This is a genomic window from Arthrobacter sp. Soil_N43 (genome assembly GCF_057655195.1).
The window spans coordinates 1-41,218 of record NZ_JBDGML010000071.1 but is presented as its reverse complement, the minus strand read 5'-3'; the positions used below and the strand labels follow the sequence as shown (position 1 = coordinate 41,218).

Below are 41,218 nucleotides of genomic sequence, written 5' to 3'. Positions count from 1 at the left end.
GGGCTCCACTGCGCACCAGCCCGCGGGCTCGCCTCCGAGGTAGGCGACGAGGCCGCTGGTCCCCGTGGCGGCGGGATCCCCGCAGCCGGTCTGCGCGCGCAGGCGCCCGGCCAGTTCCTCGACCGGAACTGATTTCCAGTCCTTGTCCCGGATCTTGAACCATTGGCACATGCAACGGGACGCCTCGCCGCGCGTGCCCATGACGGCCTTAAGGTCCTCCCAGGACGCTTCATTCGCGGGCACAATGCGGATTTCATCCGCCGGCTCCTGTCCCATGCCTCGGCACCGCCTCTCCGAACCCGGCCGCTGCCTCGCGCCCGGTGGTCACGACCTTGCCAGCGCCGTCCCCGGACGTCAAGGGCAGGTTCGCCTTCCCCGGCTGGGTGGTCTTCAGTGGCGTTGGCGGCGGGCTGAGCCGGACGCGGACTGCGGCGCCTGCGCAGAGAATGACGGCGGCGCCTCCGATGATCGTGGTCCAGCCCAGGATTTCGCCCAGCAAGAGTCCCGCCCAGCAGATAGTCAGCACGGGCTGGATGAGCTGCACCTGGCTGACGCTGGCCATGGGACCAATGGCCAGGCCGCGGTACCACGCGAAAAATCCCAGGAACATGCTGACGACGCCAAGGTAGGCAAAGGCCGCCCACTGGACCGGCGTTGCGGAGGGAGGCTGCTGGGCCATGGAGGCCGCCGTCAGGAACACCATCAGGGGCGATACCAGCACCAACGCCCAGGACACGGTCTGCCAGGGGCCGAGCTCGCGGGCCAACAGGCCGCCCTCCGCATAGCCGATGGCCGCTGCCACCACTGCGCCAAGGAGCAGCAGGTCCGCCGAGTGCAGCTGTCCGAAGCCGTTGGATTGCATGGATGCGAACGCAATAGCCGCCAGCGCGCCCGCGCCGGTGATAAGCCAGAACGCTACAGGTGGACGCTCGCGCCCCCTCAGGACTGCGGCTGTCGCCGTCGCGGCCGGGAGCAGTGCGATGACCACCGCGCCGTGGCTGGCCGGCGTGGTGGTGAGCGCAAAGGACGTCAGGAAGGGAAAACCGATGACGACGCCGCCGGCCACCACCGCGAGCCGGGCCCACTGCCGGCCGCGGGGAAGGCGCTGGCGGGTGAGGGCGAGGGCGGAGGCGGCGAGGACCGCCGCCACCACCGCGCGGGCCGAGCCGATGAACAGCGGCGAAAGCCCTGCCACGGCCAGGCGTGTCAACGGCACGGTGAAGGAGAATGCCGCTACTCCGAGGAGGCCCCACCACAGTCCACTGCGGTGAAGGGACGGTAACACTGGGCGAATAAGCGTAGTAGCGCTACTATTGTCTCTCATGAACAACGATAGCAGTTCCCGTATTGTGACGCGACTGAAGGAGTGGATGTCCGGGGCTGCGCCCGGCGCCAAGTTACCGTCCACGCGGTCGTTGGTTGCTGAGTATCAGGCCAGCCCGGTCACGGTGCAGAAAGCCCTGCAGACCTTGGCCGGGCAGGGGCTGATCGAGAGCCGGCCCGGCGTCGGGACCTTCGTGCGGGCCGTCCGGACTGCGCGTCCCTCGGACTACGGCTGGCAGACGGCAGCCCTGCGGTCACCGCTGGCGCCGCTCCTGTCGGCCTCGGCGACCATGCGCGATGTCGCCAATGACGCCATCGCCTTCCATGCCGGCTACCCGGACCGGGAACTCCTGCCCGAGCGACTGGTGCGTGCCGCCCTCACCCGCGCAGCCCGGGGCGACGCTGCGGTGTCACGCCCACCGGCTGCCGGCCTGCCGGAACTGCAATCGTGGTTCGCCCACGAACTCGGCGCCTCGACGCCGGCCGGAACCACGCCGCCGAACCCGAGTGACGTCGTCGTACTGCCGGGAAGCCAGAGCGGGCTCAGTTCCATTTTCAGCGCACTCGCGGGCCGCGGGCAGCCGCTACTGATGGAATCGCCGACATACTGGGGAGCCATCCTGGCTGCGGCGCAGGCCGGGGTCCGCGTTGTCCCGGTGCCCAGCGGGCCGGACGGTCCGGACCCGGCGGAACTGGCCCGGGCCTTTGACGAAACCGGCGCCCGGCTGTTCTATGCCCAGCCGAACTACGCGAACCCCACCGGTGCGCAGTGGGCCGCAGGGCGGGGTGAAGAGGTCCTGGATGTGGTGCGCGCCAAGGGTGCGTTCCTGGTGGAGGACGACTGGGCGCACGACTTCGGCATTACCTCCAGTCCGGTGCCCGTCGCGGCCCGCGACGACTCCGGCCATGTGGTCTACCTTCGTTCCCTGACCAAGAGTGTGTCCCCGGCCATCCGTGTCGCCGCCGTCATCGCGCGCGGCCCGGCACGTGAGCGCATTCTCGCGGACCGGGCGGCCGAGTCCATGTACGTCAGCGGCCTGCTCCAGGCCGCAGCGCTCGACGTCGTGACGCAGCCTGGGTGGCAGACGCACCTGCGCAGCCTCCGCCACCAGCTGCAGTCGCGCCGTGACCTCCTGGTCACCAGCATGCGCGAGCACGCACCGCAGGCGCATATCGAGCTGGTCCCCAAGGGCGGCCTGAACCTCTGGGCCCGCCTTCCCGACGGGACCGACCTCGAGCGGCTGGCCCGCGACTGCGAAGCCGCCGGGGTGATCATCGCCGCCGGGCGGGAGTGGTTCCCCGCCGAGCCGGCGGGCCCGTTCATCAGGCTCAACTATGCGGGACCGAACCCGGGCGCCTTCCCGGAGGGCGCCCGCATCATCGGCCGGTCCATCGGACGCAACGGCCTCTAGGAAACAGGCGAAGAGAAGGGCTTTTTGCCCGACCTCAGGAGTCGCTCAGCGGCTTCCGGGCGAGCCAGGCGGCGACGATCGCACCGGAAATGTTGTGCCACAGCGAGAACACGGCGGAGGGCAGCGCAGCCAGCGGGCTGAAATGTGCCGTGGCAAGGGTCGCGGCCAGGCCCGAGTTCTGCATGCCCACCTCGAAGGCGAGAGCCCGGCGGGCCTTGTCATCCAGGCGTCCCAGCTTGCCGGCGAGGTACCCCAGCCCGAGTCCGAAGCCGTTGTGCAGCACCACGGCGAGGAACACGATGCCGCCGGCGGCCACGATCTTGCTGGCGCTGCCGGCCACGACCACCGCCACAATCAGGGAAATCACGACGGCGGAGGCCCACGGAAGTGCCGGAAGGGCCTTTGCGACGAGGTTCTTGAGGAAGAGCCGTGCGAGGAGCCCGCCGATGACCGGCAGGAGAACGGTCTTGACGATGTCCAGGACCATGGCCCCGGCGTCGATCGTCAGGAATGATCCTGCCAGGAAGAGCACCAGCACCGGCGTGACGATGGGGGCGATGAGCGTCGAGACGCTGGCCACGGCCACGGAGAGCGCGACATCGCCCTTGGCCAGGAAGGCCATGACGTTCGAGGCAGTCCCGGACGGTGCGCAGCCTACAAGGATGAGGCCCACAGCCAGTGCCGGCTCGAGCTGGAGGGCGTTCGCAATCAGCCAGCCCGCGCCCGGCATGATCACGTAGTGGGCCACGATGCCCAGCACCACGGCCCAGGGCCGTCTGGCCACCGCGGCGAAGTCCGGGGGTGTGAGGGTGAGCCCCATGCAGAACATGATGATGCCCAGCAGATACGGAACGCTCGGGCCGAGCGGCTTGAATGCGTCAGGGAGCAGAAAGCCAGCCACGCCGGCGGCGAGCACCAGCAGCGGGAAAACGGTCACGGCCACGCGGGCAATCTTGGCCTCGGCGGCGAGTGCCGGATTCAGGGGTGGTGCGGCGTCAGCGGCGGCCGGGGAGGTCTCGGGATTTGTTGTTGCCTCAAGCATCTAATCATGCTGGCACTTCAGCCCGCCGGGAAACCAATTCATGAACAGATGTCAGACAAATATGTCCGCGGCGGAGCGCTGACGCGCTTCTCGAATGAAGCTATCTGCTGTCTGCTTCGATGGGGATCCATAGCTGTCCGCTGCCTTTTGAACCGTCCGGTTCCGGTTGCACGCTCAGCAGTTGCGGCCCGGGCGCCCAACGGTACGGATTGGCGGGGAACCACTCGGCCGCTGCGTCAGCCCAAAGATGCTGCAGGGCCTCCGGGAACTTGCCTTCCGTCTCGAACACGACCCATAAGCCCGCCGGGATATCTGTGGAGTCGTATCCGTCCGGCGCTGGATGTGATGACGCCGCGGCCCGCCAGTAATCCAATTCGCTTCCTTCCGTTCCTGGTTCCTCGATGTTCTCCGTGACAGCCAGCAGTCCGAATGGCTCCGTGTCTGACAGCTCTGCCAGCCGCGGCCGCACTGTCGGGTCCAGGCTCCGCTCGAACTCCTCGATGTCCGGATTCGGGCCCTCGTAGACGAGTCGGACACGCGCCTTAAGCCCGATAAGGCGGAAGGCGTCCTTCTTCACTATGCGGTGCTGCATGTCAGCACTCCCTTCGATTCGAAGATGGAATCTCAATTGCGGTTGTGAGTGGAGCACGGCGCCCGGGCGTCGCGCCTGTGACGGAGTGAGGCCGTGCATGGCCTTGAAAGCCCGGGTGAACGCCTCGGCCGAGCTATACCCGTACCGGATCGCTACGTCCAGGACCGCCTGGCCGGCGACAATATCCGCTGTCGCTGCTGTCAGCCGCCGGCGCCTGATGTACTCAGACAGCGGCAAGCCCGCAAGCGAGGCAAACATCCGCCGAAAGTGGTACTCCGAGGTGAGTGCGACCTGTGCCAGACGTCCAACGTCGATCGGCGAGGCAAGGTCCGCCTCGATGAGTTCAATGGCCCGGTTCCATTCCTGCACGGCTACCTCCTTCCTTCTCTACGGTATGAAGACTCCGGACCGATTGACCCGACAATCCCTGCCCGAAAAGATCAGAGCCCGGACGCAGCCGTCTTGTTCGAAGGGTGGCTATTTCGCCGGGTCGTCTGCGCTGGCAGCAAGTTTCCGCAGTTCGTCGACATGTGCCTTGAAGGCTTTTTGCCCGGCCTTTGTCAGATGCACCCAGGTGCGCGTCCGGGTGTTGACGGTGCCCTTGCGGAGGCCGACGAAACCGGCTTGCTCGAGCACTTTTAGATGCTTGCTGAGCACGGAATCGCTGAGGACAAGGGCGTCACGGACCACGCCGAACTCCGCCTCCCCAGCTCCGGCCAGGAGCGCGCAGATGCGCAGGCGCGTCGGGACGTGAATGATCTCGTTAAAACCGTCGTCCACTAGTGCGCTGCTCCGATCCAGCGGGCCTGCCGTGCTTCCATCGCCGGCCCAAAGATCAACGTCAGGATGAACACCAGCAGTGCGGCACCATAAACCATCCAATCCGCGCGGACCACGGCGTGCAGGAGCAGGGCACCCGCCACTACTGCAGCAAAGAGGCCGAGGTAGATCAGTCCAAGGAGCCGGCTACCCCGATGAGTGTAGACGTCCAGGATCACCCGTGAACGCGCCGACTGAAGGAGCGGCAGCACGCAGAAGATGATCACAGACACGGCCAGGACGACCGTTGCCCAACCATGGGACTTTGATAGCACCAGCCCAATAATGAACAGCCCCATTCCGAGGCCCTGCGCCGGATAGAGCCACCACGGCGAACCGACAAAAGGTCCCAGGGCCCGCTGGGAATCGGATACTGCCGTCAATGCCTGCCGCGCTTCCTCGGGGGAGGGGCGTCTCTCGCTATCGCTTGTCATGCCCTCAAACCTAGACTTTCCGCTGTGGAAACACGAGACTTTCCGCTGGAGAAACACTAAACTTTCCAATTCGGAAAGATCTTGGGCTTGTTGGCGCCCAACCTTCCGGTTGGTTGGTAAAGTTGCACCATGACGACGAGAGACGCGATCCTCAGCGGCGCACTGGAACTCCTCAATTCCGGGGGGACGGTCTCCTTGGAGACGGCTGCCCGTCATGTGGGGTTGAGTAAGCCGGGCGTGATGCACCACTTCCGCACTAAGGAAGCGCTAATGCTCGCACTCGTGGACAGGGTGGCGGAGGGCTGGAACCAGGAGTTATCCCGGCGTCTCGGGAGCGCGGTGGAGGACGCGCCGGTGGCGCTGCGGTTGCGCACGTACTTGGAGTGGTGCCTGACCGGGGACTTCGACGAGGCGGACCTGGTGATGCTCTCCGACCCGCGGTTGCGGCGGCCCCTGCTGGCCCGGTGGGTGGAACGCATGGCGGTGTGGGTTGAAGTCCCGGAGGACCTGCCCCTGGAGCAGCGGGCCTCCCTGACCGCAGTGCGGCTCATCGCGGAAGGTGCCTGGTTCGCGGCCGCTACTGACGTCTTTCCTCCCGATCCCGAGCTCAGGGCTGGCATCCGGGCCATCACCCAACGACTGCTGAAGGACTGACCATGACGAAATGGCTATTGCTGGCTGGGGCGATCGCCAGTGAGGTGATCGCTTCGCTGTGCCTGAAAGCCGCACTGGAGAATCCCGTTCTCTTTGTCATCGTGGGCGCGGGGTATGTGGCCGCCTTCGGTTTGCTGGGCGCTGTTCTGCGCCAGGGCCTGGCCCTGGGTGTGGCCTACGGCATCTGGGCCGCTGCGGGTGTGGCCCTGACCGCCCTGCTCGCCGCCGTGCTTTTCGGTGAGCCCCTGACCCCGGTGATGCTCGCCGGCATCACATTGGTCATCGGCGGAGTGCTGTGCGTCGAACTGGGATCCCGCGGAGCACCAGTGAAAGAGGAGATCGCCCGATGATGTGGCTTTTTTTGACCGGAGCGATCCTTACCGAAGTCACAGCCACGTTGTCCCTTCGCCTCGTGTCGGAAGGGAAGAAGATCTGGTACGTGGCCGTGGGAACCGGCTACCTGCTGGCGTTCACCTTCCTGACCCTGACCCTGGCTCAGGGGATGAGCCTGGGAGTGGCCTACGGTATCTGGTCTGCCGCCGGCGTCGCCCTGACAGCCGTTGCCAGCAGGGTCCTCTTCAAAGAACCGCTCACGCTCGTCATGATCCTTGGCCTCGGCCTTATCATGGGCGGTGTGCTGCTCATCGAACTCGGCGCCGCCCACTAAACACCACCAGAAGCGAATATTCGCACGCCCGTGGCTGGTGAGCCGCCAGCCGGTGCGATACTGGTCAGCACAACGGGTGGGAATTCGGGGGTTGGGGAATGGTCCTGGACACGGCAACACTGCGGGTTGCCTTCGCGGTGCTGGCGTTCGCGTTGGGTCTCCTTTTCTACTTCTCCGCCTTCCGCAGCACCCGCTCCCCGTACAGCGCGTGGTGGTGCGTTGCCCTGCTCCTGTTTCTTTCCGGTTCCGCCTGTTTTCTCCTCAACGGCACGCCGCACCAGTGGTGGGCCAACACGCTGGGAAATATTCTGCTGGTTGCCGGGGCCGGGAGCGCCTGGGCCGGTGCCCGTTCGCTGCGGACGCCGCGGTATAACTTCTGGCCTCTCGGCACCATTCCTGCCGTGGCAGGCGTAGCTGCAGCACTCGACGATCCCGGCTCCAACGTGTGGGCCGGGGGCGCCGTTTTCCTGGCATCGATGTCACTGATGATTGGCCTCACGTCACGCGAACTGTGGCGGCTGGAGCCCGGGTACACGCGGGTCCGCATTCCGATGGCCACCGCGGCAGCCGGCGTTTCACTGTTTTACCTGCTCCGGTTGATCGTCTTTATCGCTGCAGGCCCGGACAGCCCAACGTTCGTGACCTACTTCGGTTCCGCCGTGACCACCCTGGTTACCATGGTGCTCCTGGCGGTCGTCTCCTTCAGCATGGCCGGGCTCAGCACGGAGCAGCACACCCGGGCGCTGACAACCGTCGCCAGCCAGGACGGGCTCACCGGCCTGCTCAACAGGTCCGCATTTATGGAAATGGCGTCCCAGCAGCTCCGCCGCGGCAGGGGCAACAAGAGTGGCGGAGCGCTGATCCTCGCGGACCTGGATCACTTCAAGGCCATCAATGACACCCACGGGCACGCCGCGGGCGACCTGGCGCTCCAGGCCTTCGCCGACGCCTGCCGCGCAACGGTGCGCTCCACGGACCTCGTAGGGAGGTACGGCGGCGAGGAGTTCATCGTGTTTGCTCCCGGCGCGAGCCCCTACTCCGCTGAAATCATCGTCAAAGAAATCAGCCGACGGCTCGCCGAGCGATCGATTCCCGGTGTGCCGAAAATGCCCACCGTCAGCTACGGCATATCTGTCGTGGACGCCGGGGTGCTCAGCCTGGACGAGCCGATTGCCGCCGCTGACGCCGCGCTCTACGAGGCCAAATCCCTCGGGCGGAACCGGGCGGTTTTGGGCTAGCCAGCAAGAAGCCGGTGCCCCGCTGCCCCCAAGGCAGCGGAACACCGGCTTCGGCGTTATCAGGCTTCTGCGCTATTAGGCGCCGGCACGCACGAACGTGACGGGGCCCGTGGCGGTCAGCCAAGACAGCGGGTGAACCACGGTCTCGTTGACGCCGTTCATGCCGCCGCTGAGTACCTTGCCGTTGCCCACGAAGATTCCAACGTGGCCGGACTGGACCACCATGTCACCGGGTTGGGGGGTGGACACGACTTTGCCGTAGTTCATGAACTGCATCGGGGCAAGGTCGCCCACACGGATGCCGGAGGCGCCGAGCGCCTTTTCCACCATCGCGGTGCAGTCCTGGGTGATGCCCACCTGGGCGTAGGCGGCCGAAACCATCGAGGCGTTGACGCCGCCGGCGGCCGCCGCGGGAGCCTTCGCGGGTGCCGGTGCGGACTGCACTGTGATCTTTGGGGCAGGCGCGGCCACGGGCGCCGGGGCCGCAACGGGAGCCTTGGCAGCCACAGGCGCGGCAGCGGCCCGCGGGGCCGCCGGTACAGCCGGCTTTTCGACGACGGGCGCCTCCACCACGGGGGCCGGGGTGGACTTCATAGCGGGACGCTCGAAGGCGATCTTGACGCTGGAGCTGGCGCTCAGGGGAGCCTGTACCTGGCTGGCGGCCTGGGGTGCTGATGCCGGGGCGGCGGCCTTCTGGGCCGGCGCGTTGGCGGCGTTCGCTGCCATGCTGCCGGTGAAGGCGAGTCCGGATGCCGCGAGGATCACGGCGGCCTGGCGTCCCAGTCCTCCGGCGTTGGCCGTGGCGGCACGCGACGCGGAAACGAACGGATTCGAACGGCCAGCCGCTGCGCGGCGGGCACGGGTAAAGCGTGACGACATGAAGGAGCCTCTCCCATGCCTGCGAGGTGAGCTGTCGGATTCGGATGGGAGACACCCGGCCGCGTGCCCTGACCGGAGTCAGGAACTTCGCGGCTTCACCCCAAGGCCCATTTGTGTGGGCCAAAAATTGGTTTCCCCGTCTCTGCCGTGCATGGTCTGTTATCGGATCCCGGGCCACGGCAGAGTTAGGCAATCAGCGCGGGAATGCCCTCCTCGGTGAGGAAGGCACGCTTTCCACGGTACGGGAGCCCGCCTCAAAAGTCACATTAAGGTAACGGAGGCGTGTCGCGGCGCACGGGACGGGATGTTTCTGCATGCCCCTGTCCGCCTTCTACTTCTTCGTCTGGCGGTACCGCTCGATTTGCTTTAGCCGCCGCAGGAGGCTGTCCCGCCGCGGGTGCGGAACGGCGTCGGGCTCCTCGGCGGTGAGGTCGATGTGCTTCGTCCCGTACTGCCAGAGGAGGAGGTCATCGAGCAGCCGGTCCGGGCCGGGGGAGTAGCGGTGGTCCAGGGCCTTGCGGACCTCGGTGATCCTGTTGGCGCTGAGCAGCCCGGCGAGCTGGACTGTCTGGTTCAGGCCGTGGGCCGCCATGAGTTCGGCTGCCCATCCCCAGTCGTCATCCACCTTGCGGTCCACGTGCGGAAGCAGCGTCCGCCAGACGTCGCGGATGCGGTTGGGGGTGAGCGGCGCAGCCCCTTCACCGTCCATATCCCAATAGCCGCGGACCTCCTCATAACGCTCGTGCAGGTCAGCGAAGGCGCTCTCCACGGTTTCCAGCATGGCGGCCGTGGCTGTGAACTGGCGGTCGAAATGCGGAGTCCAGGCCCGCGGATCCTCCGCCTTGAAGCGGATGTCGTGCTCGATCTCGCTCCATGCGTGCGCGAACACCGTGCGGATCTGGCATTCGAAAAAGTAGCTGCCGTTCGGCTGCGCCTCGGGGTTGAAGACCTGCTGGTACTCCTTGACCGCCTCGTTCTGGATGGTCCGCAGGATCAGGTGGCGGCTGGAGTAGCCGTACGTCCCGGACTCGATGGAGCCGATGTCCTTCTCACGGTCTCCGCGGCAGTCGAACAACTGGCGCTGCCGCTTGATGAGGTTGGCCACCACCGCATTTTCCGCGGGAAGCTTGGTGATGACGCGGACGCCCACCATGTCATTGAGCGTGCGGAACGGGTCGGGGAACTTCAGGACCCGGGGGCCACCCGGTTCCAGGGGTTCCTCGGTCCGGGAGATTTTCTCCCGGAAGGAGTCCACGGTCTTGGTGCGGCCGGTCACGAACAGCGGCGTGACCTCCGTGTCCTTGAGCATGGTCCGGAGGATCTGCAGGACTTCCCGGGTGACAAGCTTCAGGGCAGGCCGGACGCGCTCATAGAGTTCCACGTTTTCCTGCACGGAGTCGCGCTGACCGACGTCCAGGCGATCCCAGTTGCTTGCCATGGTTCCAAACTATCAAGGGCGTGTGACAGCCGCCGGTGCGACACCGCCCGGTGCCACCTCGTCTCCTCCCTTCCGCCCGGCGGGAGCAGCGTCCCTGTAGGCTCGGCATATGGCTGATGTGCGCCGTCGGACCCTGCTGTCCTCTGGACCGCTGGGCACCACGGCAGTGGTGATGCCGGAGGCGCTCGCTGCCTCCTGCCCACCCGGGACCTTAGGAGGATGCAGTGAAGCGGCAGAAGTACCAGTACGGTGACCACCCCAGCCAGTGGGGCGAGCTCTTCCTGCCGGAAACGCCGCCAGCATCCTCATCCCGGAACGGCAGGCGCCCGGCAACCCGGGGCGTGGTGGTGGTCATCCACGGCGGCTACTGGCGCTCGCAGTACGGAGCGGAGCTGGGCGAGCCGCTGGCGAAAGACCTCGCGGCCCACGGAATGGCGGCCTGGAACCTGGAATATCGCCGGGCAGGCAACGGCGGCGGTTGGCCGCACACCTTTGAGGACGTGTTGGCCGGGATCGACAGGCTCCGCGGAGTCGCTGAAGAGCACGGTCTGGACCTGGCCCGGGTGGTGGCGCTGGGACACTCCGCGGGCGGCCACCTCGCCGTCTGGGCAGCAGGACGGGACCGGCTGGCCGGGCTGGGAACCCCGGACGCTGACCGGCAGGTGGAACGGAACCTCAACGGCGAGGCCGTGCACCTGACGGGAGTAGTGAGCCAGTCCGGACTGCTCAACCTCGCCCAGGCAGACTGGCTGGACCTCAGCAACGGGGCCGTCAGCAACCTCATGGGCGGCTCGTCCGGGAAGTACCCCAAGCGCCACAAGTATGCGGACCCCATGAGCGCGGTTCCGCTGGATGTGCCGGTCTACGCCGTGCACGGACTCGAGGACAGCACCGTTCCGATGAGCCAGTCCGAGGCGTATGCCGCAGCGGCGCGGGCTGCCGGGGCGCCGGTCCAGATGGTCAAGGTTCCGGGCGACCACTTCGCGCTCATCGACCCGAAGGCCTCGTCCTACCGGAAGTGCCGCGAGCTCGTGCAGGAGCTGCTGGCGACCTAGGGGGCCGCCGGCGTGAGCGGCTGCGCCTCCACCCAGAACACGGGAACTCCATCGACGTCCGTTCGTTGCAATGTCATGGGGTCGATGGTAAATCCGCTGCGGGGAGCCGCCGGGCAGCGGCACACGATCCTGCCCAATGTGCTGCCGTGGGTCCCGCGGACCTCCGGAGGTAAGTACACTTACTATCAGTGCAGGTCCGGCTGATTGGCCGGCCAGTGGGTCGTTTTACGGCCCGTTCCGGTCTCCGGTTGCTACGGCCTCCGGCATGCGGGACTCTAGTAGCTGGGGGTTGGGGTAGTTTTGTATATTACGATCACCGGTTTCACTAGGAGAAATATATGGGTGAATCCAACAGGTGGTGGACAACATGATTTGGCTCCGTAAATTGGCGCGTGCCACGACAGTCCTGACCACCCCGTTGGCGCCGGAGGACATTCTCGCGCTTTTTAATCCCGTCTTTTCGGCCCGTCAGCTTCGCGGCGTGGTCACCAAGGTGGTCCCTGAAACGGCAGACTCCGCCACCATCCACTTCCGCCCGGGCCGCGGCTGGAAGGCCCACAAGGCCGGCCAGTGGGCACGGATCGGCGTGGAGCTCGACGGCGTGCGCCACTGGCGCTCGTATTCGCTCAGCGCTCCCGCCGGACAGGACCCTGCTATCACGGTCAGCGACGTCGGTGCTGTCTCGGGCGTCCTCGTCCGGGACACCAAGCCCGGCGACGTGCTGTTCCTGGCCCCGCCCCAGGGCGACTTCGTCTTGCCGGAGCATCCGCGGCCGCTGCTGATGCTCACCGCGGGAAGCGGCATCACGCCCGTGATGTCGATGATCCGCACCCTGGTGCCGCACCGCCCCGATGCCGACGTCGTGCTGATCCACTCAGCCCGCACGCCGCAGGACAGCATCTTCCATGAGGAGCTGTCCGAGCTGGCGGACCAGTTCCCGAACTTCCGCGTCATCCACTGGTACACCGGTGAACGCGGCCGGCTGGACTTCAGCTCGGCCGCCGGGCTGGGTGAGCTGTGTCCGGACTGGCGGCAGCGCGCCGCCTACGCCTGCGGCCCGGAGGGGTTCCTGGACGACGCCGAGGCCCTGTGGTCCAGTGAAGCCGCCGCCCATAAAAAAGCCGGCCCCTTCGCTGCCGACCCCATCAACCTGATCATCGAACGCTTCAACACCAGCCTCGTGGGCGGAGCAGGGCACGACGGCGGACTGGTCACCTTTGAAGCCTCCGACCGCGAGATCGAAGCGGACGGAAACACCCCTCTGCTGGATGTGGGCGAGGACGCCGGCATCCTGATGCCCAGCGGCTGCCGCATGGGCATCTGCCACAGCTGCCTGACGCCGCTGCGCGCCGGCCGCGTCCGTGACCTGCGCACCGGCGAGGTCCACGGCGAGCCGGGCCAACTAATCCAGACGTGTGTCTCGGCAGCCGCCGGGCCCGTTAACCTCGACATCTGAGGAGCAACACAGCATGACAGCAATATCTGACCGCAAAGCCGTGAAATCGACGTCGATCAGCGGACCGGCGGCAAAACCCCGTCCGGGTGCCCTTGCCACGTCTGGGAGCCCCCTGGTGCGCCCGCCGGCAGCCGCGCACCTCTCCGATGAGCAGGTGGCAGAGCTCGGCCGCGAACTGGACGCCATCAAGGACGACATCCTGGCCAAGCGCGGAGCGTCCGACGCCGCCTACATCCGGCGCGTCATCAAGGTCCAGCGAGGCCTGGAAATTTCCGGCCGCGCCGCGCTCCTGATGGGCCGCAACAAGGCCGCCTGGGTCACCGGCACCGCCCTGCTGAGCGCCGCCAAGATCCTCGAGAACATGGAGATCGGCCACAACATCCTGCACGGCCAGTGGGACTGGATGCGCGACCCGGACATCCACTCCACCACCTGGGAATGGGACTTCGTCACGCCGGCCCGCTCGTGGCAGCACACCCACAATGACCTCCACCACCGCTGGACCAACGTCGTCGGCAAGGACAACGACGTCGGATACAACCTGCTCCGCATGGACGGCGACCAGCCGTGGAAGCCGCACAACCTCGGCAACCCGCTCTACAACGCGATCCTGGCGCCCATCTTCGAGTGGGGCATCGCCATCTACGACCTCGAACTGACGGAGTACCAGGAGGGCAAGAAGAGCAAGGAGGCCCTGCAGAAGGACCTCAAGGCCCTGGGGATCAAGGCCATCAAGCAGTTCACCAAGGACTACGCCGCCACCCCGGCCGTGGCCATGCTCACCGGCTCCGGCAAGCAGGCGCTCTACGGAACCCTGACCGCCAACGCCGTGCGCAACGTCTGGGCCCACGCCGTTATTTTCTGCGGCCACTTCCCGGAAGGGGCCGACACCTTCACCGAGGAGATGGTCGAAGGCGAGACCCGCGGTGACTGGTACGTGCGCCAGATGATCGGCTCGGCCAACATCTCCGGCTCGAAGTTCATGCACCTCATGACCGGGAACCTGTCCCACCAGATCGAGCACCACCTCTTCCCGGACCTTCCCTCCAACCGGTACGCCGAGGTGGCGCCGAAGGTCCAGGAAATCTGCAAGCGCTACGGACTGCCGTACACCACCGGGCCGCTGCTCAAGCAGGTGGGCTCCTCCTGGGCGAAGGTGTTCAAGCTCGCGCTGCCCGGCAAGAAGTCCTAGCCGCCTCCGAACTGCCTTGGAGCAGCGTGCCTGAGCGCACGCTGCTCCAATTGCTGTCCGGGATGCGGGAGCGCCCGGCCGCGTTCTCTGGCAGAGTATGACCATGCTCACTGTTATTGGCGAGGGCCTCGTGGACGTGGTCCAGCGCTCCTCCGGAATCGAAGCCCACGTGGGCGGCAGCCCGCTCAACGTCGCCGTGGGGCTGGCCCGGCTGGGCCATCCCGTCCAGTTCATCGGCCGCTACGGCCGCGACGCCTACGGAGACTCAGTGGCGGCCCACCTGCGGGCCAGCTCCGTCATGCTCCCGCAGGCGCCCGACGGCCTGCCGACCAGCGTCGCCACCGCCCTGGTGGACGACGACGGCGCCGCCACCTACACGTTCGACCTCGCCTGGGAGCTCCCCGGACTCGCGGAACGGCTGCCGTTCATGACGCAGGGCACCACGCTGCTGCACACCGGTTCGATCGCCACGATGCTGGCGCCGGGCGCCGCCGACGTGCTGGCCGCCGTCGAACATTCCCACCCGTCGGCGACCATCAGCTTTGATCCGAACTGCCGGCCCACCATCATCAGCGACGTTGACTATGCCCGCCGCCAGGCGGAGAAGTTCGTGACCCTTTCGGACATCGTCAAGGCGTCCGATGAGGACCTTGCGTGGCTGTATCCGGGCGTCGACGTGCTCGATTCCGCGCGCCGTTGGCTGGCGCTGGGTGGTTCGCAGGGGCCTGCCATGGTGGTGGTCACACGCGGTGCCAACGGGCCCTGGGGCATTACGGCAGCCGGAGAGGCCGAGTTCGCCGCGCCCAAAGTGGAGGTGGCGGACACGGTCGGGGCCGGGGATTCCTTCATGGCGGCGCTGCTCTCCGGCGTGGTGGACCGCGGTCTTGACGGAGCACAGAACCGCCGGGCCCTGCGTGCGCTGCCTGCCGACGGCCTCGCCGCGCTCCTCGCCCACGCCACCCGCGCGGCCGCCGTCACGGTTTCCCGCGCCGGCGCCAACCCGCCCACCAGGGCCGAACTCAACCGCATCGAAGAAGCTGAAGAAGCAGCAGCAAAGGAAGCAGAAGTTCCCACCATCTGAAAGGCAGCCATGACACCCTCCGGTCCGTTTGCAGACCTGCCGGACGTTCCGTCGTTCGAGCTCACCAGCCGGTCCTTCCAGGACGGCCAGACCTTGCAGCCTCCGCAGCGCAGTGGCAGGCTCCACGCCGGCGGCGCTGACGCTTCCCCGCAACTGAGCTGGAGCGGCGCACCCGCAGGGACCGGAAGTTTTGCCGTCACCGTTTTCGACCCCGACGCACCCGGAGCCGGGGGGTTCTGGCACTGGGCGGTCCTCAACATCCCGGCGGACGTCACCTCGTTGGCCGAGGACGCGGGGGCCGAGTCCGGCGCCCAGCTCCCGGCCAGCGCAGTGCAGCTGAAGAACGACGCCGGCTTCCGCGGCTACGTGGGGGCCGCGCCGCCGCCCGGGCACGGACGGCACCGGTACGTCGTGACGGTCTACGCGCTGGACGTGGAGGAGCTTGATACGCGCGCGGGCGCGCGTCCGGCCAGCCTGGGCTCCGAGTTCTCGAAGCACCTGCTCGGCACGGCAACACTGACCGGAATCTACGAACGCAAGCGCTGACAACCGCTGTCCGATCCACGTTGCTCTCGCGACCCGAGGTGCGCGCCCCGGGGTTTACAGCGGGCCCGCCGTGTGGCGGTCTTCGGTCGTCCTCAGTTGGTTCCAGTCGGCTCTCGAATCCAGAAATGTCGTCACAACGGAAATCCGTGGCGATGACCCTGCGGGCGCTTCGCTCAACCCGTTCTTTGCCTGGATATGGCAGCCGCTAACCAATTGCTCCTGCGCAGTAATCTGCGGTGCCACAGCCATAGGAGAAGCCATAGACCCAGGGCCGCCATGTGGATTGCGGACCAGGTGGCCGAACTGATCAGGGCCTCCTCAGCATCCGGCCGAAACGAGATCTCACCGCTCAGGTAGAGGGGCATAAGGGAGAACACGTGTTGTACATACAACAGCGTGATGAGCGCCAGCACCAGCAAGCCGAGCCCCGGCGCCGATGGGGCAGGGGGATGGGCTTTGCCGGTGCCCGGTTACCGGTGGCCGGGTACCTAGGCGGGGGCCAGCGCCCCCACGGAGTTTCGTTCCACGGTAGGGCAGTGGATTTTTGTGGGGGCAGCCTGTGCTTCTTCGAGGCCCAGGAGCATTCGCACTCCGGCCGCGCCCAGTTCGTAGTGGGGGAGCGACACGGTCGACAGCGGGGGCCGGAGGTGGGCGGCGATGACTTCCTGGTTGTCGAATCCCACCACTGCTATGTCGTCGGGGATGGAGAGCCCGTGCTCGCGCAGCCCGTCGTACAGCCCCATCGCCATCCGGTCGTTGTAGCAGTACACGGCCGTGGCGTCGCGCTTGAGGAGCTCCTCGGTGGCTCCGTACCCGCCTTCCTGATCGGGATAGGCCTCAAGGACCAGGCTCCCGTCGAACGCGATGCCTTCGGCTTCCAGTGCTTCCTTGTAGCCCTGGAGGCGTCCGTCTTTCGCCGGGGCGGGGATGGTGGCGTTGATGAAGGCGATCCGTCGGTGCCCATGCTTCAGCAGGATCTCTGTGGCTGAACGTCCGCCTTGTACTTCATCCGGAACGACAGCCCGGGCGCCGGGTTCCGCAGAAAAGCAGTTGACGAGGACGAAGTCCGATTCCCGCAGCGGTGCCGGAAGGTCGGTGGCCCGGTGGAACCAGGTCGAATAAAGGATGCCGCGGACCTTGTATTCGAGCATCATGGCAATCGCGTCCGTCTCAAGCTCGCGGTTGCCTTCGGTATTGGCGATGAGAAGGGCGTAGCCATGCTTCCATGCCTCATCCTGGGCGCCGTGGATGATCTGGCCGGCGAAAGGGGTGGTGGCGATGGCGTCGGCGACGAGGCCGATGAAGCGGGAACTGCCGCTGACCAGGGTCTGCGCCATGGCATTTGGCCGGTAGCCCAGATCCCGGATCGCGTCCCGAACCCGCTTGCGGGTCTCGTCGGAAATGCGGGCGGCCTTTTTCTTGTTCACGACCAGCGAGACGGTGGCTGTGGAGACACCGGCAGCCTCGGCAACTTGCCGGAGGGTGACGGGCTGGGGGCGCTGGGACTGCTGTGCGGGGGCAGCCGCATGCACTGGCTTGCCAGAACTTTTCTCCTGCGAAATCATATGCCCTCCTTCAGGAGTATATCCGCCCGATATGGCTGTCATCCCTTAGTCGCCCCGCTTTCCAGGCCTTGGATCATGGCCTTGTTGAGCACGAGGAAGACCAGCAGCAGCGGGGTGATAGTGACACAGACGGCGGCGAACGTGGCCGTCCAGTCGGTCTTTCCCATCGCCCCGATGTAGTTCTGCAGGCCCAGCGGAATGGTCTTCAGCCCCTCGGAGAGGACGAAGGTGTTGGCGAAGATGAAGTCGTTCCAGATGAAGATGCTGTTGACCAGAACAACCGTCACGACTGTGTTTACCGAGAGGGGGAGGGTGATGAGTCCGAAGATGCGGTACGGTCCGGCTCCGTCCAGGGAGGCCGCCTCGTACGTTTCCCGGGGGATGTACTCAAAGAACGAGGAAAAGAGGTAGATCGACATCGGAAGGGCGAAGCCGGCCAGCGGGATGATCATCGACGGGTAGGTGTCGAGCAGGTTGATCGTGGAGTAGTCGATGAAGAGCGGTACGAGTGCGATCTGGACGGGCACGATGATGCCGATCAGGAACAGTCCGCGGACGAACTTGCTGAAGCGGAAGCCCAGCACCTGGAGCGCGTAGGCGGCCATCATGCCCAGGAGCACGATCAGGAAGTTCGCGCCCATGGTGACGATGAAGCTGTTGAGGATGTTCATCCCCAGGTCGCCGGTCTCGAAAGCGCGGGCGTAGTTCTCCCACGTGAGCGAGGTGGGCAGGGCGAAGGGGTCCCCGGTTGCGAAGTCGTGCTCGGTGCGCAGGCTGGTGATGAACAGCCAGGCCAGGGGGTAGACCTGCACGATGACGATGAGGGCAATCAGCACCCGCGACAGAGTGCTGTAAAGGTTGGGCTGGCGCCGCCTGCGGACAGGAGGCGGGCTGTCGGGCAAAGCGGTGGTGGGCCGTGTCATCGGGGCTGCTGGCGCGGTCATGCGTCCGCCTTTCGTTTGAGCATGAAGAGGATGAGTCCTACGGCGACGAGGCATTCGACGACGATGAATACGGCGATGGTGCTGGCGTATCCGAAGTCGGTGCTCGTGAATGCCGTCTTGTACATGTACGTGGTCAGCAGCTCCGAGGACTGTCCGGGGCCACCGTTCGTCATCAGGTAGGGAATGTCGAATCCGCGTAGGCCGTAGGTTGTTGCCATGATGGTGGTGGTGATCCAGACAGGCATGATGTGGGGAAAGCGGATCTTGGTGAACAGTTGCCACCGCGAGGCGCCGTCGAGCCGGGCCGCTTCCTCCAGCTCCTTTGGAACGGACAGCAGTGCCGCGTAGATGATGAGCATGTAGAGGCCCGTGAACCGCCATCCTTCCGGCGCGGATACCGCGGCGAGCACGGTGTTGATGTCAGAGAGCCAGGGGCGTTCCAGGGCGCCGAGGCCGATCCAGTGCAGGAGCTGGTTGAGGAGGCCCACCGGTTCGATCGAGTAGATCCGCACGAAGAGGAACGCAATGGCTACCGTGGAGATCACAGCCGGCAGGAGGTAGAGGGTCTTAATCAGCTCGCGGCCGCGCCGCATTGAGGTGAGGAGGCTGGCGACGAGCAGGGCGCCGCCGAGCTGCAGCACCAGGCAGATCGCGAGGTAGCCGAGGGCGTTGAAGAACGAGCGCCAGAAGATGTCGTCTGCGGTAAGCATCCGTACGTAGTTGGCGAGACCCACGAACTCCATGTCGCTGATGCCGTTCCAGGAAAAGAAGCTCAGGAACAGCGACTGCATGATGGGGAAGAGGACGGCGATGCCGTAAAGCAGCAAGGGTGGGAGCAGGAAGACCAGGACTGAGAGTCGTGACCTGTTGGGGAGCATGGCTGGGCCTTTCGGGTGGGGGCCGTAGCCCCCACCGCTGTGATTACTTGAAGAACTTCGGGGCGTTCTGCGCGATGGTGCTGTCCATCGTGGTGGTGAACTGTTCGGGCGTGATGTTGCCCTGGACGAGGAGCACGAGTTCCTGCTGCAGCCTGCCGTTGGTGGTCGGGTCGAGCTGGGTGTCCCACGGCATGGCCTGCTTGTCCCCGAGGTCGTTGGCCATTTCAAGAGCCTTCTTGTACAGCGGGGTTGCGTTGGCCGGAACGGCCGTCTCAACGTTTGTAGTCGGCGAAAGCGCACCGGTGGCTGCGTACTCGGACGGGTATTTCGCCAGGGCAAACTTCAGGAAGTCGCTCACGAGCGGGTCGTACGTCTTGGCGTTGACGGCCATGCCAATGCCTGAAGGGGAGACGAACTCATTTGCCGCGGTGACGGATCCCTCGGTGGTGGGCAGGGTGAGGAAGTCGATGTCAGCCCGCACTGTCGGGTTCAGCTTGTCAGTTGCCAGGCTGGGCAGTTCCCAGGTGCCGATGTTGTACATCGCTGCCTGCCCCGACGTGAACTGGTTCTGGGCGTCGGAGTAGCCCTGTGAGGAGAATCCATCCTGGAAGCACTTGGCCTTGCCGAGCGAAGCCAGCCATTCGACGGTCTTCTGGCCTGCGGGGTCAGCGAACTTCGCTTCGCCCTTCTTGAGCTTCTGGATGAACTCTGGCCCGGCTTCACGGAACGGCTGATAGGCGACATACCGCTCCAGGGGCCACTGGTCCTGGCCGTCGATGGCGATGGGCGTGATACCGGCTGCGCGCAGGGCGGTGCACATGGCGGGAATGTCGTCGAGGGACTTCGGAACGGACACGCCGGCCTTCTGCAGCAGGGCCTTGTTGTACCAGATGAATTCCAGCTCGAACTGGAACGGAATCATGTGCAGGGAGCCGTCGTCGAAGCGCTGGTAGTCCAATGCGCTGGGTCGGTAGTCGTCGTAGACATCCAGGGACTTCAGCAGCTTTTCGGCGTCGACCATCTTGCCCTGCTTGGCCAGCTGCTGGGCAAACGGCGTGGCGTCGGTGTCGAAGAGCTCGGGAAGCTTGTTCGCGGCGGCGAGGGTCTCAAGCTTCTGGATGTAGGAGGGCCGGTCCGGGGTGGTGATCAGGTTCAGCGAGAAGCCCGGGTGGTCCTTGGCGTAATCGTCCGCGAGTTTCTTCATGATGTTGATGACAGCGCCGTCGGCCGGCCGGGACAGCAGCCACGAAATTTCACGGGGTTTGACCTCCCCTGTGGGGCTGACGTTGGAAGGGTCAGTGGCTCCTCCGCTGCCGCATCCCGCGAGGGCGAGGGCTGCGGCCATGGCGACGGCGGCTGTTCGGAATAACTTCTTCATGGGGACAATCTCCTTTGATTTGAGCCGAAAAATGGTGCGGGGTATGAAAAATGGTGCGGGGTATTTAGTTGTCGGTGCGCTGACGTATCTGGAGTTCGGTAAGGACTGCGGACCCTTCGCCGGTGAAAACGCCGATCCGCCCCGCCGGCAAGTCGTAGATCCTGGTGCTGAGAGTGACCTGCCGATCCAGAACGGCGACGCACAGGTCACCGTCAACGACGAGTTCGAGAGTGTGCTCTCCCGGAGTCAGGTCGCAGGGGCGTTCCAGTTCGATGTCGAACGGAATGTCCCCTGAGACGTGCCATTGCGCGTCGCCGGTGACCTTCCTCGGCCACCGGTCGAACACCATGCGGCCGCGCTTCGGTTCCAGGCGCAGAACGTAGGACCGGTCCCCGTCCTGGCTTGAGCGCAGCAACAGCCCGCATTCAGTGGTGTCGGGTCCGATGTCCAGGACTGCCGCGGCGTAGAACTGGCTGGGCAGCTCTTCGTCCGAGACGACGGCGGCGTACCCGTCCGGAACGTCCAGCCGCATCGGCAGCTCGTTTGTCAGGGACACCGGGACGTCCTCCCAGAAGCTGTCCACGAGTTCGTCGGCGAAGGCGAACCCCAGGGTTCCGTCGGGGTTTTGCCGTGCTTCCAGGACGGACATCGTGCCGGCCCACTGCCAGGGCCCGTCGTCGGCATTGCCTTCCTTGCTGGCGATCCATCCGAAAAAGAAGCGGCGACCGTCGCGCTCCGCGGTCTTGGAGGCGTAGAAAGCGCGACCGTCGACGCTGTCCAGGGTCGGTACGCGCCATGGGCCGTCGGGGCTCTTGGCCATGCGGTACCGGGTCGTGAAGGATTCGGAGAACTCCGAGTAGACCATGTACCACCAGCCGCCCCAAGAGAAGACATCCGGGCATTCATGGGTGATGTAGCGGCGTGGATCCCAGAACGGTTCGGTGTGCTGCCAGGTCACCAAGTCACTGGAGACGCACTGGGCTATGACACCGCGCCGACGTTCCGGCCCGTCGGAGTGCCGGGCCGCCAGCAGCATCCGCCACTGTCCCGCGGCCTCGTCCCGGAAGACGAACGGATCCCGCCAGTCGCCGGACTCGTAGCCGTCCGGGGCGCCGAAGGTGAGTTCCGGGTGCTTCACCCAGGTCTGCATTCCGTCCGTGCTCGTGGCGTGCATGACTAGCTGAAGGGGCGCACCGTCCGGTCCGAGGTTGCGCGGGTTTTGGCCCGTGTAGAACAGATGCTGGACGCCTGTTTCATCGACGACGACGCTGCCCGTGTAGGCGTTGAAGTCCAGGTCCGTTTCGCTTCCGTGCTTGAGGGAAACGCCCTGGTCCTCAAACTGCGTGAGGTCTTTGGTGGTGACAAGGTTCCACGAGGTTCCCGGCTTTGGGTCTGCCCGGACCTCGTGAAGGTAGAAGAGCCAGAACTCCCCGTCCTTCTCGAAGGGGATAAGATCTCCAACCCATCCATCGGAGGGCTGAAAGAAGACTGAGCGATTCATCGGCGTCGATCCATTCTGCTAAAGCGTTTGATCACCTGTAACCTAGCGCCAATCCGCACTTTGATCAAGCGTTTTAGCAACTTCCGGTGCATTCTTTTCTGGGCAGCATTACAGTGTGGCGGAGCGCCCACGCCGCCGGCTGAGTTCCAGAGAACGCATCAGGTGTCCACGTGGACCGCACCTGGGGCTACACATCGGCGGTGGGGCAGAATGGCCCTATGTGCGGGAGATACGTGATGTCCAGGGCAACGAGCGACCTTCTCTCCTATTTTGATGCGAAGGAGGTGGAGGGCAGCCCGCCGCCGCCAAGCTGGAACGTGGCGCCCACGCAGGACGTCCCGATCATTGCTGAGCGGCTGAACGAGGGGTCTATCGACCGGCACCTGCTCATCGCCCGCTGGGGCCTGGTCCCATCCTGGGCCAAGGACCTCAGAATCGGCTCAAAACTGATCAACGCCCGGAGCGAATCCATCCTGGAGAAACCGTCATTCCGGAAGGCTGCCGTGAAGCGCCGCGCACTGATCCCCGCAGAGGGCTACTACGAATGGCAGAAGACCGAGGACGGAAAGAAGATCCCGAACTACCTCTACTCCGAGACGGATGATCTGCTCGCTTTCGCCGGCCTCTACGAGTTCTGGGCGGACCCGGCCCTGCCGAAGGATGACCCTGGCCGGTGGCTGCTTAGCTGCACGGTCCTCACCACAACAGCCCACGACTCCCTGGGCCATGTCCACGAACGGTGTCCGGTCATCATCCCGCCGGACATGTACGGCGACTGGCTGGACCCGGGCACTACCGATAAGGCAGACGTTCAGCAGCTCCTCCAAGCCGTCCCGGAACCGGTCCTGACCCCTCGAATCGTCAGCGACCGGGTGAACAGCGTCCGCAACAACGGTCCCGAACTCGTCGAGCCGGCCGCATGAGCAACGTCTTCGAGGGCGCTGTCGCCTTCCCGAACGCCCTGATGTTCCGCTTCTCCGAAGATGCCAGGCATGCGCAGGTCCCCGACATCGACGGGATCGCCAGTTCCTGAAACACAGGCAGCTGCTGGGCGCGGCCTCCTATATCGATCAGCTCTCCTCCAGCTCGGCTGACGGCACTACAGGGGAGAGGTGGCTGGATCTGCTCCCGATCGTCTTCAACTTGCGGGTTGAAAGACGTTAACCCGAGACAAGGGCGAGTCCATCAGTGGCGCGCGGGGACAGATCGGTACTGTCAGGTTGGGGTCTGAGATTCTCTTGAGCTATCGTCAGAAAAGCAGCATCGGGGCCTTATTCTGACAGAACGCCGGCTACGTGCTGACGTCAGGTTGGGGTGCTTCAACCGTGCAATTGAAGAGAAAAGCATTAGTCGGTCTTCAGTCTGCCAACGCGATATCGTGGACGGTGTCCGCGACGTCGGTGCCGCCGCTGGCCTATGGCAAATCCGGCAAACGTCAATTGGCAAGGCAATCCTCTTTGAAGCCGATATTGACAGGCTGGTGGGATCTGCGATGACCCAACCAGGCTAGGAGCAGGATCCGGCGATGAACCCCGAAGCATAGCCCCCATCCAGACTGGTGAGGGATGGCAGCCTGAGATGTAATGCGTACAAGATGCGCCAGATGGTTGGGTGCCCAGTACCCGATTTAACTTGGAATGTCGTCCTGACCGTGTTGATGACACGGGTAGGGCAGGCCTAGATTCCACGGCCATCCAGGATGCGGGTCGGGGTGGGAGCTTTAGCCGCCCACCCCGACACAAGTAGTTTGAGGCCCTCCGTTGGCCCAAGGGGAGCACTGGGATCCTGCCCCGTTATGAATATAGGGGCAGCACAACCAGGAAAGTTTTATTTGGTCGGTTTCCGATATGCACTTGCCCTTTCCTGGCGGCAAGCCGGTAGAGCCAAATGCTGATAAGGGAAAGGACCGCTGCATAGACCGCGAAGGCCCAAAAAATGTCGTGCTGTTGTGCGCACAGCAGCATGTAAGAGGAAGTCCCGTTTTTCGCAGCAAACGTGTGAGTGATGGCAGCCCGCAAACGCACCTCGCGAGTAAGGAAGTCGAGCGCCGCGGCACGGTCAGGAATCGCGAGGCCACGGGCTTCGAGCTGTTGAAGCAGCTCTCCGCGCTCTTTGAAATCCTTCGTATACTCCACGCTTCACCGTTTGTCGCACAATGAAAATCGCCCCCCTTGAGCCGAGGCTCAGAGGGGGGCGATGTCTGATAGATCGAATCGAACACGACCAACCCACAAAATGGGTATGAGTACTGGGATGGCCGACCAACGGGCGCGAGCAACACTACCGAAGCAGGAACAGCCCCGGCGCTAACTGCATGTACCTGCCCCTGGGACCCGGCGCTGGGTTCTGACAAAAATTGCCCGGTTCAGAGAATCCTTTGAACAGCTCGGCTGGTTTGGAGTGAAGGCGACCGTACCCTGAGACACGTCTTCGGACGTCCGAACGGGAGGGACGGAGGCTGCCGTCTCCTCCGCGGGACATCACCCTTCAGGGGCGGGGGCTACGTTTCTGCGCTGTGCGACCATGACGAACGCACCGGATGCAAGAACGCCGGTCAGGGCGAAGGCGAGCATGCCGGTGAATGAACCGGCACCCGATTGGATCAGTGCTCCGCTGACGATCGGACCGATGGAGAAGCCGCTGCCGATCATCAGATTAGTGGTGTTCATGAGGTGTCCGCCGTTTGAGAGGTCGGACAGTGTGGACAGCAGGTAGGGCAGGATGAAAGTCCAAGCGAACTTGAAGATTACTGCGGCGACGGCGAAGCGAACGAAGGCCGGTGAGCCAAAGAGCAGTCCGATACTGAGCGCCATGCCTGCATAGCCGGCGATGAGGTAGATCCTCCGCCGGGGAGTGTCCCCGAGGGCCGTTGCCGTGAGGGCTGACAGGATCCCGGCGACGGTGGCTAGGGAAAGGATGAGGCTGCTGGCGGAAAGGTCGATTCCGGAGCCCGCGGAGATCTGGGCCATGAATGACCAGACACCGCTCAGAGCGACGTAGAACAGCAAGACTGCGGCCATTCCCGCTGCTGCCTTGAAGAGCGGAACCCGCGACGGCACCGATGTTGCCGCCGGCGACGATGTTCGGAGCACTTCCCCGTCGATCCGGTTGACCACGAGGAGGCACAAGACGGCCAGACCGGCGAGGGTCCAGTAGATCGCTGCGACTCCTGCGCCGGCGAACAATGACGGGAAGACGGCCAAAATCAGTGCTCCCACGGCCAATTGGAAGACGACGAAAATGCCGAATGCGCGGCTGGGGTTCGATGTCTTTCCGCTGAGGGTCAGGATGATCACGGTGATAGAGCCGGCTGCGAGGCTGGTCACCACGCGGGCGACGATGAGGAGTCCGAAATCGTCCAATAGACCGGAAACGACGTTCCCCGCGATGACGACGGCAGTGAATAGGTAGCTGGCTGTTCTCAGGTTCATCCGGCGCAGCCACAGATAAGCCGGCACTGTTGCCAGGCTGAAGGCGCCAAGTTCCAGCGAAAAGAGGGTCCCGACCTGGACCGGGGTTAGGGCGAACTGTTGGATGAGTTTGCCGGCGATCACGGGGGCGATCAGCAGCACGGTGTAAAGGACGGCGCTGAAAACGGCGATATAGGTGTACGTTCCCCTGTCGGAGGCGGTAACCCCTGGAGAGGCTTTTACGGCAGTGGTCATGGTCATGTTCTTTCGGGCAGGACGAAGCGGCACGGTGCCGCCGTCAGAGGGGAGGAGGTGATGATGCCTGCGGGCCGCAAGCCTCAGAGCTGGGACAGACGAAGCGGTCAGGCCCGCTGCGGGGCCAGTCGTCCGGATGCGCCCGTGGCGTGTTCCGAATGCTTTGCGTCGAAGACTTTGCGGCCGGCGAACCAGGTCTGGTGCGTCGTTATGTGAGGAATGTCCTCGACATCAATTTCGTGCGGATTGTCGCTCAGGAGAATGAAATCTGCGGATTTTCCTGGTGACAGAGATCCTGTGACGTCATCCACGCCCATGGCTTCGGCGCAATTGGTGGTGTAGATCCTGATGGCTTCCGGGAGGGTGATGGCCTGCTCGGGCCAGAGGGTACCTGGGAATTTTCCGCTCGGGTCCTTGCGGGTGACGAGCCCGTAAATGCCTTCCCAAGCGTTGGGGGATACGCTGACCGGCCAGTCCGAGCCTCCGGCGATGCGGGCGCCGGTGTCGAGCAGGGACCGGTTGGGCTGCATCTTTGAGGCCCTGTCGGCGGGAAGTACTGTGGCGATGGCTTCGGAGATGACTCCGGGAAACCACAGGGAGGGGGAGATGTCGGCGGTGACGTCCAGCTCGGCGAAACGTTCGATGTCCTGGTCGTGGACGAACTGGCCGTGAGCGATGTGGTATTTCGGTTCCGTATAGCCGGCACGCCGGACTTTACCTACGGTATCCAGCACGAGCCGGACCGACGCGTCTCCGGTGCAGTGGATTTTGGCGGAGATGCCGCGTTCAGCCGTGCTCATCAGCCACCGCTCGAGTTCCGCCGGGGGCATGGTGGTGCCACCGCAGTGACACTCGGGGAAGCCGACGCCTGAAAGGTAGGGCTCGATGAAGGCGGCCGTTCCTGCCGGGGGTACGCCGTCCAGGAAGATCTTGATGAAATCCGGGCGGTGGTGTTCGGACCGCAACCCGTCCCGGTGCTCAATGATGCCCTCGCCCAGCGGATTGGTGCCGAAGATGAAGTCGTTGGCCTGCATGGAGGTAACCACCCAGGCGTGCAGGTTCCCGGCGTCGTCGAGTTCCTTCAGTGCCTGCATTAGCTGGAGGGAGGCGGCGGCGTCCTGGAATCCTGTCACCCCGTAGGAGTGGAGAATCTCGATTCCGCGCGCTGCCGCTCGCGCCAGAACCTTTGTTGACGTTGGCCGTAGCCGGGTCAAGGTCTGTTCCACCAAGACGCCTCCGGCCTCGATCAGGACACCCGTGACGCGGCCTGATGCGTCCCGCATGATTTGACCGCCTTCGGGGTCGGGTGTGCCATCGCTGATGCCGGCCAGTTCCAGCGCACGGGAGTTAGCCCACCGGTTGTGCTTGCTGTCATCCTTCAGCAGCGCCGGCCGTCCACCCGTGGCGGCATCAAAGCGGGCAAGAGCGCTTGCGGAGTTCAATTCGGCCAGGAGCCCCGAACCCCAGCTTCCGCCGACCACCCACTCATCCTGCGCCAGACGTTTTGTCTGGTCCGCGACGGCGCTCAGCAGCTCATCGAGTGTCCTGGTGGGCGGCTCGTTCAGTTCGAACAAGTCCATTTGGCCAGCAATCATGTGGTGGTTGTGCACATCCAGCAGGCCCGGCATCACGTAGCCACCGCCAAGGTCGATGACGGTAGTCCCCGGACCGGCGCTGGCCTCAGCGGCCGCACCAAAGGAGTGCACCTTGCCGGTCTTGACCGCCAGTGAGGCCACACGCGAATGTGCATGGTCCAGTGTGTCGATAACCCCGTTGATCAAAAGAAGATCAGCCTGGTTGTTCATAGCATCAGTCCCTAACGCTGAGTTGATGGCACAACACTAGGGTGTGGGGAGTTCCTTGACGTTGACTCTCCGTGCACAGCTCTTGCAGATTCCTGCAAGCCAATCCTGAGAGATGGCTCACCACCGTCCTAACCCCTGACGTGGCACCACCAACGACCCGAAAACCTGCAATCAAGCTGCTAAACCGTCATTTCGAACGGAAAATCACAAGCCCTTGGTCCACCTAGCGACGTCAGGTTGGGGTGTACCCCAATTTATCAAGGGTCGAAGTCTCGTCTGGCAAGCAGCCGCTTGCAAGACGGCGAGGTGCGGCCATGGCCGCTTCTGGAACTACGGAGCGCCGATAGCCGTGAGTGCTCCGCCGGTAACTGTGGTGTTCGGGCGTTCCCGGGTAACTTGGTGCAGCAAGTATTCGGCGAGAAATCTGGCCACAAAGCTGCCAGCGAGGAGTCTGGGGGATAGGGATTATGGCCCGTGAAGTCCAGCCGAAGGGGTTGGAAGGCCAAAGGCTTGCAGACCGCAGGCTGTCCGAAAGAATCCCGCCTGCCGGTCTGTACGCGAAGAGCAACTGATCGAGCCTCAATGCTAAGCACACTTAGTAATGGTGTCGAGAGGCAATCCGAAAAAGGTGGATCGAAGAGGTAGTGCGCTGATGTGTCGAGGCTCGGCCCCATCGTGGCACGGGCCGCCGCCGCGAGTAACGCGCTGGCCAGGGGAGGGCGTCACGTCAGCTGAGCTTGGCGCAGGTACTGGTACACCGTTTCTCGGCTGATGCCGTAGTCGTTGGCGAGGGCGGATTTGGGGATTCCGTTGGCCGCTCGCTGCACCAGCTCGGCCGCCCGTTCCGGGGTGAGGGTCTTTTTCCGACCTTTGTAGGCGCCGCGCTGCTTGGCTAGGTCGATCCCTTGGCGCTGCCGTTCTTTGGATTAGGGAGCGCTCGAACTCGGCGAAGGCACCCATCACGGAGCATGAGGTTGGCCATGGGGAGTCCTCCCCGGTGAAGACCAGCTGCTCCTTGACGAACTCCACCCGCACGCCCTCGCGGGTGAGGTTTTGGACTAAGGCACGCGGGTCGTGCTCACTCGCAGGTACCGATCGGCTGTCCAAAAGGAAATGCCGGTGTCATCCGCGGAATGCTCTGCGGATGACACCGGCATTTCGGCCTTCGAGCCCAACGACGCCTAGTTTACGCGGGCCCTGTCAGGTGTGCTCTCAGAGCTGAGAGAGTCTGACTGCTGCTCCGCTTCGAGGCGGCCGCGGACGCGCTTGACGGTTTCCGGAGCCATGATCGCCGAGGCGACTGTGATGACGCCGATGATGCTGAAGTACAGGATCACCCAGCCCGGTTCGCCGTTGCCCGCGTTGAGCAGGGCCACCGCGACCAGCGGTGCGATGCCGCCGGCCAGAACGGATCCGAACTGGTAACCCATGGAGGCGCCGCTGTAGCGGAGCTTCGTGGAAAACAGTTCACTGAAGAATGCGGCTTGGGGGCCGTACATCGAGTTATGGAAGACCGCGAGGCCGATGATGATGGCCAGGGTTGCCAGCAGGGCGCTTCCGGTGTCGGTCATGACGAAGTAGAGCGGGAAGAACAGCAGACCGCCGATGGAGCCGAACAGGTACAGCGGCTTCCGGCCGATACGGTCCGACAATGCAGCCCACAGCGGCACCGCGATGACGCCGATGGCGGAGGCAATCAGCACGGACATAGAGCCCTGGTTCGCACGCTCGGCACCGAACGTCCGCATGATGTAGACAACCGAGAAGGTGGTGTACAGGTAGAAGGCCGAGTTCTCAGCGAGGCGCATGCCGACGACCAGCCAGACGCCCTTGGTTTCCTTCTTGAGGGCTTCGCCGAGCGGGTTGTGGGCCGTTTGCTTCTTGGCTACGAGGTCCTTGAAGTCCTCGGAGTCCTCGAGCTTCGCCCGGACCACCAGGCCCACGACGATCAGCAGGACGCTGAGCAGGAAGGGAACGCGCCAGGCCCAGGCGTCGAAGACGTCGGCAGGAACTGCAGCCTTCACGGCCAGCACTGAGGCGTTGGCGAACAGCATGCCGGCCGGGACGCCCATCTGGGTGAAGCTGCCGAAGAATCCGCGGCGTCCTTCCGGGGCGTGTTCCGTGGAGATGATGGCGGCGCCTGCCCATTCGGCGCCAGCACCGAAGCCCTGCATAAGCCGCAGGACGGTGAGCAGGATGGGGGCCCAGACACCGATCTGCGCGTACGTCGGCAGAAGGCCCATGGCCAGGGTGGCGAAACCCATCAGGAGCAGCGAGAGGACGAGCATCGGCTTGCGCCCGATCTTGTCCCCGTAGTGGCCGGCGAACATGCCGCCGAAGGGCCGGGCAACGAAGCCGACGGCGTAGGTCAGGAATGCCAGTAGGAGACCCGTAGCGGGGTCCTGGTCCGGGAAATACAGCCGGCTGAAAACGCCGGTTGCCGCGAGGAGCCCGAAGATGTAGTAGTCGTACCACTCGATGGTGGTACCGGCGAAGCTGGCGAGGGATACCCGCCACGGCACGCGGCTTGAGTTTCGCGTTTCTACTGCAGAGATCGTCATTGATTTTGTCTTTCGAAGGTCAGGCGGAGATTGAGGGATACGTGGGTGTCAGCCGTCGGGCGAGTCACCAGTCGAGGGCGATGTATTTGGTTTCGGTGAAGTCCAGCAGGCCCTGGTGGGCGCCTTCACGGCCGAGGCCGCTTTGTTTCACGCCGCCGAACGGCGCTGCCGGGTCTGAGACGAGCCCACGGTTGAGGGCTACCATTCCGCTTTCGATGCGTTCGGATACCCGCAGCCCGCGGCGGAGGTCCTCGGTGAAGACATACGCGGCGAGACCATACTCGGAGTCGTTGGCGGCGGCGATGACTTCGTCTTCGGTATCGAACCCGATGACCGATGCCACGGGTCCGAAGATTTCCTCGCTGACCATGCGCGCGTGCATTGGCACGTTGGTCACCACGGTGGGCGGGTAGTAGTAGCCGTTCCCTTCCGGCAGTTGCCCGCCGGTGAGCAGGCGCGCACCCTGGTCGAGGGCATCGCGTACCAGGGCATCGACTTTCAGGACACTTGCCTCGTCCACCAGCGGGCCCACTTCGGTGGACGGATCTGTGCCGGGCCCGACTGTCAGGGCTGACATGCGGCCCGCCAAGCGGCTTGCGAACTCCGCCTGGATTCCGCGCTGGACGTAGATCCTGTTGGCCGCCGTGCAGGCCTGGCCACCGTTGCGCATCTTGGCTATCATGACGCCGTCAATGGCCTTGTCGAGGTCAGCGTCATCGAACACCAGGAAGGGAGCGTTGCCGCCCAGTTCCATGGAGCACTTGAGGACGTTATCCGCGGCCTGGCGCAGCAGGTGGCGTCCGACGCCGGTGGAACCGGTGAACGACAGCTTGCGGACGCGTGGGTCGGCGAGGATGGGCGACATGACGTCGCCCGTCTTGCTTGTGGTGACCACGTTGACGACACCGGCGGGGACACCTGCGTCGACCATGAGCTGGGCGATGGCCAGTGACGTCAGGGGAGTGAGGGTGGCTGGCTTGAGTACGGCGGTGCAGCCCGCGGCAAGCGCCGGTGCCAGCTTGCGGGTTGCCATGGCGGCGGGGAAGTTCCAGGGGGTGATCAGGACGCAGACACCGATGGGCTGGTGCTGGACAAGGATGCGGTTCGCGCCGGACGGCGAGATGGAAACGTCGCCGATGATCCGGACCGCCTCTTCCGCATACCAGCGGAAAAACTCGGCCGCGTACGCCACCTCACCGCGGGCATCCGGCAGTGCCTTGCCGTTCTCGAGGGAGATGAGGTGGGCAAGCTGTTCGCTGCGTTCGATCATCAGGTCAAAACAGCGGCTGAGTATTTCGGCGCGGCGCCGGGGTGGCGTCGCTGCCCAGTCGGGAAAGGCCACTGCGGCGGCATCGACGGCTGCAAGACCGTCCTCGACGTCGGCGTCCGCTATAGCCGTGATTACCGTCCCATCGGAGGGATTGATGACGTCGACCGTGCGGCCGCCGGCGGCGTCCCGCCAGCCTCCGGCGATGAGCAGCTGGCGGGGGACCGCCAGCTCGTCGATGTCGAGCGGTTCCTGGGCGGAGAGAAGTGTCATTGTGATCCTCAGTTCTTGATCAAGTGATGATGCGTCAGCGAAGTGTCTTAGCGAATAGTGCGGTCGCCGGCGTAGGCGGCGTTCACGATGGACGTGACGGACTCAAGGTCGAGCGGCACCGGGTTGTTGTCGATGAGCCGCTTGGAGTTCAGCGACAGCCTGGCAATCTGGCCAAGGTCGCCCTCCTGCACTCCGAGGTCCTGAAGCGTCGCGGGCAGTTCGATGGCGGCGATGACTTCGTCAATGGCCTCCACGCCGCTGATCGCAGCGCTGCGGACGTCCAAGCCCTTGATGTCGCGTCCCAGCGCTTCGGCAACCTGCGCCAGCTGCGGTTCAATGGCGCTGAAGTTGTGGCGGACGACGTAGGGGAGCAGCAGGCCTACGCCCACGCCATGCGGAGTGTGCGTCAACGCGCCGACGGGATACTGGATGGCGTGCGCCGCCGCCGTCCCGGCGTTGCTGAGCACAATGCCACCGTAGAGCGCGGCCAGCATCATGTCGGCCCGGGCATCGGTGTTGCCCGGATCCTTGTAGGCGGTAGCCAGGCTCCGGCCCACGAGCCGGATCCCGTCCAGTGCCAGGGAGTCCGTCAGGACATTCTTGCCCACGAACACGCGCTCGTTGGCGAGCGTGCGGGTCGGTTCCCGGGTGATGGCGGTGAATGACTCGACCAGGTGGACGAAAGTGTCCGCGCCGGTGGCCGCCGTTAGCGGCGGCGGGCAGGTGTAGGTCAGTTCGGGGTCGCACACGGAGGCGAATGGGATGATGTGGGGGCTCGAGATACCCATCTTCATGCCGAGCCCGGGGTCGGAAACCACGGCAATGGCTGTCGCTTCGGACCCCGTGCCCGCCGTGGTGGGCAGGGCGATGACGGGCTTGACAGGGCCGGGTACGGCGAATTCGCCATAGTAGTCGCTGGGTTGGCCGCCGTGGGTCAGAAGCACCGAGACCACTTTGGCCATGTCCATGCAGCTGCCGCCACCAAAGCCGATGACGACGTCGATGTCCTGGCCCTTGAGCTCTTCGACGCAGGCAATGATGCCCGGGGTGGGCAGCTCGGCCTGGGTTTCCCCGTAGACCCGGACGGACAGCTTTCGGCTCTCAAGGCTCGTGACCAGGGTTTGCAGCTCGTCCGAGGCTGCAAGCCGGGGGTCCGTACATATGAGGACGCTGTCACCGAGCTCTGCTGCGATATCGGCGATGGCAAAACGCTGCTGGGCCCCTACCACGATATTCCGCGGCAACCGCAGGACGCCGAAGGTTGCGGGACGGATGCCCGCTGCATGCGCACACGACATTGTGACTGACTCCTAAAGATGGGGATCTCGGGCTACCTGAAAGGTGCCTGAGATCTCATCGTTCCAGAGCTGTGCGAGGTGGCCTATGGATGTTTTTGCCACATTCGTGGTGGGAACATGTTCGTCTGGACCACACCCATGCATGTCTGGGTCAGTGGTCGTGTCCGCCGATACCGGCGGACTGCAGGCGCCAGAGCCGCAGGGCCACGTGGATGTCCAGGGACCGGCCTCCCCTTCGCCAGCCAGCGCCGAGGACAGTATCGATGCGCTCCAGCCGCTGGCGTAGCGTGTTGGGATGAACGTGCAGGGCAGCCGCCGCAGCCGTGCCGGACGCGTCGTTCTCCAGGAAGGTCCAGGCGGTGAGAACGAGCTGCGTTCCACGGCGGCTGTCATAGTCGAGCAGGGGTCCGAGCTGGGCCGCCAGCAGTTGCGTGGCAAAGGGGCTGTCCATGGCGCCCAGCAGCATCCCGGCTGTGCCCAGGGCAGCCTGGTCGGCGGCCTCGCCCTTCCGGGACAGCGCTTGCAGTGCGCTCAGCACGGCATGAGCCTCGGCGTGGGCGCTCGCCAGTCGGGAAAATCCTGTCACTGCCTGTGACGAGCCCACGGTGGCCTCCATGCGCTGGTTCTTCAGGGCAGCGACGATCGACTGCCCGTTGTCCTGGCCCCCGTCCCCGCTTGGACTACTGCCATGGAGGGTCGGTGGCTCGATGACGCACAGATGCGATTCGTGGAGGGCAGTGATCCCGGCGTGGTCCTGGGAATGCCGTTTCAGCACTGCCAAGGCCCTTTGACGCTGGTCCTCCCGAACGCCCACCACCCTGACCACCAGCGGGATGTTGTCTGCGAGACCGAATCTCCCGGCCCGCCGCTTCAGTGCTTCCGTATACTCAGAGCGCGGATTCAGGAGTTCGTCTATGAGTTCGAGCTGCAGCCGGTACTGCGCGTCTTGGAAAGTCCTTTCAAAGAGCAACGCCGCACTGAGGACCAGGGCGCTACGCTCCAGCACTGCAAGCCGGTCCTGGCTGATGTGGCCGGCAACGATCAGCGAGGCCAGGTGCTGGTCGCCGGCGACCGCGGACATAACGGTGTACTCCCGGTCGTTTACCGTGAAAGGGATGGGCAGCGTCCGCGCGGCGGAGAGCTCCGCGGCGCTTAACGCAGCGGGATGGCCGAAGTCCGGGTTTGCGCCGAGCCCTGCCACGGTCTCACCCATAGGCGAAACCACGAACACTTCGCTGTCCATGGACCCGGCCAAAAGCAGCATGAGGTTGGGCAGGCTGTTGGCAGACGCCAGGGTTTCCATCAACCGCTGATCGAGGGAAGAAAGCTCCTCCAACGCCTTCACATGGGCAAGATTCTGCCGCTGCGCCTGATCCAGCCGGGCCAGGGCATCGGCCATTTCGGTGAAGTGACGTGCGTTCTCGAGCGCAACAGCGGCGTGGGTGCCGATGGATTCCATGAGCGCGACGTCGTCGCTGCTGAAGTTGTGCGCGTGCCGGTCCGCAACGAGGAGCGCCCCGATGACCCTGCCTTCGGCCCTCAAGGGAACGCCCATGATGGCCTTGACGCCTTCTGCCGCGACCGCCGCATCACTCGACTCGAGGTGAGATTTGCTCTGGTCACTCAGGTAGTCCGCAGATTGGGAAGGAGCTTCACCGGTGGCTACGGCACCGAGGACGCCCTCGCCCAGGGGCATGCGGATATTCCGGAACAGGGCCGTTGCGGCACCGTCAGTCACCCGGATATACGATTCCCCGGAAGCGTAATCATTGAGGCTCAGATACGCGATGTCGCTGCCGATGAGCGAGCGGGTTCTGCGGACGATCGCTTTCAGAACGGCCTCAACATCACGAATGCCGGTGAGGTCCGTGGCCGTGTCGTACAGGACCCGGAGCAGCCCCTCCCGCCGGCTGGCCTCCCGGAGCCTGGCATTGAGGCTGCGGGCCGCTGCTGCCGTCGCCGGATCGAGCAGGTTCTCCGCCTCCATGGCTGCCAGTTGCGTTTCCAAACCCTCAGCAGACACGCCCTCACCAAGGAGAGCCAAAAGCCGACCCAGCGTCGTCCCCTCCGGAGGAGGAACGGCACCGGTGTGGACCGGCGGACTCTCTTGGGCATCCATACGGGCCATGGTAGCGGCCAACGCCCTCCGAACCTTGGGGAACCCGCACCCGGTACCGGCGTGAGGCGAGGGTCTGTACCCACAGTGCGAGTACTTGCGCGATCGAGACTCTAACACGTGACGCCCGGACAGCAAGGGCACGCCCCTTCTCCGTCCCAACTGGAGTTTGTACGGGCAGACCTCCTGGACATCCCCGTCGTGAACCGGATGCTGGCTGAGGAGTTCTGACTTCCGAAATCTGGGGAGAAAACGCCGCGAACTGGAGGCAGGACACAGCCCCTTTTGCTGGCACTTCCAGTCGAGGGTTGGAGGCGCCGATGGCTGGACAGCGGATCGGGTACGTGCGGGTTAGTTCGCTGGACCACGACGCGAAACGTCAGCTCGATGGCCAGGTCCTGGACCGGGAAGGGGACACCGTTGTCGTGCACAGCATGGACCGTCTCTGCCGCAATCTCGATGACCTGCGGATTCCCCCATGGCCAACCCCATGCTCTCCGTCATGGGTGCCTTCGCCGAATTCGAACGCTCCCTCATCAGGGAACGCCAGAGGGAAGCATCGCCCTGGCCAAGCAGCGCGGCGCCTATAAGGGGCGGAAAAGACCCTAACGCCGGAACGGGCGGATGAGCTGGTCCTGCGCGCCGGCCGTGGGGTCCCGGAAGCGGTCCTTGCCCGTGATTACGGGATCAGCGGGAGACGGTCTACCAGTACCTGCGCCACGCCTCGCTGGAGTGACCGCGCTCCCTGCATGCGCCGTTGCTGTGGCAATGACCAGAAACTGCGTTAGCTGGCTGGTGCTGCGAATTCACGGATGGTGATTCCGGAGAAGTCCGCGGCGCCGCCGTCGGTGTACAACGAGATCCCGGTGTCGCCGTCTGCGAAGTGCACCTGCTGCGAGAGCACGGTGTGCCCGGCATTGACGAATACTTCGACGCTCTGTTTGTCGACGAAAATACGCAGGTGCACTGAGCGTGCGGCGGCATCGATTGGCGCTGCCGCACGGGTGTACGGCGCGAGCGCGAAGCCGCCCTGGTCCGAAGGTGCGCGGTCGACATACACCTCGCCGCCGTACTTGCCGATGTTCGTGTGGCGCGTGCCGTTGGTCGAGCGACCCACCGACACCCCGACGTTCGCGGCGGCATCCCACGAGATGTCGAGTTCGAGCTCGTAGGCGCTGCCACTCCACGGCAGTACGGCGCTGCCGTTCACGGTGCGATCGGGCAGGATGGTTGTCGAGCTGACGTAATTAGAGAGCGCCCCAATTGGTGTGCTGAGCAGGCTATACCAGCCTCCTGGCTGGCCCTCCAGGCGCAGCTCCCGCACGATCGAGTTCTGACCGTTGTACCCATCGGATGCATCGGTGGGAACATCACGGGCGGCGTACTTCCAGTTATTCATCCAGGCGACCGCGTACCGTCGCTCGTCCGGCGCGTCGACCGCCGGCCAGGTCACCGCCCCGTACCAGTCCCAGCCCCAATCGAGCCACTGGGGGTCAAGGTTGTCAGCGATGAATTGCTCGCCATCCCAGATGCCGGTCCAGTATGCGTAGGTCATCGGCAGGCCGACGCTGTAGGCGTCCATGCTTGCGCCGAGCACCCAGTGCGGCGTGCCGTCATTGGCGGTCATTTGGAAAAGGTCGGGGCACTCGATCCCGCCCAGCGCGTGATTCGGGTAGTCGAAGTTGCGCTTCAGCTGCCAGTCGCGCAAATTCTGCGAGGTGTAAAAGGCTGCGTAGCGGGCCCGGCCGATGACGCACACCCATTCGCTGCGTGCCGCATCCCAGTGGACCTTGGGATCGCGACACCATTCCGCGTTCTCGATCTCTGCCGGTGTCGTCGCGGTCCTTCCGTCGGTGTTGACGATCACCGGATCGGGGAGTGCCGTAAAGGTGTACCCACCGTCGGTGGACCAGTACAGGTACTGCTCCTGGTACCTGCGGATGTTGTCGGTGGGCTGCGTTGCAAGCGCCACGATGGCACCTGCGCCGAAGCCTGCAGTGTTTGCACTGTCCACGACCGCCGAGCCCGACCACACGGGAAAGTTTGGCTGGAGCGGCAGTGCGACTCCGTGATGGGTGAAGGCCACGCCATCGGCGGTTGTCGCGTGGTCCCATCCGCCCGGGCCGTTGTTCTGCTCGGAGTGCAGGTAGTACAGGTGGTAGGCGCCGTTGGCATACACAGGGCGCTGCGGGTCGCACAGCCAGCCGGACGGCGGGGTCATATGGTATACGGCGCGCAGTGATCCCTGGCCGTGGGCGGCTGTGAAGGGTATGGCGCTATTCATGAACAGGGCGAGTGCTCCTGCTCCGGTGCCTTGCATGACGCGGCGGCGCGAAATGTCAGATCTCATGGTTGTTTCCCCTCAGGCGCTGGTAGCTGTCGGCATCGGCTTTGATGTCCGCTTGCTTAAGCGTTTTATCAACCCAAAGATAGACGTCCGCGTCAGCGCGATCAAGCGTTTAAGCAGATCTCTCGGATCTTTCTTTTCCAGCCCCTTGGCATCAACTAATTAAGCGTTGCGGATGCCAAATATCGGGGGGACACTGGGAAAAACTGCGAGAGGAGCATCTGCAATGCGCAAGAGAACGTGGATTATCGGAGCCGCAGTGGCAGTGCTGGCGCTCGGCGGCGCAACCGTTGCGGCGGCATCCGTTAACCCCTTCGACAGTGAGGGAACCGCGGACGGAGGCACGCAGAGCCCGCTGATCCAGGCTGACCGTGACAAGGCAGTCCAGGCCGCCATGGCCAAGGTGGGCCAGGGCACGGTGACGGAAGTTGAGCGGGACGAGAACCCGAACTCCGCCTACGAAGTCGAGCTGCGGCTTGCCAACGGTTCGGAAGTCGAAGTCGCAGTCGGCAAGGACTTCCAGGTCCTGAGCCAGAGCCCCGACGACTGACGGGCGCTGGCCGCCGCTCGCGTCAAGAGGTCGGGCCAAGAGCCCGACCGGGCTAGCTGGCCCTGACCGGCTTAGCCAGCCATTCTCCGGATTTCATCGTCGCTGCGACGTCCAGATCCTCATTAAGCACCACCAGATCCGCCCGCCAGCCAGGCTCGAGGCGGCCGACGTCCGCCAGCCCCAGCATGTCCGCCGGATTCTGGGTGGCCGCCCGGACCGCGTCCGCCAGCGGAATGCCCGCCTGCCTGACCGCGTGCCGCACGGCCGCGTCCAGGGTCAGGACGCTGCCGGCGATGGCGCCGTTGCTGGCCAGGCGCGCCTCGCCGCCAGCCACCCGGACTTCCAGGCCGCCCAGCTGATATGTTCCCTCGCTGGCGCACGCGGCAGCCATCGCATCGGTCACGAACACAGCCCGGGCGGGGCTCCCCGCGATGAAGCGCACCAGCGACGGGTGCAGGTGCACGCCGTCGGCGATCACCTCGGCGAAGACGTCCGGGTCCTCCAGCAGCGCCAGGGCGGGCCCGGGTTCCCGGTGGTGCAAGGGGCGCATGGCGTTGAACACGTGCGTCCCCACTGTGGCCCCCGCGGCAATCGCCTCGCGGGCCAGGTCGTAGCCGGCGCCGGTATGGCCGATGGCGGCGACCGCGCCGTAGCCGGTGATCTGCCGGATGGCCGCAAGCCCGCCGTCAAGTTCCGGGGCGATCGTGACCATTTTTACCGCCCCCCGGCCCGCCAGCATCAGCCGGTCGATGCTGGCGGGATCGGGCAGCCGCAGCAGCTCCTTGGTGTGTGCGCCGCGGTGGGACGGGCTGAGCCAAGGTCCTTCCAGATGGATCCCGGTCAGCACGCCGGCCTCGACCAGGCCGGCCAATGCCTCCACCGCGGCTTCAAGATCTTCCAAGGGCGCGGTGACCAGGCTGGCCATGAGCGTAGTGGTGCCGTGCTCCAGATGCACGGCGGCGATCCTGGCCGCGGCCTCTGCCGTATCCGCGTCGTTGAAGCTGAAGCCGCCGCCCCCGTGGATGTGGGCGTCGATGAAGCCCGGCGCCAACGTCCCCTCCGGAAAGCTGACGTCAGGGTCCCGCGGAGGGGCCCCGGCACCCACGGCGCTGACCTGGGATGACCGGGTCTCCACCCAGCCAGGCTCCAGGACAGCGCCGGGCGTGATGACGCGGGCGGCGGAAATGAGCGTCGTACTCACCAGGTTTCCGTGATCTTGCGCAGGCCACGGGGCGCATCGGGATCGCGGTGGCGGGCGGCGGCCATGGCGTGGGCGAGGCGCTGCAGGGGCAGGATCTCAAGGATCGGCGCGAGCTGCTCAGGAACCTGCGGCAGGGGCACCGCATGGTTCAGCGGCCGGGCTAAGGCGGGGTCGCCCACCAGGCAAACGTCCGCGCCGCGCTCCGCCAGCCTTTCCAGCACGGGCTGCAGGGCCCGGCCGCCGGCACCCTGCGATGCAATGGCGATGACGGGCCGGTCTTCGTCAATCATGGCGAACGGTCCGTGCAGGAGGTCTGCCCCCGAGAACGCATGGGCGGCCAGGTAGGACGTCTCCATCAGTTTCAAAGCAGCCTCTCGTGCCGAGGGGTAGGAGAAACCTCGCCCGGTGGTGATGATGTGGTTCACGAACCGGTAGCGGTTCGCAACCTCCAGTATCTCCGGCCGGGCCAGGACATCCGCCGCGTGACGCGGCAGGACCGATGCGTCGGTGCCGTCGCCGCCGGCCCAGGCGTCGATGAGCAGCCACAGCGCGAGCAGCTGGGACGTGTAGCTCTTCGTGGCGGCGACGGCGCGTTCCGGTCCCGCCAGGATGTCCACATGGTGCCGGGCGGCCGCGGCCAGCGGCGATGACGGAGCATTGGTCACCGCAACGGTGACGGCGCCGGCCCGGGCTGCCGCCGCGGTGGAGTCCACCAGGTCCGGGGATCCGCCCGACTGGCTGACCGCCAGCCAGAGGACTCCGTTCATCCTGGGTTCCGCGCCGTAGACGGTAAGGCTCGACGGCGACGCCAGCCCCGCGGGCAGCCCGAGGACCGTCTCGATGAGGTACTTCGCGTACAGGGCGGCGTGGTCGCTGGTGCCACGGGCCGCCAGCAGGACATAGCGGATGTCCGAGCCGCGGAGCTCAGCGGCCAGGCGCCGGATTGCGGCCTGCCCCTGGCCCAGCTGCCGGGCGAGTGCCTCGGGCTGCTCAAGGATTTCGGCGGCCATCAGCGATCCCGGCAGCTCGGTGGCCGTGGCGGTGGCACTGGCGAGGGGTGTGGGGGTGTTCAGCGGGGTGGTCATGTGTCTCCTTGGGGCGTGATGCTTGGCGGAATGAGCGGAATGAGCGGAATGGCTGGAATGAGGCCGGAAGCCGGTTAGGCCGGGAACGGAACGGGCCGCTGCGGGTGGTGCGATGCTGGTTGGGTGGAGGGTGCGGCCATGTCGCGGGCCAGCTTCACCGCGCCCCAGGCGGGATCCCGGTCCAGCACCCGGACGTCCGTCAGGCCACGTGCTGCCAGCAGTTCGCTGACGCGGCGCGCCAGCCCGGGTTGGTTGACGAGCATCCCGCCGGCCAGCAGGACGGGCGGAGCTGTGGTTCCCGAAGCAGTGGTCCCCGGAGCAGCCGCCTTGGGAAGCGTGCCCAGCCGGTGGTTGACCGCGGCGGCCAAGGATGCCAGCTGCTGCGCGGCGTCCTCGGCGATCGCGAGGCTGGCGGCGTCTCCCCGGGCTGCTTGGCCGAACACCGTTCCGGCCAGGCTGGCCCAATAGCGCCGTTCCGGGTTGCTGTAGAAGACGTCCAGGAGTTCCGGCGGTTTGGAGACCCCGGTCCGTTCCAGGATGCCCGCGGACAACGGCCCGGGGTCCACGCCGCGGTCGTATTCGGCGAGGGCGTTGCATACTGCGCTGCGGGTGATGGCGTAGCCGCTGCCTTCGTCACCCAGCAGGTAGCCCCAGCCGCCGGCCCTGGCTTCGCGGCCGTCCGGTCCCAGTGCCCAGGCCACGGAGCCGGTGCCCGAGATGAGGACGGTGCCGGTCTCCAGACCGCCGGCGGCGAGGATGATGCGCGTGTCGTGGACTACCTGGATCAGGGCTCCGGGGAAGGTCCGTGACAGCAGGCCGGCGAGCCGTTCCCTGCTGTCCGGGGTGTCCGCCCCTGCCGCCCCGGCGCAGACCGCCTGGATCCCGTGGCCCGCCCCGTCGCGGGTCCCCAGCCGCGCGGCGAGGTCGGCCAGGGCGGCGGCCGCCGCCTCCTCACC

The 41,218-nt window shown here is 65.2% G+C and carries 34 protein-coding genes, 4 pseudogenes and 1 riboswitch; of the genes and pseudogenes, 13 read left to right on the top strand and 25 right to left on the bottom strand.

Annotation, left to right across the window (positions count from 1 at the left end; all coding sequences use genetic code 11):
- Positions 1–276 (bottom strand): annotated as a pseudogene (locus AC3A3W_RS07275) (GNAT family N-acetyltransferase); the annotation flags it as partial.
- A 127-nt stretch (positions 277–403) separates the two neighbouring features.
- A pseudogene (locus AC3A3W_RS07270) lies at positions 404–1,324 on the bottom strand (DMT family transporter); the annotation flags it as partial.
- On the opposite strand from AC3A3W_RS07270, the gene AC3A3W_RS07265 reads away from it, so the two are divergent.
- Positions 1,323–2,735: an aminotransferase-like domain-containing protein gene (locus tag AC3A3W_RS07265; RefSeq protein WP_487441517.1), complete on the top strand. Its 1,413-nt coding sequence runs from the start codon at positions 1,323–1,325 to the stop codon at positions 2,733–2,735. The pseudogene AC3A3W_RS07270 and the gene AC3A3W_RS07265 sit on opposite strands and share 2 nt — an antisense overlap.
- Before the next feature lie 34 nt (positions 2,736–2,769).
- Here AC3A3W_RS07265 and AC3A3W_RS07260 read toward each other — a convergent pair whose 3' ends face one another.
- The 4 genes from AC3A3W_RS07260 to AC3A3W_RS07245 form a co-directional block, all read right to left on the bottom strand.
- On the bottom strand, positions 2,770–3,777 hold the full coding sequence (locus AC3A3W_RS07260) for a bile acid:sodium symporter family protein (RefSeq protein ID WP_487441516.1): 1,008 nt from the start codon (positions 3,775–3,777) through the stop codon (positions 2,770–2,772).
- Positions 3,778–3,877: 100 nt separating this feature from the next.
- Positions 3,878–4,738: an AraC family transcriptional regulator gene (locus AC3A3W_RS07255; RefSeq protein ID WP_487441514.1), complete on the bottom strand. Its 861-nt coding sequence runs from the start codon at positions 4,736–4,738 to the stop codon at positions 3,878–3,880.
- Between the two features lie 108 nt (positions 4,739–4,846).
- Positions 4,847–5,149, bottom strand: a complete 303-nt coding sequence (locus AC3A3W_RS07250; protein ID WP_487441513.1) for a transcriptional regulator — start codon at positions 5,147–5,149, stop codon at positions 4,847–4,849.
- Positions 5,149–5,622, bottom strand: a complete 474-nt coding sequence (locus AC3A3W_RS07245) for a hypothetical protein (RefSeq protein WP_487441511.1) — start codon at positions 5,620–5,622, stop codon at positions 5,149–5,151. The genes AC3A3W_RS07250 and AC3A3W_RS07245 overlap by 1 nt, the downstream gene beginning before the upstream one ends.
- Before the next feature lie 129 nt (positions 5,623–5,751).
- Between AC3A3W_RS07245 and AC3A3W_RS07240 the strand changes: the two genes are divergently transcribed.
- The 4 genes from AC3A3W_RS07240 (at position 5,752) to AC3A3W_RS07225 (ending at position 8,181) form a co-directional block, all read left to right on the top strand.
- Positions 5,752–6,276 (top strand): TetR/AcrR family transcriptional regulator, encoded by a 525-nt coding sequence (locus tag AC3A3W_RS07240; RefSeq protein ID WP_487441509.1) that lies wholly within the window; start codon positions 5,752–5,754, stop codon positions 6,274–6,276.
- Positions 6,277–6,278: 2 nt separating this feature from the next.
- Positions 6,279–6,626, top strand: coding sequence for a DMT family transporter (locus AC3A3W_RS07235; RefSeq protein ID WP_487441508.1), 348 nt, complete (start codon positions 6,279–6,281; stop codon positions 6,624–6,626).
- Positions 6,623–6,943, top strand: coding sequence for a DMT family transporter (locus AC3A3W_RS07230; RefSeq protein WP_487441506.1), 321 nt, complete (start codon positions 6,623–6,625; stop codon positions 6,941–6,943). The genes AC3A3W_RS07235 and AC3A3W_RS07230 overlap by 4 nt, the downstream gene beginning before the upstream one ends.
- Before the next feature lie 98 nt (positions 6,944–7,041).
- Positions 7,042–8,181, top strand: a complete 1,140-nt coding sequence (locus tag AC3A3W_RS07225; protein ID WP_487441504.1) for a GGDEF domain-containing protein — start codon at positions 7,042–7,044, stop codon at positions 8,179–8,181.
- Between the two features lie 75 nt (positions 8,182–8,256).
- Here AC3A3W_RS07225 and AC3A3W_RS07220 read toward each other — a convergent pair whose 3' ends face one another.
- Together AC3A3W_RS07220 and AC3A3W_RS07215 are read right to left on the bottom strand one after the other, a co-directional pair.
- On the bottom strand, positions 8,257–9,060 hold the full coding sequence (locus tag AC3A3W_RS07220) for an NlpC/P60 family protein (RefSeq protein ID WP_487441502.1): 804 nt from the start codon (positions 9,058–9,060) through the stop codon (positions 8,257–8,259).
- Positions 9,061–9,068: 8 nt separating this feature from the next.
- Positions 9,069–9,252: riboswitch (cyclic di-AMP (ydaO/yuaA leader) on the bottom strand.
- 139 nt (positions 9,253–9,391) lie between these two features.
- Positions 9,392–10,498 (bottom strand): GTP pyrophosphokinase, encoded by a 1,107-nt coding sequence (locus tag AC3A3W_RS07215; RefSeq protein WP_309989142.1) that lies wholly within the window; start codon positions 10,496–10,498, stop codon positions 9,392–9,394.
- A 224-nt stretch (positions 10,499–10,722) separates the two neighbouring features.
- Here AC3A3W_RS07215 and AC3A3W_RS07210 point away from each other — a divergent pair, with 224 nt between their 5' ends.
- From AC3A3W_RS07210 to AC3A3W_RS07190, 5 genes are all read left to right on the top strand, one after another.
- Complete coding sequence (locus AC3A3W_RS07210) at positions 10,723–11,553, top strand: alpha/beta hydrolase (protein WP_487441499.1); 831 nt, start codon at positions 10,723–10,725, stop codon at positions 11,551–11,553.
- A 367-nt stretch (positions 11,554–11,920) separates the two neighbouring features.
- Entirely contained in the window at positions 11,921–13,009 is a 1,089-nt protein-coding gene (locus AC3A3W_RS07205; protein WP_487441519.1) for a ferredoxin reductase, read from the top strand.
- Between the two features lie 13 nt (positions 13,010–13,022).
- Entirely contained in the window at positions 13,023–14,201 is a 1,179-nt protein-coding gene (locus tag AC3A3W_RS07200) for a fatty acid desaturase family protein (protein WP_487441498.1), read from the top strand.
- A gap of 103 nt (positions 14,202–14,304) precedes the next feature.
- Complete coding sequence (locus AC3A3W_RS07195) at positions 14,305–15,282, top strand: carbohydrate kinase family protein (protein ID WP_487441496.1); 978 nt, start codon at positions 14,305–14,307, stop codon at positions 15,280–15,282.
- Between the two features lie 9 nt (positions 15,283–15,291).
- Positions 15,292–15,828, top strand: a complete 537-nt coding sequence (locus AC3A3W_RS07190; protein ID WP_487441494.1) for a YbhB/YbcL family Raf kinase inhibitor-like protein — start codon at positions 15,292–15,294, stop codon at positions 15,826–15,828.
- 488 nt (positions 15,829–16,316) lie between these two features.
- Here AC3A3W_RS07190 and AC3A3W_RS07185 read toward each other — a convergent pair whose 3' ends face one another.
- The 5 genes from AC3A3W_RS07185 to AC3A3W_RS07165 all read right to left on the bottom strand — a co-directional run bounded on the left by AC3A3W_RS07185 (position 16,317) and on the right by AC3A3W_RS07165 (position 22,094).
- Positions 16,317–17,393 (bottom strand): LacI family DNA-binding transcriptional regulator, encoded by a 1,077-nt coding sequence (locus AC3A3W_RS07185; RefSeq protein WP_487441492.1) that lies wholly within the window; start codon positions 17,391–17,393, stop codon positions 16,317–16,319.
- A gap of 38 nt (positions 17,394–17,431) precedes the next feature.
- A complete protein-coding gene (locus tag AC3A3W_RS07180) occupies positions 17,432–18,337 on the bottom strand; it encodes a carbohydrate ABC transporter permease (RefSeq protein ID WP_487441490.1) in 906 nt (301 codons plus the stop codon).
- Entirely contained in the window at positions 18,334–19,215 is an 882-nt protein-coding gene (locus AC3A3W_RS07175) for a carbohydrate ABC transporter permease (protein WP_205654908.1), read from the bottom strand. Before AC3A3W_RS07175 ends, AC3A3W_RS07180 begins: the two co-directional genes overlap by 4 nt.
- Before the next feature lie 43 nt (positions 19,216–19,258).
- The gene (locus AC3A3W_RS07170; RefSeq protein ID WP_487441488.1) at positions 19,259–20,593 is read right to left on the bottom strand and encodes an ABC transporter substrate-binding protein; all 1,335 of its coding nucleotides are present in this window, start codon (positions 20,591–20,593) and stop codon (positions 19,259–19,261) included.
- 64 nt (positions 20,594–20,657) lie between these two features.
- Positions 20,658–22,094: a glycoside hydrolase gene (locus tag AC3A3W_RS07165; RefSeq protein ID WP_487441486.1), complete on the bottom strand. Its 1,437-nt coding sequence runs from the start codon at positions 22,092–22,094 to the stop codon at positions 20,658–20,660.
- 218 nt (positions 22,095–22,312) lie between these two features.
- Between AC3A3W_RS07165 and AC3A3W_RS07160 the strand changes: the two genes are divergently transcribed.
- Complete coding sequence (locus AC3A3W_RS07160; protein ID WP_487441484.1) at positions 22,313–23,017, top strand: SOS response-associated peptidase; 705 nt, start codon at positions 22,313–22,315, stop codon at positions 23,015–23,017.
- 870 nt (positions 23,018–23,887) lie between these two features.
- On the opposite strand, the gene AC3A3W_RS07155 is transcribed toward AC3A3W_RS07160, so the two are convergent.
- The 8 genes and pseudogenes from AC3A3W_RS07155 to AC3A3W_RS07120 form a co-directional block, all read right to left on the bottom strand.
- Positions 23,888–24,229: a hypothetical protein gene (locus tag AC3A3W_RS07155; RefSeq protein WP_487441482.1), complete on the bottom strand. Its 342-nt coding sequence runs from the start codon at positions 24,227–24,229 to the stop codon at positions 23,888–23,890.
- A 345-nt stretch (positions 24,230–24,574) separates the two neighbouring features.
- Positions 24,575–25,759: an MFS transporter gene (locus AC3A3W_RS07150; protein ID WP_487441480.1), complete on the bottom strand. Its 1,185-nt coding sequence runs from the start codon at positions 25,757–25,759 to the stop codon at positions 24,575–24,577.
- A gap of 107 nt (positions 25,760–25,866) precedes the next feature.
- Positions 25,867–27,564: an amidohydrolase gene (locus tag AC3A3W_RS07145; protein ID WP_487441478.1), complete on the bottom strand. Its 1,698-nt coding sequence runs from the start codon at positions 27,562–27,564 to the stop codon at positions 25,867–25,869.
- A gap of 722 nt (positions 27,565–28,286) precedes the next feature.
- Positions 28,287–28,638 (bottom strand): annotated as a pseudogene (locus AC3A3W_RS07140) (helix-turn-helix domain-containing protein); the annotation flags it as partial.
- Positions 28,639–28,745: 107 nt separating this feature from the next.
- Positions 28,746–30,125 (bottom strand): MFS transporter, encoded by a 1,380-nt coding sequence (locus AC3A3W_RS07135; protein WP_487441476.1) that lies wholly within the window; start codon positions 30,123–30,125, stop codon positions 28,746–28,748.
- A gap of 64 nt (positions 30,126–30,189) precedes the next feature.
- Positions 30,190–31,665: an NAD-dependent succinate-semialdehyde dehydrogenase gene (locus AC3A3W_RS07130; protein ID WP_487441474.1), complete on the bottom strand. Its 1,476-nt coding sequence runs from the start codon at positions 31,663–31,665 to the stop codon at positions 30,190–30,192.
- Positions 31,666–31,712: 47 nt separating this feature from the next.
- The gene (locus tag AC3A3W_RS07125) at positions 31,713–32,963 is read right to left on the bottom strand and encodes an iron-containing alcohol dehydrogenase (protein WP_487441472.1); all 1,251 of its coding nucleotides are present in this window, start codon (positions 32,961–32,963) and stop codon (positions 31,713–31,715) included.
- Positions 32,964–33,114: 151 nt separating this feature from the next.
- Entirely contained in the window at positions 33,115–34,986 is a 1,872-nt protein-coding gene (locus AC3A3W_RS07120) for a helix-turn-helix domain-containing protein (RefSeq protein ID WP_487441470.1), read from the bottom strand.
- A 413-nt stretch (positions 34,987–35,399) separates the two neighbouring features.
- On the opposite strand from AC3A3W_RS07120, the pseudogene AC3A3W_RS07115 reads away from it, so the two are divergent.
- Positions 35,400–35,815 (top strand): annotated as a pseudogene (locus AC3A3W_RS07115) (recombinase family protein).
- Between the two features lie 48 nt (positions 35,816–35,863).
- Here AC3A3W_RS07115 and AC3A3W_RS07110 read toward each other — a convergent pair.
- Complete coding sequence (locus AC3A3W_RS07110; protein ID WP_487441468.1) at positions 35,864–37,429, bottom strand: glycoside hydrolase family 32 protein; 1,566 nt, start codon at positions 37,427–37,429, stop codon at positions 35,864–35,866.
- 223 nt (positions 37,430–37,652) lie between these two features.
- Between AC3A3W_RS07110 and AC3A3W_RS07105 the strand changes: the two genes are divergently transcribed.
- Positions 37,653–37,976, top strand: a complete 324-nt coding sequence (locus AC3A3W_RS07105; RefSeq protein WP_487441467.1) for a PepSY domain-containing protein — start codon at positions 37,653–37,655, stop codon at positions 37,974–37,976.
- 52 nt (positions 37,977–38,028) lie between these two features.
- Here the strand turns inward: AC3A3W_RS07105 and nagA are convergent, their stop codons facing one another.
- The 3 genes from nagA to AC3A3W_RS07090 form a co-directional block, all read right to left on the bottom strand.
- Positions 38,029–39,177: an N-acetylglucosamine-6-phosphate deacetylase gene (gene nagA / locus AC3A3W_RS07100; protein WP_487441466.1), complete on the bottom strand. Its 1,149-nt coding sequence runs from the start codon at positions 39,175–39,177 to the stop codon at positions 38,029–38,031.
- Positions 39,174–40,262, bottom strand: a complete 1,089-nt coding sequence (locus AC3A3W_RS07095; RefSeq protein ID WP_487441465.1) for an SIS domain-containing protein — start codon at positions 40,260–40,262, stop codon at positions 39,174–39,176. Before AC3A3W_RS07095 ends, nagA begins: the two co-directional genes overlap by 4 nt.
- Before the next feature lie 74 nt (positions 40,263–40,336).
- On the bottom strand, positions 40,337–41,218 hold an 882-nt coding region (locus tag AC3A3W_RS07090), incomplete at its 5' end, for an N-acetylglucosamine kinase (protein ID WP_487441463.1).

Excerpts from the sequence above, each read along its gene's own strand:
- AC3A3W_RS07165 (WP_487441486.1), bottom strand. The coding sequence starts at position 22,094 with ATGAATCGCTCAGTCTTCTTTCAGCCCTCCGATGGATGGGTTGGAGAT.
- AC3A3W_RS07195 (WP_487441496.1), top strand. The coding sequence starts at position 14,305 with ATGCTCACTGTTATTGGCGAGGGCCTCGTGGACGTGGTCCAGCGCTCC.
- AC3A3W_RS07170 (WP_487441488.1), bottom strand. The coding sequence starts at position 20,593 with ATGAAGAAGTTATTCCGAACAGCCGCCGTCGCCATGGCCGCAGCCCTC.
- AC3A3W_RS07245 (WP_487441511.1), bottom strand. The coding sequence starts at position 5,622 with ATGACAAGCGATAGCGAGAGACGCCCCTCCCCCGAGGAAGCGCGGCAG.
- AC3A3W_RS07130 (WP_487441474.1), bottom strand. The coding sequence starts at position 31,665 with ATGACACTTCTCTCCGCCCAGGAACCGCTCGACATCGACGAGCTGGCG.
- AC3A3W_RS07160 (WP_487441484.1), top strand. The coding sequence starts at position 22,313 with ATGTGCGGGAGATACGTGATGTCCAGGGCAACGAGCGACCTTCTCTCC.
- AC3A3W_RS07190 (WP_487441494.1), top strand. The coding sequence starts at position 15,292 with ATGACACCCTCCGGTCCGTTTGCAGACCTGCCGGACGTTCCGTCGTTC.
- AC3A3W_RS07220 (WP_487441502.1), bottom strand. The coding sequence starts at position 9,060 with ATGTCGTCACGCTTTACCCGTGCCCGCCGCGCAGCGGCTGGCCGTTCG.
- AC3A3W_RS07205 (WP_487441519.1), top strand. The coding sequence starts at position 11,921 with ATGATTTGGCTCCGTAAATTGGCGCGTGCCACGACAGTCCTGACCACC.
- AC3A3W_RS07260 (WP_487441516.1), bottom strand. The coding sequence starts at position 3,777 with ATGCTTGAGGCAACAACAAATCCCGAGACCTCCCCGGCCGCCGCTGAC.
- AC3A3W_RS07200 (WP_487441498.1), top strand. The coding sequence starts at position 13,023 with ATGACAGCAATATCTGACCGCAAAGCCGTGAAATCGACGTCGATCAGC.
- AC3A3W_RS07235 (WP_487441508.1), top strand. The coding sequence starts at position 6,279 with ATGACGAAATGGCTATTGCTGGCTGGGGCGATCGCCAGTGAGGTGATC.
- AC3A3W_RS07180 (WP_487441490.1), bottom strand. The coding sequence starts at position 18,337 with ATGACCGCGCCAGCAGCCCCGATGACACGGCCCACCACCGCTTTGCCC.
- AC3A3W_RS07135 (WP_487441476.1), bottom strand. The coding sequence starts at position 30,125 with ATGACGATCTCTGCAGTAGAAACGCGAAACTCAAGCCGCGTGCCGTGG.
- AC3A3W_RS07105 (WP_487441467.1), top strand. The coding sequence starts at position 37,653 with ATGCGCAAGAGAACGTGGATTATCGGAGCCGCAGTGGCAGTGCTGGCG.
- AC3A3W_RS07265 (WP_487441517.1), top strand. The coding sequence starts at position 1,323 with ATGAACAACGATAGCAGTTCCCGTATTGTGACGCGACTGAAGGAGTGG.
- AC3A3W_RS07125 (WP_487441472.1), bottom strand. The coding sequence starts at position 32,963 with ATGTCGTGTGCGCATGCAGCGGGCATCCGTCCCGCAACCTTCGGCGTC.
- AC3A3W_RS07240 (WP_487441509.1), top strand. The coding sequence starts at position 5,752 with ATGACGACGAGAGACGCGATCCTCAGCGGCGCACTGGAACTCCTCAAT.
- AC3A3W_RS07225 (WP_487441504.1), top strand. The coding sequence starts at position 7,042 with ATGGTCCTGGACACGGCAACACTGCGGGTTGCCTTCGCGGTGCTGGCG.
- AC3A3W_RS07095 (WP_487441465.1), bottom strand. The coding sequence starts at position 40,262 with ATGACCACCCCGCTGAACACCCCCACACCCCTCGCCAGTGCCACCGCC.
- AC3A3W_RS07145 (WP_487441478.1), bottom strand. The coding sequence starts at position 27,564 with ATGAACAACCAGGCTGATCTTCTTTTGATCAACGGGGTTATCGACACA.
- AC3A3W_RS07215 (WP_309989142.1), bottom strand. The coding sequence starts at position 10,498 with ATGGCAAGCAACTGGGATCGCCTGGACGTCGGTCAGCGCGACTCCGTG.
- AC3A3W_RS07185 (WP_487441492.1), bottom strand. The coding sequence starts at position 17,393 with ATGATTTCGCAGGAGAAAAGTTCTGGCAAGCCAGTGCATGCGGCTGCC.
- AC3A3W_RS07175 (WP_205654908.1), bottom strand. The coding sequence starts at position 19,215 with ATGCTCCCCAACAGGTCACGACTCTCAGTCCTGGTCTTCCTGCTCCCA.
- AC3A3W_RS07150 (WP_487441480.1), bottom strand. The coding sequence starts at position 25,759 with ATGACCACTGCCGTAAAAGCCTCTCCAGGGGTTACCGCCTCCGACAGG.
- AC3A3W_RS07230 (WP_487441506.1), top strand. The coding sequence starts at position 6,623 with ATGATGTGGCTTTTTTTGACCGGAGCGATCCTTACCGAAGTCACAGCC.
- AC3A3W_RS07110 (WP_487441468.1), bottom strand. The coding sequence starts at position 37,429 with ATGAGATCTGACATTTCGCGCCGCCGCGTCATGCAAGGCACCGGAGCA.